This window comes from Rhizobium sp. BK112, assembly GCF_014193215.1.
GTDB lineage: Bacteria > Pseudomonadota > Alphaproteobacteria > Rhizobiales > Rhizobiaceae > Rhizobium > Rhizobium anhuiense.
On the sequence record NZ_JACHYZ010000009.1, the window covers coordinates 283,783 to 338,813 of the forward strand.

The following is a 55,031-nucleotide window of genomic DNA, read 5'->3' on the forward strand; positions in this document are numbered from 1 at the left end:
GTCGAGACGCCGAAGCGCAATTCATCGAATATCTGCTCGCCGGCCGTTGCCGAGCCCGCGGCTGTCGCTGCCACGGATGCCATGCCCAAAAAACGCAACGCGATCCTTCCGTAATCGAGCCTCATTTGCTGTCCTTTGATTCGCGTCAGACGGGAACAACAAAGGCGTAGCATGGACGTCGAGTCGCTAAAGCACCTCGAAGAAGCTTCGGCGTTTTTTCCGATTTATGGCGTCGATTTGCAACACGTCATATTTCACCGTCATAGGCGGAGCCGCCATTTTCCAGCAGGCGGCGCAGGATCATCAGGCCCGAAATGAGTTCCTGCCCTGTCTTCGGCGAGGAAAAACCGATGCGGACGCGGTGATAGGTTTTCTCGCCGCGGGCTGCCTTGAACTCATCCTCGTCGTCGACGAGCACGCCGTCGCGATAGGCGGCGTTCTTGAAGGTGCCGGACATCCAGGGTTCGGGCAGTTTCAGCCAGAGGAACGGCGCATGCGGGTGCGATTCGAAATCGAAGCCCTGCAACTGCTCGCGGACGAGCCGGACACGCCGGGAGAGTTCCTCGACACTTGCCTTGCGGATTTCGTGCGCCGTGCCGCTTTCGACGAGACGTGCGCAGGTCTCCGCCAGGATGAAGGGCAGGCCGCCGGTGATCATCCTGTGCGTCACCTTGATGCGCTGGGCAAAATGCGGCGGGCAGGCGACCCAGCCGCCGCGCACACCGGCGGCGACCGATTTCGACAGGCCGTTGACAAGAAAGGTGCGATCGGGCGCAATCGAGGCGAGCAGTGGCGTGTCGTCATCGGCCATGCCGCCGTAGAGATCGTCCTCGATCAGCCAGACGCCGTGCTTCCGAGCGATCGCAGCGATTGCCACCCGCCGCTCATAGGGCATGATCGCCAGCGTCGGATTGTGGACGGTCGGCATCAGGAAGGCGATCTTCGGATGCTGCTGCTGACAGAGCCGCTCGAAATCCTCGGGAATCACGCCGAGTTCATCGGAATCGACCGTCAGCGTGCGGCGGCCGAGCAGGCGAGCACTTCGGCTGACCTGCGTGTAGGTGAGATCCTCGAAGACGATTTTGTCGCCCGGCGCCGAGACGGCCGAGATCACTGATATCGCCGCCGCATGGGCGCCGAGCGTCGGCACGATGTTTTCGACCTCCGGCGTCCAGCCGCTGCGGGCAAGCCAGAGGCGGCCGGCCTCGAACCAGTTGCGCGGGAAACTCCGGGAATAGGAGGAGATTTCGGCCAGATGCTGCTCGCCGATCTCGGCGAGGATGCCCGCTATGACCTTGCCCTGGCCGAGATCTGGCGCGGCTGTCGTGTCGAAGCGGATCTTGTTGGCAGGTGCATCCTGGACCCGGGTGCCGCCGAGCGAGACTGTCAGCGGATCGATCTGCTCGCCGGGCGGCGTTTCGGAGCGGTTCAGCACATAAGTGCCGCGCCCCACTTCGCCGGCGACCAGGCCGCGCTCATGCACCAGCGCATAGGCGCGGCCGATCGTGCCGATTGTCACGCCGATATCATAGGCGAGGTTGCGTTGCGGCGGCAGCTTGCTGCCGGCGGGCAGGGCGCCGCTTGATATTGCGGATTCAATGCTGTCGGCAAGCCGGAGATAGACCGGCCCGGAACCGCGGGAAATATCGGGTAGCCAATTTGTCATGGTGACAATTGTATATATTGGCACATTGTATCGGTCAAGCGTATGAGTCAATTCCAACGACAAGCCGTGAGGATTCCTGGAATGTCTGCTTTACCCGAGATCAAAATGCCGATTGTATCAATTGTCTCCTATGAAGACAGGAGGCAGATCATTCTCCCCGACGTGCCGGCTGACGCGACGACGCGCCTGGGCCGGATCTGGGCGGCCATTCTTCTCTGGCATCAGAAGCGGGAAGGCCGGCGTGCGCTGAGAAACCTGACGGCGAGCGAGCTCAAGGATATCGGCGTGTCGCATTCTGACGCGGCGCGCGAGGTCAGCAAGTCGGTCTTCTGGGACTGAAGACGCTTTCCGAACGGATCATAGTTTCGGAACTGATCGGGGCGATTAGAGCCTTTCCGGGTTAGATTGCAGCATTCTGCCGGAGCAGGTTTTCGTCAGGGCAAAGGCGATTGGCGACGGGCATACCTCTTGGTACGTCCGAGCCGATCGCCTCTGTCCTGGCGGAAAGATGCCCGGCCCACCGGCCGCACCGCTTCGCTATGCGAAGCGATAAGTGCGTCCGGCGATTCTAAAGTCTTGCAGATTTGCCTGGCAAATCTGCGGGAGGGTTGGCTGAAACGGGCCGGCTGATCGACCGGCCGGCTTGGCCGTAGAGCCCGGCTACGACGCGCGCCGGCCGGTCGACCATCCGACTCCGTTTGAGCCAACAGAATGCTGCAAGCTAACCCGGAAAGGCTCTAGCTACAGGCCTTGTTGCCTGCCGACCAGCGATTGACGTCGGCGGCGATGCGGCCGGCGACCGGCTCCTGCATCATCGGCCCGAAGGCCTGGAGACGCGAGGGGCTTCCCTCAGCCTGCACGACGAGCAGCGGCCGGCTTTCCGGGCTGCCCTTGTGGACGACCAGGATGCGCGGCCGGCCGGAAAAGGAATTGAGTTCCGGTGCGAGCTTATAGGCGGCAAAAGCCGGATCGCCCGACTTGAACCAGCAGGCATTGGCGCCGAGCGCCACGCGTTCCATCGTCGGCAGCGCGCCACGGTTCGGGCCTGTCGTCGGTGCCGGCGTCTGGCAGGCTGCGACAATGGCTGCGAGAGCGATCAACAGGGCGGCGTTTGCGAGGCGAGGGCGCATCAATCTTGCTCCAGATCCGGACGGAAGGATTTTCGGGTGCATGCAGTTGCCCAAAACCGCTACGCGCGGGGCAACGTGCAGGTCTCAGGCGGCGATGACGTCGAGCGCCGAAGCAAAGAGGCCGCGGCCGTCCGAACCGCCATGGGCGGCTTCGATCAGGTTCTCTGGATGCGGCATCATGCCGAGCACGTTGCCCTTTTCGTTCATCACTGCGGCGATATCGTTGATCGAGCCGTTCGGATTGGTGCCCTCGGCATAACGGAATACCACCTGGCCATTGCCTTCGATCGCAGCCAGCGTCGCTTCGTCGGCGAAATAATTGCCGTCATGATGGGCGACCGGGCAGCGGATGACTTGGCCCTGCGCATAAGCGCGGGTGAAATCCGTCTCGGCATTGACGACTTCGAGCTTGATTTCGCGGCAGACGAATTTCAGCGAGGAATTGCGCATCAGCGCGCCGGGCAGCAGGCCGGCCTCGACGAGGATCTGGAAGCCGTTGCAGACGCCGAGCACCTTCACGCCCTTCGCAGCCTTGTCGATGATTGCCTGCATGACCGGCATGCGGGCAGCGATCGCGCCGCAGCGCAGGTAATCGCCATAAGAAAAGCCGCCGGGGATGACGATCAGGTCGACATCGGGGATCTCGGTTTCCGTCTGCCAGATCGTCACCGGCTGCTGGCCGGAGATTTTGGCCAAGGCTGCGATCATGTCGCGGTCGCGGTTGAGGCCCGGAAGTTGAACGACAGCTGATTTCATGGGGTCCCTGCGTCTGGCGAAAGATATTGAACTGGAACGCTTTCGGCGAGCCATACTCCATTGTCGGAGACAAAGAAAGAATGCCCCTCTGAAAACATGCGGGCCGCGTCGACACGCAGGATGATGTATTCACCCTTGCGACGCCTTGCGACGATTTTAGCCGTGTCGACATCCGCTGAGAGATGAACGTGGTGTCGCTGCATCTTCTTCAAGCCTTCGCGCTCGATCGACTGCCAGTTCGTCAGAGACGTGCCGTGAAATAGAGCGGCAGGCGGTTCAACCGGGTTCAATGCGAGATCGACGTCGACGCTATGACCCTGGTTTGCGCGAATTCTATTATCGGCGAGGGCGAAGCGCTTCTTCGGATTGTTTTCGACAATCTCGATAATATCGGCGCGGGAAACGTCGAATTTCGACGCCAACGCTTTTTCGAGCGCATCGAACGACACCCAACCCTCGCCATCAAGCGTCAAACCCGCGGCATCAGGCGCATGACGCAAAACATAGCTCATATATTTCGAGACTTCCGTCTCCAGCTTTGCTTTCATCATGACGCCAAATCCTCAAGGTCCGCCGGAAGACGGGTCTGTGATCGTCAGTCGATCGCGATTGCGTAGTTCTCGATCACCGTATTGGCGAGCAGCTTTTCGCACATTGCCTTGAGGTCGGCCTCGGCCTTGCCCTTGTCGGCGCCTTCCAGTTCCAGGTCGAAGACCTTGCCCTGTCTTACATGGCCGACGCCCGAGAAGCCGAGGGCGCCAAGCGCACCCTCGATAGCCTTGCCCTGCGGATCGAGAACGCCGTTTTTCAGCGTGACGGTGACACGAGCCTTGATCACTTTGTCTTTCCTGCCTTACTTGACGAGAACCGGGCCGGTGCCGCGCACAGGCTCGTTTTCATTGATGATGCCGAGACGGCGCGCAACTTCGGAATAGGCTTCGAGCAATCCGCCGAGGTCGCGGCGGAAACGATCCTTGTCCATCTTCTCGTGGGTCTCGATATCCCAGAGCCGGCAGCTGTCCGGCGAGATCTCGTCGGCGAGAATGATGCGCATCAGATCGCCTTCGAAGAGGCGGCCGCATTCGATCTTGAAGTCGACGAGCTGGATGCCGACGCCGAGGAACAGGCCGGTCATGAAGTCGTTGACCCGGATGGCAAGCGCCATGATGTCGTCGAGCTCGGCAGGATTGGCCCAGCCGAAGGCAGTGATGTGCTCTTCGGAGACCATCGGATCGTCGAGCGCGTCGGACTTGTAATAGAATTCGATGATTGAGCGCGGCAGCACGACGCCTTCGTCGATGCCGAGGCGCTTGGCGAGAGAACCGGCGGCGACGTTGCGCACGACGATCTCCAGCGGGATCATCTCCACTTCCTTGATCAGCTGCTCGCGCATGTTGAGCCGGCGGATGAAATGGGTGGGGATGCCGATCTTGTTCAGATGGCTGAAGATATATTCGGAAATGCGGTTGTTGAGGACGCCTTTGCCATCGATGACTTCGTGTTTCTTCTTGTTGAAGGCAGTGGCATCGTCTTTGAAGAACTGGATCAAAGTGCCCGGTTCCGGGCCTTCATACAGAATCTTTGCCTTGCCCTCGTAGATACGGCGGCGACGGTTCATCGTGGTCATTCTCTGTTGTTGGCGCTCTTGGGATAGCGCGAGTGGATCGATCTCGTGGCGTCCCCTTAAAGGAAAAGAGAGGGTTTCACAATCCGCCTGTCGCTCCTTCCATGGTTTCCGAATTTCCTGGCCCCGGTTTCCGATTTTACGGAATACCGCCAAGAGAATCGAATGAATTCGCAAGACGAGTCTAGCGCCTTTTCCTCTACGGTGGAATGAAGGCGAAATGGCGGGCCGCTTATGCAGGTGTTTATTTGGCGGCTCTGCTGCGCAGCGCGCGGCGAAGCTCAGTCTGCAAGGCGCGAGCGGCGATTTGCCCGTGGCGCCAGCTTCCGGCGCGGATGAAGGAGGGGATCTGCATGGCCGGCATCGGCCGGGCGAGCGCGTAGCCCTGCAGCGTGTCGCAGTCGAGTTCCTCGAGGATGCGGATGTGATCCGCCGTCTCGACGCCCTCGGCGATGACCAGGATATCAAGCGAGCGGCCGATATCGATGATCGAGCCGACGAGTTTGCGCTGCTCGGCCGATTGCGGCAGCATGCGGATCAGTTCGCGGTCGATCTTCAGCGTCTTGGGGCTTAGGCGCAACAGGCTGACGATCGAGGCATGGCCGGTGCCGAAATCGTCGATCTGGATGTCGATGCCGAGCTTGCGCAGCTTTTTCAGGTTGGCGGCTACCCCCTCGTCGCAATCGTCGAGCGAGATCGATTCCAGCAGTTCGAAGGAGATGGTGCCGGGCTCGATCTTCAGAGCGCGGAGCTTTTTGCCGAGATCGGGATCGGCGAGCCGCCTTGCGGAGACGTTGACCGATATCTTCGGAATCGACAAGCCGTCCTTGATCCAGGCGCTGCGGTCGGCCAGCGCGCGTTCCAGGATCAGCGCGTCGATGGTCGAGACGACGTCGAGATCCTCGGCGATATCGAGGAAGCGGTCGGGCGTCAGCAGCCCGTGCACCGGGTGCTGCCAGCGCGCTAGTGTTTCGACGCCGGTGACATCGAGCGTGCGGGCATCGAACTGCAGCTGATAGAAGGGCACGAATTCATTGCGTTCGAGGCCGATCAGTATCTCGTCGGCGAGGTGCTTGGCGGAGATGGTGTCGCGGCGGTCAGACGCCGAGAAGAATTCGAAACGGTTGCGGCCCAGGCCCTTGGCCCGATAGAGCGCGATATCGGCGTCGAGCAGCATCTGCTTGGCGTCGAGCGTCGGCCCGCTGTCGACGGTGATGCCGATGCTGGCGCCGAAACGGCAGTCGTGCCCTTCATATCTGACGGGTTTGCGCAATTCGCGGATGACACGTTCGGCAAGGCCGGCGATCTTCTTCGATGCTGGATCGACGGCGCAGAGGATGACAAACTCGTCGCCGCCGATGCGGGCGACGAAATCGGCGGTTCGGACGGAATTCCTCAGCACGTTTGCGGCATGCTGCAGCATGGCGTCGCCGGCCCGGTGGCCGAGCGTGTCGTTGATCTGCTTGAAGCGGTCGAGATCGATATGCAGGATCGCCAGTGCAAGGTCCTTGGCCCGGCATTCGGCCGAGCGCTCGCCCAGCATCTTGTCGAGGTAGCGGCGGTTCGGCAGGCCTGTAAGGTAATCGTGCAGCGCCAGATGCTCGATGCTCTCCTTGGCGGCTTCGAGCTCGCGGTTGCGCGCTTCCGCCAGATCCTTGGCGCGCTGCAGCTCGTTGCGGAGCGCGGCCTCTTCGGTAACATCCCAGTTGGCGCCGATCAGTTTGCGGTTGCCATTGCCGTCGATGAAGAAGGCCGAGCGGGCGCGGATGACGCGTTCGGCGCCGTCGCCGCGGATGATGCGGTATTCCTGCTGGAAATCACTTCCGCTTTCGACGCTGCGGTCGGACAAGCCAAGCACGCGTTCCCGGTCGTCGGGATGCAGGCTTTTCGCCCAGGCGTCGCCGCCGATCTGACGCGGGGCGCCCTGCAGACCGTAAATGGCAATGAGGCGCTCGTCCCATTCGACGGTATCATGTTCGATATCGGCTTCGAAGACGCCGATGCGGGAAACCTCCAGCGCCAGATCGAGCCGGCGCGACAAACGCGCCAGCGTCTCCTCGGCCTGCTTGCGGGCGGTGATATCGGTATCCGTGCCGACGATGCGCGTCGGCACGCCGCTCTCGTCCCATTCCACGCAGGCACCGCGGCACTCGATCCAGATCCAGTGGCCGTCCCTGTGGCGCTCGCGATATTCGAAGATCTGGTAGTTGGGATCGCCGGCGTTCTGCCGGTCGATGGCATGGATGACGAAATCGCGATCGTCGGGATGAACGAGCTGCAGCCAGGCGTCGTAATCGCCGGCGGCTTCCTCGTCGGGCGCCATGCCGCGCATGGTTTTCCACGTCTGCGAGTAATATTTCCGATCGAGACGGTAGTTATGATCCCATACGCCAAGGCCCGAGCCGACGAGTGCGTGGTTCCAGCGGCTTTCCCGCTCCGCCAGGTCGGAATCGTCGGCCGCCCCATTGCCTATGCCTGCCTCAGCCGCTGCGGCTTCGCCATGCGGATCATCAGCCTCTGGAAGGGCTTTCTTCACGGGCATTCTCGCTTATTTCACCTCGGTGCAGTCTGCTGTCATTCCATTAAGAAAGACTTAGAAAGCACTTGCTCAACAAGCGAGAAGGCGGGTTTTCCTCACTCAGCGGAGAGCCGGCTGAGGAACTGGGCAAAGACCATGGTGCCTTCGGGCCAGGGACCGTGACCGGAATCGGCATTGATGTGACCGGACTCGCCGGCATCGACGAGGAAGGAGCCCCAGCTGCTGGCGATATCGTCGGCATGGTCGTAACTGCCGAACGGGTCGTTGCGGCTGGCGACCGTGATCGACGGGAAGGGCAGCGGATCGCGCGGATAGGGGCCGAAGGTCATCAGATGCTTCGGGCGGATGTCGGGATTGGCGACATCGGGCGGAGCAACGAGGAACGCGCCCGCCACCCGGTTGCGGAAATGCGGGATGGCGTGGATCACCGAGGGCACGCCCAGCGAATGGGCGACGAGAATGACCGGGCGGGTCGAGGCGTTCACCTCCTCGGCGATGCGGGCGATCCAGTCCTCGCGGACCGGCTTCGTCCATTCGACCTGTTCGACACGGCGCGCCGTGCTGAGCTTTGCCTCCCAGCGGCTCTGCCAGTGGCTCGGGCCCGAGTTGGTGTAGCCGGGGATGATGAGGATATCTGCGTCTGAGGCTTTCATAGTGCCGCCGATGTGAGAAAGCTTGGCCGAGATGTCAAGAGGGGATGCCAAGGGAGAGAGCGACAGGGCGGCTGAAACTTGTTATATTGCTCGAGTGCCGGTTGCGGATTTCGTGTCGGCTTGCCCGCCGATGCTGTCCGCCGCCGATCAGGTCTCGGCTGAGGAGGAGAAAGCCATGGCGGCATTTCATGTCATGACGGGTTCAAGTGAAAACTTTGTGCGCCCCGTCGTCAATCGCATCAGTATCGCCGACGTCTTCGACGCGCTGAAGCGCGGGTACGATGATTTCATGGAGAAACCGTCCCACTATGTGTTCCTATGCCTGATGTACCCGATCGCCGGCGTCTTCCTGACGCTGTGGACCTCGGGCGCCAACCTTTTGCCGATGGTCTTCCCTCTGATGGCGGGTTTCGCGCTGATCGGCCCGATCGCGGCGATCGGCCTCTACGAAATCAGCCGCCGGCGCGAGGCCGGCCTTGACACGTCCTGGACGCACGCGCTCGAAGTGCGCCATTCGCCGGCTCTGCCATCGATCGTGGCGGTCGGACTGATGCTCTGCGCTTTCTTTGTCGTCTGGCTGGTGACGGCGCAGACGCTCTACAGCAATCTGCTCGGCGAAGTGTTCCCGCGCAGCATGGCGGATTTCTTCAGCCAGGTCTTCGGCACGCCCCAGGGCATGCAGCTGATCATCTGGGGCAATCTCATCGGCTTCGTCTTCGCGCTCGTCGTGCTGGCGATGACCGTCATCACTTTTCCGTTGCTGCTCGACCGCGATGTCGGGGCGGTGGCCGCCGTCACGGCGTCGATCCGCGCGATGGTTCTCAATCCGGTGCCGGTGCTGCTCTGGGGCCTGATCGTCGCCGCACTGCTCGTGATCGGCACGATCCCGGTCTTTGCCGGGCTTGCGCTGGTTATCCCGATCCTCGGCCATGCGACCTGGCATCTCTATCGCAAGCTGATTGCGCGGGAAGCCGCCGCGTAACCAAGCCTCGCCCCCAGGGAATTCTCGAATCCCTGGGGAACCTCAAACCTGCCACGGAGTTTTTTGCCAGAGCATGATGTCGTCGAGACCATGCTCTGGAGACGTCGAGGGAGGATTTCAGAGGTGGCGATAAAGCATCTGTTTGCCCGCTTCGCAACCAAGACATCAGAATGGGCGGGCAAGCCCGTTATCTTCATCCTGGCGCTCATCGCCGTTATCATCTGGGCCTGCCTAGGCCCGTTCTTCGATTATTCGGAAACCTGGCAGCTGGTGATCAATACCGGCACGACAATCATCACCTTCCTGATGGTCTTCGTATTGCAGAACGCCCAGACGCGCGACACGCGGGCGATCCAGGCCAAACTCAACGAAATCATCCTGACGAGCCACGCCGAGAACCGTTTCATCGGTATCGAGAACCTCGACGAGGAGGAGCTGAAGCGCCTCGACGAGTTGGTCGCCAAGGCCGCCAAGGGCAGGGGTGAGACGGAGGCTTGCAGGACAGAGGAGGCGGCGAAAGCGGCGCCTTTGAAAAAGGCCGCGGCACGCAAGCGCCCTGTTGCCGCCAAAGGAAACAAGCAGAAACAACGGCCGCTTGAGAAAAGCTAAACCATCATCCGATCTGCCATCGCAGAAAGACAAAGGCAGAAATAAAGCGGCGCCTGCAAGGGCGCCGCCATATCGTTGATTGCAGATCGCTCAGGCGTTGCCGAAGACGCGACGGAAGATCGTGTCGACATGCTTGGTATGATAGCCAAGGTCGAACTTCTCCCGAATATCCTCTTCGGAAAGGGCGGCACGGACCTCGGCATCAGCAAGCAGTTCTTCCAGAAAATCCTTACCCTGTTCCCAGACCTTCATGGCGTTGCGCTGTACCAGGCGGTAGGCGTCCTCGCGGGAGGTGCCGGCCTGGGTCAGCGCCAGCAGGACACGCTGGGAGTGGACGAGGCCCCGGAACTTGTTGAGGTTCTTTTCCATATTTTCCGGATAGACCAGCAGCTTTTCGATGACGCCGGCGAGACGCGACAGGGCGAAATCGAGGGTGACGGTCGCATCGGGGCCAATCATGCGCTCGACCGAGGAGTGGGAGATATCGCGCTCGTGCCAGAGGGCGACGTTTTCCATCGCCGGCATGGCATAGGAGCGGACCATGCGGGCAAGGCCGGTCAGGTTTTCGGTCAGCACCGGGTTGCGCTTGTGCGGCATCGCCGAAGAGCCCTTCTGGCCGGGCGAGAAATATTCCTCGGCTTCCAGCACTTCGGTGCGCTGCAGGTGGCGGATCTCGGTCGCCAGCCGCTCGATCGACGAGGCGACGACGCCGAGGGTGGCGAAATACATGGCGTGGCGGTCACGCGGGATGACCTGCGTCGAGACCGGCTCGGCCTTCAGGCCAAGGGCTTCGGCGACATGTTCCTCGACGCGCGGATCGATATTGGCGAAGGTGCCGACGGCGCCCGAGATGGCGCAGGTCGCGACTTCCTCGCGGGCGGCGACGAGGCGCTGGCGGCAGCGCTCGAATTCGGCATAGGCGAGCGCCAGCTTGACGCCGAAGGTGGTGGGCTCGGCATGAATGCCGTGCGAACGGCCGATGGTGACGGTGTCCTTGTGTTCGAAGGCGCGGGTTTTTAGCGCTTCGAGCAGGCGATCGAGATCGGCGATGAGGATGTCGGTGGCGCGGACCAGCTGGACGTTGAAGCAGGTATCGAGCACGTCGGACGAGGTCATACCCTGGTGGACGAAACGCGCATCCGGGCCGACGATTTCGGCAAGATGGGTGAGGAAGGCGATGACGTCATGCTTGGTGACGGCCTCGATCTCGTCGATGCGGGCAACGTCGAAGGTGGCGGCGCCACCTTTTTCCCAGATTGTCTTAGCCGCGGATTTCGGGATGACGCCCAGTTCGGCCAGCGCGTCGCAAGCATGCGCCTCGATCTCGAACCAGATGCGGAACTTGGTTTCGGGAGACCAGATGGCGACCATTTCGGGCCGGGAATAACGCGGGATCATGGGCTGCTGCCTTCACTTCAAGAGATTTGTTCAAAGTTGGAGCCCCTGTAGCAAAGACGGGCGGCAATCTCAACGCATGCGTTTGGCAAGATGATAGCTGCTTACGACAAGGCAGACGAGACCAAGCGGCAGGAAAAGACGCAGGCCGATCACCAGGAACTGGTAGACAGCGCTGATACTGGTGAAGACGAACTGGAAAGCCCAGATGATGCTGCCGAAGGGGGCGTGCCAGCGCGAATAGAAGATCCGGTATTCCATGGCGAAGAGGAAGGCGGTCATCGCAATCGTCGCTGCTGTCAGCGTCACGAAAAAAGCGGCAAAACGTGCTTCCGGCGGCCTGTCATAGGCAAGGAAGCGGGCAACCGGCAGGGCGAAGGGCCAGGCGAGCAGGCCGCCGAGGAAATAGAGTGTGGCGACCTCGGCTAGACGGCTCGTCTCCAGGCCGTTGCGCAGGTAAAGGCCGAGCATGGCTGCGGCGAGCATCTGCATGCCCCAAAGCAGCGCGCCGGCAATCAGATCAGGGTAGGGCGGCCGCGCAGCTCTTAGACGATCCATCCTCGGGCGATCCGTCCTGGGGCGATCCATGCTCAGGGATGAACCGGAACGGCGATCCAGCGTCCGTTCCTCTCGGCATCGAAGGCGAGGATGAGGGCGATGTGAACCTGATTTTCGGTTTCCGGCTGATAGACCATCGCGCCGCCGATCCGGTATTCGACCGAACATACCCGTTCGGCCGGAACGGCGGTGGCCTGGCGTGCCGCCTGGCGGTTCGGAGCGCCCTCCTTCTCGATCATCTGCAGGCTGAAGCCAAGCACCCGCTTGTCGATCGAAGCGCATTCCTTCGGCGTCGGCACCGGCATCTCGCCGAGCGAGAGCGTATAGGGTGATTTTGGCGGACCGTCGGTCGCAAGCGTCGTGTAACGGATCGTCTTCGAAGGAGAACCGAGTTCGGTCGGCGGATTGAAGGCGGCGATCAGGCCGGGATTGGTCAGGAGATCGTATTTGTCCATCTCGCCGCGTGCCGCCGTCAGGTTCTGCCGCCGCGCCTTGGAAAGATTGGCGTCCTTATCGGTCAGTTCGGTGCGAAACGGCGTGCCCTCGAGATACTGGCCGCTGCCGGTATTGACGAAATAGGTGTTGGAGTAGGGGATGCGGCCCTCCTCCTTGATGCCGAATTCCTGAAATCCGAAGACCTTGCCGTCGGCGGAAAAGCCGATCGGCTGGATATTGGCAATGTCTCCGGCAAGTGACATGCCGGGCAGGCCGGCAAGTGCGGCGGCAAGCACGCCGCCAATGATGAGACGCTTCTTCATGTTCGTGCCCCTTCGGCTGCCTGACGCAGATCGGCGATGGTCCGACGGTAAGCCTCGACCGTATCGCCCTTGAAAATTGCCGAGCCGGCGACGAGGACGTTGCCGCCCGCCCGGGCAATTGCCGGCGCCGTTTCCACAGTCACGCCGCCGTCGACCTCGAGTTCGATCGGCCGATCACCGATCAGTGACTTCGCCGCCGCGATCTTGGCCGCCATCGCCGGAATGAACTTCTGTCCGCCGAAGCCGGGATTGACCGACATGATCAGGATGAGGTCGACATCGTCGAGCACGTTCTCGATGGCGCTGAGCGGTGTCGCCGGATTGATCGTCACGCCGACCTTCTTGCCGAGATTGCGGATGGTCTGCAGCGAGCGGTGCAGATGCGGTCCGGCTTCGGCATGGACAGTGATCCGATCGCAGCCGGCCTTGGCGAAGGCTTCGAGATAATCGTCGACCGGCGAGATCATCAGGTGGCAGTCGAAGGTGGCTGATGTGTAGGAGCGCAGCGACTTGATGACATCAGGGCCGAAGGAGATGTTCGGCACGAAATGCCCGTCCATCACGTCGAGATGGATCCAGTCGGCGCCGGCGGCCGTTACGTCGCGCACCTCCTCGCCGAGCCTGGCGAAATCCGCCGCGAGGATCGAGGGGGCGATGCGAATGGGCAGCGTCATCAAATCTTACTCCATATGGGTCGCCATTTGACTGCGGCGCCCTGATTCAAGGCTGGCGCGCGCCGCTCATTGCGTTGGCGCGGCGGGTGGAAAAAAGCCGTTGCCCCGCCATTCGAGCAGGCGGTAGGGGTTTTGCGAAAGCTCATGCGCGCCGGTGAAGGCCATAGTGCCGATCGGCGTCTGGAATGTCGTGCCGAGAAGCATCTCCTGGAGGGGTTTGCTCGCTGCAGCGGCGGCTTCCGCAGCCTGGCCGGCAATGAGTGCCGCGGCCAGCGACGGCAGGACATAACCTTCCGGCTCGATGCCTTTGGCGCGCAAAGCGTCGGCTGCAGCTGCGCTTTCCGGCCGAACGGTATATTCGGGCAGGGCAACGGCGCGCACGCCTGTAATCAGCGGCAGCGGCTGGTCGGCGGCGCGCATGGCATCGCCGCCGAGGATGGACAGCGGGATGTTCTCCGCCTTGGCGTCGCGGGCGATGACGGCAACGTCGTTGCGGTCGCCGCCGATGAAGACCCTGGTGGCGCCGGCCCGTTTCAGGCGGCGCACGAGGGCAATCTGCTGTTCCTGTCCCGGCCGATAGGTGTCGGTAAAGACCGGCTTCAGGCCGTTCTGCTCCAGCGCGTTGCGCACTGCTTCCGTCAGTTCTCGGCCATGGATGGTGCCGTCTTCGATCAGGGCGATCGGATCGGCGGCCCAGTCCTTCAGGATGATTTCGATGATCTTTGCCGCCTCGGCGCCGTCGGCGGGCGCTGCCCGGAAGAGCGGCCAGCCGTTCTTCAGCGCATCCTCCATCAGGATGCGGGAGCGCACGGAGACGGTGATCGCGGGAATGTTGGCGTCCTTCAGCTTCGGCAGTGCGCCTTCCAGCGTCTCGCTGCAGAGAAAGCCGATCGCGACCTGCACCTTGGCATTGATCAGCGCGTCGGCAATTGCTGCGCCGCTATTCTCTTCGCAGGTCTCGTTGATGGCGACCAGAGTATTGCCTGATTGTTGAATCTCGAAACCGGCGCCGGCGGCAATCTGGGCGCCGAGGAGGGCGAGCGTGCCGTTCTGAGGGGCGACGACGCCGATCGTCACGCCTGCCGCATGGCTCGGCACGGCCGCTCCCAGCAGCGTCAGAAAGGCTGCTATGCCACGCAGGTTGATCATGAAAGGCGAAGATCCCTAGCCGTCGTCCATGCCCTTTTATCCGCAAGGCCGCGATCGTCAAAGAAAAACAAGCGCAACGCAGCGCTTTTCACCGGTCCTATTGTAGAAAAGGTAACCGATGCTCGCCATATTGGCGCGATAACAAGTCGATCAATGCAAAAGCGCGCACGGGAGAAGCAGGTGTTGAACAGGCAGCATATCGACCCTGGCCTTTATCGCGATGCCATGAGCCGTTATGCCGGCCATGTGCAGCTCGTGACGACGGCGATGGGCGAGTTGCGCCGCGGCGTCACCATCACCGCCGCCTGCTCGGTCTCGGATAATCCGGCCTCGGTGCTGATCTGCCTCAACAACACCAACCCGAAGAACGACATCTTTTTCAGGAGCGGCATCTTCGCCCTGAATACGCTCGGCGCCCATCATCAGGGCGTCGCCGATGCCTTTTCCGGACGCACGGCGCTTGCCGATGACGACCGTTTCGCCAGCGCCCGTTTTGAGATGCTCGTCACCGGCGCGCCCGTCCTGGCCGACGCGCTTGCCGCCTTCGATTGCCGGGTGACCGACATCAAGGAAATGCCGACGCACAATGTCATCTTCGGCGAAGTTGCGGCCGTCCGCTTCAGCGAAAAACACCCAGCGCTCATCTATATGGACCGGGATTATCACGCGCTGTGATGAGAGCGCCGTGGCCGAGATTTCGAGGGAATAGAGAATGGACAATGCCGGGATCGAGGAAATGTTTCAGGGGCTCGGCCCGGTCACGGTCAAGCGCATGTTCGGCGGCAAGGGCATCTATCATCTTGGGCGCATCATCGCGCTCGAAGTGCGGGACGAGATGCTGCTGAAGGCCGATGAGAAGAGTGCCCCGGAATTTGCGGCTGCCGGCGCCACGCAGTGGAGCTATGAAGGCAAGAAGGGCAAGCCGGTGAAGATGCCCTACTGGTCGATCCCCGACGAGGCCTATGACGATCCCGATCTGATGGCGAAATGGGTGCGGCTAGCCTATGAGGCGTCGCTTCGCGCCGAATGACTAGCTGCGTTCGGCAGTCGGCAAAGCCGCTATCGCCGCCTTGGTGAAGGCCGACAGCGGCTCGGGCAAGTCCGTCAGCGGAAACCAGCCGAAATCCGAAAGCTTGTCCGGTTCGGTCAATTGTGGTTCGCCTTCGATGTCACGGGCGAGATAGAGAACTGAAATCCAGTGCTGGCGATCGGCATCGATGATCTGCTCGGTCATGCCGATTCGTTCGATGCGCCCGATCGTCAGGCCGGTTTCTTCTTCGGCCTCGCGGCGCGCGGCTTCCTCGGCCGGCTCCATGTGATCGACCTTGCCGCCGACAATGTTCCAATAGCCGGCTTCAGGTGGGCGCATACGTTTGTAGAGAAGGATCCTGGCGTCGCGCAGAATCACCAGCCCGACGCCGAGACCCGGAAAATCGATACCGGGTCTGGCCATGGCAATGCTCAGACCTTGGCGCTGCCGGCGATCAGCATGAAAGCGGGGATATCGTCGCCGAAACCGATCGGGGTCGGGCCGTCGTCGTGGTCGCGATGGCGGCGGCGGTCGCGGCTGTCATCATTTGCCGGATAAGGCCGATTGTTGCGCGCGTTGTTCTGCGGCTTCTGCTCTGCTTTGCGCTCGTTCTTCACGATGTCGGCCTTTACTGGTGCTGCCTGGATCACTTGGACGTCATTATCCTGTATGTCGTTGTCAGATTTATGACTCGCGGCGCCACGACTGCCGCGGCCGCGGCCGCGATCCTTCTCGCCTCGATCGTCCCGACCGCCACGCTCGCGGCTGTTGCGGCGCGGGCGTTCGCTGTCCTTGCCTTCTTCTGCCGGCGGTAGGGAATTCAGGTCACCGTTCTGCCATTCGACCTTTTCGCCGATCAGCTTCTCGATGGCGTCGACGAATTTGGTGTCGCGCTTGGTGACCAGGGTGAAGGCGGCACCCGAGCGGCCGGCACGGCCGGTGCGGCCGATGCGGTGGACGTAATCCTCGGAGTGAATCGGGACATCGAAATTGAAGACGTGGCTGACATCGGGAATGTCGAGGCCGCGGGCTGCAACGTCGGAGGCGACCAGCAGCTGGAGATTGCCGTCACGGAAGCTCTGCAGCATCATCGTGCGGGAGCGCTGGTCCATATCGCCATGCAGGGCGCCGACGGAGAAACCGTGGCGCTCGAGCGACCGGAAGAGATCGGCGACATCCTTCTTGCGGTTGCAGAAGATGATGGCGTTCTTCAGCTCGGTCTGGGCACGGACGAGTTCGCGCAGAACCGCACGCTTTTCGTAGTCCTTGCTGTGCGAGGCGACGAAGCGCTGCGTCACGGTCTTTGCGGCGGAAGCCGGCTTTGCGACCTCGATGCGCTCGGGATTCTGCAGGAACCGGTCGGCGAGCTTCTGGATTTCCGGCGGCATGGTCGCCGAGAAGAACAGCGTCTGACGGGTGAACGGGATCATCTTGGCGATGCGCTCGATATCCGGGATGAAACCCATGTCGAGCATGCGGTCGGCCTCGTCGATGACGAGGATCTCGACGCCGCTCATCAGGAGCTTGCCGCGCTCGAAATGGTCGAGCAGGCGGCCGGGCGTGCAGATCAGCACGTCGGCGCCGCGCTCGAGCTTGCGGTCCTGGTCCTCGAAAGAAACGCCGCCGATCAGCAGGGCGACGTTGAGGCGGTGGTTTTTGCCGTATTTCTCGAAATTCTCGGCGACCTGGGCGGCGAGTTCGCGCGTCGGCTCGAGGATCAGCGTGCGGGGCATGCGGGCGCGGGCGCGGCCCTTCTCCAGAAGCGACAGCATCGGCAGAACGAAGGACGCCGTCTTGCCGGTGCCTGTCTGCGCGATGCCGCAAATATCGCGGCGCTCGAGCGCAAAGGGAATAGCTCCCGCCTGAATGGGCGTGGGGATCGTGTAGCCCGCGTCGGCAACAGCGGATAGCACTTTTTGGCTCAAGCCAAGGTCAGCAAATGTCGTCAAAGGGAAAACTGTTTCCGTTCCGGTTCGGCCGAGCTCTGAACGAGTCGGCGGGATTGCATGCCGCAATGCAGCGCGACATAGCCCCGAATGGCCGGCAAGTCAAGAATTAGAGAGGCCGCACCCCGTGCAGAGTGAAGCGATGGTTACCGGCCGGGTATTACTTGATATAGGTGGCGAGTTTAAGGCCGGCATTCATGAAATATACTGGATCGACCGCGTGACCGTCCTGGCGCACTTCATAATGCAGGTGCGTGCCTGTCGAGCGGCCGGTGCTGCCGGCAAGGCCGATGACGTCGTTGCGGTCGACCGTGTCGCCGACCTTGACCAGCACCTCCGACATATGCCCGTAGCGCGTCGAAATGCCGTTGCCGTGATCGACCTCGACCATGTTGCCGTAGCCGCCGGTCCAGCCGGCCGAAATCACCCTGCCAGGCGCCGTCGGGCGGATCCTTTCGCCCGGCGAAAAGCGAAAGTCGATGCCGGAATGAAGCGCGAGGCGGCCAAGGAAGGGGTCGCGGCGATTGCCGAAGGGGCTGGTCACTTCCTTGCCGACGGCGGGATTGCGGAAGGGCAGGGATTCGGCGGTGCTGCGCACGGCCTCGAGCCGGGTCAGCGCGCCGTCGAGGGCGACCAGCGAAGTGTTGAAGTCGTCGTTGCTTTCAGGCTCGACATAGGGGCCGCCGACGGCATCGTCATCGTCTTTCCTGGCCGCGGTCTCGGGCATCGGGATCTTGAAGCGGGTCAGCACGGTCTCGATAGCGTTGGCGGCACTGCCGGCATCGCTCGTCAGCTGTTCGACCCGGCTGCGCTGGTCCTGTTCGACATCCTTCAGCGACAGCGTCACCTTGGAGAAGATCCGGTCGGCGCGGTCGCCGACGGTCTCCGCGGTCGGCACATAGGCAAGCGTCGAATTGTCGGGCGTCGCATCGGCGGGGGCGCCGCTTGCCAGCTGTTTCTCGATCGCCTGGATACCGCCGCCGTCAAGCGAAGCGCGCTTGTCTTTGATCTCGGGGGCATAAGACTGAACGGGGGAAGACGGCGCGGGCGGGGCGCCATCCTTCTCTGTCAGGCCGGAACTTTCGGCCCGATCGAGCAGATTGTCGAGCTTGCCATGGCGCGAGGTCAGCGCCATCTGCTGCTCCATCAGCTTGTCGACCTTGTCCTCGACCACCTGCTGGTCGAGAAGCTGGCGAGAGGTGATGCGGTCGACCTGAGCGCGAAGGGCGGCGATGCGGTCTTCATAATCGTGCTGCATGCGGGCCTGGCGCGCCATGGTAGCGCCGATGAGGTCGTCGCGCAGCACGAGATAGGACGTGGCCAGGAGATAGCCGATCGAGAACACGCCGATGAAGCAGAAGGCAAGGGCTGCCATCCACGGCCGGACCGTCATGTGGCGGACCTTGTCGCCGCTTGCCAGGATGAGGATATGTTCCTGCGCCCGCCTGCCGAATACCCGGTGCTGATGTCCGCTGTTCACGCAGGCTCTCCCGATTGATGCTCTACGCCTCTTTCGGAAAATTAGACACGCTTATGGTTAATGAATGCTTTCATTGCCGCCGTCCGCGGCAGAAATACCAGGCATTTCAAGCGTGGCTGATCGATGCCAGTGCGCGATAGAAGGACGGCGTCAGCCCCGCCTCGGCGCGGGCGAGATCATTGAAGGGTGGCTTCAGCGGTCCGCGAAAATTGGCGCGGACCAGTTCCTGGAAGGCCTTTGCCGGGTCGCGCTTCTCTCGTGCACAGAGGAAGCGGAACCATTTGGCGCCGACGGCGACATGGCCTTTCTCGTCGTTGTAGATGACATCGAGGACCGCTGCACTTTCGAGATCGCCGGTTTCGCGCATCTTCGCCTGCAGCGACGGCGTGACGTCGAGGCCGCGGGCTTCGAGAATCAGCGGCACGACGGCGAGCCTTGCCGTCAGGTCGTTGCGCGTCGAATGGGCGGCCTGCCAGAGCCCGTCATGGGCGGGGAGATCGCCGTAATCGGCGCCGAGATCGTTGAGTCTGGCACGCACCATGCGAAAATGCTTCGCCTCCTCGAAAGCGACTTGCATCCAGCCGTCGAAGAAGGAATTCGGCACCTGCTCTGTCGCAAATCGCGCGACGATATCGAGCGCCAGATCGACGGCGTTGAGTTCGATATGGGCAATGGCATGCAGCAGGGCGATTCGCCCCTTGAGCGTATGCAGCGAGCGCTTCTTCACCTGGGTCGGCGGCGTCAGCTCCGGCTTGTCGGGACGGCCGGGCCTGTCCGGCAGGGCGGCATCGAGCGGCGAGCGCAGCGACACCCGGCGGGCGAACCAGCGGGTGGCGCTTTCCTGCGCAAGAGCCGTCTTGCGGTCGAGATCGGCGGAAGAGATCGCATCGATGGCGCCACCGCGCAGCGAGGTTATCGCCAGATGCCCGGTCACGCGGCGAGATTCCGCACGGCCTCGAGCACGGTTTCGGCATGGCCCTGCACCTTTACCTTCTGCCAGATGGTGGCGATGATGCCGTCCTTGCGGATGAGGAAGGTGGTGCGTTCGACGCCCATGAAATTGCGGCCATACATGCTCTTTTCTTTCCAGACGCCATAGGCCTGCAGCGTCGTCTTTTCCTCGTCCGAGGCGAGCGCCACCGAAAGACGGTGCTTCTTGACGAATTTGTCATGGCAGGCGGCCGAATCGGGAGACATGCCGATGACGGCGGCGCCCGCCGCATCAAACTCGGCTGCTAAGGCCGTGAAAGCCAATGATTCGGCAGTGCAGCCGGTCGTATCGTCCTTGGGATAGAAGAACAGCACGAGCGGCCTGCCGTGGAATTCGGCCAGCGAGACGCGGCCGCCGCCGTCGCGGGGAAGGTTGAAATCAGGGGCCGTGGCGCCGATGCCGGGAACCGCCATTGGGAAAACCTTTCTTTTGCCGGGTTTGTGGATGACACTTTCTCTCCCCGAATTATATAGTGGATGGAAACCCGTCCAGCATGGCCGGGTTCAATTCTTCACTAAAGGGAGAGCCCGAGGGCGCATGTCAGCCATCCGCGGCGAAAAGGTCACGTTTCGCAAGAAGGATATCGTTGCGCTGGACCGCTTGCCGTCCGCCCAGGCCGAGGATCCGATCATCGTCCATTGCCCGCCGCCGCGTTCGCCGATGCGCCGCACGGCGAAGCTGACCTGCGGATTTCTGGGACTGATCCTTGTTATTCTGGCCGGCATTGTTTTCACCGTCGAGAGCGGCATGTTCGACAAACCGCTGTCGCAGCAGGCGCAGGCGGCGCTGAACGGCGTGGCCGGACCGCGCTACCGCGCCGAGGTCGGCTCCACCGTCATCCGCTTCACCTCGGGCTTACGTCTGGCGCTGGAAGCGCGCAACGTCAACATGATCGATCAGGAGAGCGGCCAGCATCTGTCGACGACGGGTTCGGTGCGCCTGGGGCTCGATCCGCTGCAGCTCTTCCGCGGCCGCATCGCCGTCACGGACATCGAGGCTGACGATATCGCGCTCGATACCGCGCTTCTGCCTTCCGGCAATCCCGTCAAGCTCGACGATCTGCGCATCGACGCCATGCCGGCGGCGATGGAGAGGATCTTCTCGCAGTTCGACATGTTCGACAGTATCGCCACACGCGGCTCGACGAATTCGGTGCGCATCTCCGGCATCGACATCAAGCTTGCCGATACCGCCAATGGCCCGCTGTCGCTTGTTATCGACAATCTGGTCTTTGCCCATGCCGGCCCGTCCTCGCTGCAATTGACCGGCGAGGTGGCGCTCAACGGCGAGGTGGCGGAACTCGACGTGCTGGCCGAGAAGGAAGACGGCCACGTCTCGAAGGTGGTGGCGGCGCTGAAGCATGCCGACCTCACGCCGTTCGCGCTGAAACGCAACGATCAGGGTGTGATACGGCAGGGGCTTAGCGCCTTTGTCGACATGACGGTGTCGGCCACCAGGGCGCGCGATGGCGCGCAGCCGGCGCTTGCGGCAACGGTCGATATCGATCCCGGCCTGATCTATGCGGACGGTGATCCGCAGGAGCTGTCGGGCGGGCAAATCAACCTCGTTTATGATTTCGCCAAGCAGACGATCGAGATTGCCCGGTCCAACGCCCGGTTCGGCGCGACCACGCTGCCGATCAACGGCGCGCTGATCGATCTCGACAAGCTCGACCCGCAGGCCGGCAAGGGCTTCGGCATCGACCTGCTGGTCAGCGGCGGCACGGCGGCCCCCGGCGGTTCCGGCGAGCCGCCTGTTGCCTTCGATATCCAGGCGACCGGGCGCTACATGGTCGCCGGCCGGGAATTCCGGTTTCCCAACATGACCGTTTCCAGCCCGCTCGGCGCGCTCTACGGATCGCTTGATATCAAGCTCGGCGACAAATCGCCGGAGATCAGCTTCGCCGGCCAGTCGTCGCAGCTGCAGACGACGGCGATCAAGCAGCTCTGGCCGTTCTGGATGGCGCCCAAGGTGCGCAACTGGGTGCACGGCAATCTCTTCGGCGGCACCGTCACCGACGCTTCCATTTCCGTTTTCATTCCCTTCGGCCGGCTGGACGAGGCAGCCGGCGGCAAGGGATTGAAGCTCGACGCCAACCAGATCCGCATCGGTTTCGACATCGCGGGGGCTCGGATGAACGTCGCCGGCGACATTCCGCCCATCCGCGACACGTCGGCACATTTCGACCTGACCGGCCCCGTTGCGACGATCGCGATCAAAAGCGGCACGTCCTATTTCCCCTCCGGCCGGTCCGTCGGTCTCGGGCAGGGGACATTCGTCATACCATCCGCCTATGACAAGCCGCTGATGGCCGATATCGATCTCGCGGTGTCCGGCGCGGCGGACGCGGTCGGCGAGCTTCTAACCTACAGGCCGATCCGGGTGCTGCAGCGCGCCGGCTTTACGCCCGACGATTTCAAGGGCCGGATCGAGGCGAATGTGAAGGCGCATTTCGGCCTGCTCTCCTCGCAGAACCCGCCGCCGGCCGAATGGGCGGCGGCCATGAAGCTCAGCGATATTGATCTCGCCAAGCCATTTTCCGGCCGTACCATCACCAATCTCGACGGCACGCTGAACGGCAATCCGAAACAGATCACGCTCGATGCCAAGGCCCAGATCGACGGCGTTCCGGCCGATATCGATCTTACCGAACCGGTTGAGGCATCCGACAGTGCGTTGCGGCAGCGGGTGATCACCGCGACGCTTTCCGAGGACCAGCGCAACAAGCTGATACCCGGCCTTTCGGGCATCATCGGCGGCAGCGTGAAGATGGTGCTGACGCGGATCGACAACGACCGGCAGGACGTCCAGCTCGACCTCACCAAATCGCTGCTCGAATTGCCTTGGATCGGCTGGTCGAAGGGCAGCGGCATTGCCGCCACAGCCGAATTTGAAACCTCCGGCCCGGCCGACAACACTCAGGTCAAGAACTTCCGGCTGAAAGGCGACGGTTTCGGCGCCAACGGATCGCTCAATATCGGCAAGGGTGGGCTGACCTCGGCCGATTTCGACAGTGTCAAGCTTTCCTCGCTCGACGATTTCGCTCTCTCGGTGAAGCGCAGCAAAGGCAATTTCGACGTCTCGGTCTCCGGCGACAGCGCCGATGCGCGGCCTGTTATCGCGCGGTTGAAATCGGGCTCGGACGGCGATGGCGACGGGGATGGCGGCGACACCAGCGTATCGGTGCGCGCCCGGCTGAAAAACGTCATCGGTTTCAACGACGAGAAGGTCGGCAATTTCCAGGCGCAGATATCACTGCGCGGCGACAAGCTGCAGACGCTCAACTTTTCCGCCGTCACGGACAGCGGCGAGGCCGTGGTCAGCCAGATGAAGGACGGCGGCGTCATCAACATCACCAGCGGCGATGCCGGCGCGGTATCGCGTTTCGCCGATCTCTACCAGCACATGCAGGGAGGGTTGCTCAATCTGGCGATCCGGCTGGGGGCAGAGGGCGGCTGGGACGGCTCGCTCGATGTGCGCCGCTTCTCGATCGTCAACGAACAACGCTTGCGCTCGATCGTCTCGACGCCTGTCGGAAGTGAACAGCGCAGCCTCAACGAGGCGGTCAAGCGCGACATCGATACCTCGTCGCAGCGCTTCCAGCGTGGCTTTGCCCGCGTCGTTTCACGCAATGGCATGGTCGGCATCGAGAACGGCGTGCTGCGCGGCGACCAGATCGGCGCGACCTTCCAGGGCGTCGTGCGCGACCGCAAGGGCAATATGGACATGACCGGCACCTTCATGCCGGCCTACGGCCTCAACCGCCTCTTTGCCGAGCTGCCGCTGATCGGCGTCATCCTCGGAAATGGCAGCGACCGCGGCCTGATCGGCATCACCTTCAAACTGACGGGCAAGTTCGACCAACCGAACCTGCAGATCAATCCGCTGTCGATTATCGCGCCTGGCGTCTTCCGGCAGATCTTCGAGTTCCAGTGAGGCTGTGAAGGCCGGACGGCAGAGGTCGTGGCGAGAACGCCTAAATTCCTTTCCGCCTGAGTAGGATCAGCAAAACGCGCAAGCATCGACCCGATCAGAATCGATCCGAAGCCCGGTGTCGAAACGAGCGAACGACGCTTGGCCTGCTATTTTAGGGAAATTTGATGTAAGCTGCGTCTCCGGCCTTGGCAACGGCCGTTGCGATGTCGGAGGATGCCATGCAGTGCGCTCGGACAGTCTCTTTCGTATCGGTCGCGGTGATCGCCGCTGCGGTCGGCGGCCATGCTGCATATCCCGCCGAAAAGAGCGAGCGACTGAAGCCGCCGGAGCTCATCCGGTCGGCCCATGTGCTGACGGTTCCTCTCGACGCGATGATGACGCCGCCTGTCTTCTCGATCAGCTGGTGGTCGCGCGTCAAACCTGCTTCAGACGTCAATCCGCCAAGCTATGTGTTTCGAGAGGCTGAACGGACGGATGCGCCATCCCGGCCGGGAGTCGAGTGACCGTATGCGGTAGTGCCGCGAAACTCTCGGTACGCGCGGCTGTATCGTCAACTTCGCAAATGCCTCGACACCGCCGTCAGCGAAATCGAAAAAGCCGGCGCGGAGGCCGGCTTTCATATCTGTTCGGAATTGAGGCCGCTTACGCCGCGCGGCGGATCAGGATGTGCTTCTTCTTGCCGAGCGAGAGCTTGATGACGCCGTCGGTGGTGATTTCGCCGCTGTCGATCAGACGGCGTTCGTCGCTGACCGCCTCGTCGTTGATGCGGACAGCGCCGCCCTGGACGTGGCGGCGGGCTTCGCCGTTCGAGCCGGCGAGGCCGGCGCGGACCATCAGCGACAGCAGGCCGATGCCGCTATCGAGTTCGCCGGCCGGGATATCGACCGAAGGCAGGTTTTCCGAAAGACCGCCTTCCTCGAAGGTCTTGCGCGCCGTTTCGGCTGCCTGTTCGGCGGCTTCGCGGCCGTGCAGGATCGCCGTGACCTCGGTCGCAAGGATCTTCTTGACCTCGTTGATCTCCGAACCGCCGAGTGCCGAGAGGCGGGCGATTTCATCCATCGGCAGCGTCGTGTAGAGCTTCAGGAAGCGCGAGACGTCGGCGTCCTCGGTGTTGCGCCAGTACTGCCAGAAATCATAGGCCGAGAGCATGTCGGCGTTCAGCCAGACAGCGCCCGTCGCCGACTTGCCCATCTTGGCGCCCGACGATGTCGTCAGCAGCGGCGAGGTCAGCGCATAGAGCTGCGGTGTCCCCATACGGTGACCGAGGTCGATGCCGTTGACGATATTGCCCCATTGGTCGGAACCACCCATTTGCAGGCGGCAATCGTAGCGCTTGGCGAGTTCGACGAAGTCGTAGGCCTGGAGGATCATGTAGTTGAATTCCAGGAAGGACAGGGACTGTTCGCGGTCGAGACGCGTCTTCACGCTGTCGAAGGACAGCATGCGGTTGACCGAGAAGTGCTTGCCGACATCACGCAGGAATTCGAGGTAGTTCAGCGAGCGCAGCCATTCGGCATTGTTGATCATCAGCGCGTCCTTCGGACCGTCGCCGTAGTTCAGATAGTTGGAGAAGACGCGCTTGATCGAGGCGATGTTGCCTTCGATCGTGTCCACGGTCATGAGCTGGCGCGCCTCTTCCTTGAAGGAGGGATCGCCGACCATGCCTGTGCCGCCGCCCATCAGCGAGATGGCGCGATGACCGGTCTTCTGCATCCAGTGCAGCATCATGATCTGGATCAACGAGCCGGCGTGCAGGCTGGGCGCCGTCGGATCGAAGCCGATATAAGCCGTCACGGTTTCCTTGGCGAACATGTCGTCGAGGCCGCGCTCATCAGAGATCTGATGAATGAAGCCGCGCTCTTTCAGCGTGCGGAGGAAATCGGACTTGAACTCGGACATGGCCTTCGTCTCTTGATATCTGCGCTCGCCCATGCGGGTCTCGCGCAAGTTCGTTGTTGTTGATCTGTCGCGGCGCGTTTAGCACTGTTTTTATCAAAGTGCATCCGGGAATCGCATGGGAGGCAAGCCTCATGGATGTCATCAGGACTGCGATCGGTCTGATGAGCGGCACGTCGATGGACGGAATCGATGTCGCGCTGCTCAGGACCGACGGCCGCGGCTTCATCGAGCACGGGCCGTTCATGGGCGTGCCCTATGACGCCGATTTTCGCGGCCGGCTGAAACGGGCGCTGGAATTGGCGCGTCCGCTCAGCGACAGGAGCGAACGGCCCGCTGAGCTTCGCGACATCGAGCTGGAACTGACCTTACGGCATGCAATTGCCGTTACGGCATTCCTGGAGCGTTTCGGGCTTTCTGCCGATGCCGTCGATGTTCTCGGCTTTCATGGCCAGACAGTACTGCATCGCCCTGACGAAGGATTGACGATCCAGATCGGTGACGGTCCGGAACTGGTGCGCCGAACCGGCATTCCGGTGGTGTACGACATGCGCGCCAACGACATGGTTCATGGCGGGCAGGGCGCGCCGCTGGTGCCTGCCTATCACGCCGCACTTGCGGGAAAATTCCAGCAGGCTGGACAGGCGGTGTGCTTCGTCAATATCGGCGGCATCTCCAATTTGACCTTTATCGGCACGGATGGCCGGATATCGGCCTTCGACAGTGGGCCGGGCAATACGCTGATCGACCAGTGGGTGGAGATGCAGACCGGCAGAACCTATGATCCCGGCGGCGAAATCGGTGGGCGCGGCAAGGTCGTGGCCGCTCTCGCGGAACGTTATCTGCAAAGCCCGTTCTTCCGCGGCAATCTTCGCCGTTCGCTCGACCGCGGCGATTTCGCGCCGCTTCGGCCCGAGGAAGCGAGCCTTGAAGACGGCGCCCGCACGCTCGCCCATGTCGCCGCCGCCTCGATCATCAAATCTGCCGGCTTTCTGCCCGAGAGCCCATCGATCTATATCGTCTGCGGCGGCGGGCGGCTGAACGCCACCGTGATGGCGGAGTTTTCCGCCATGGCCGGAAGGCTGGGCGCGAGGGTGTTGAGCGCCGAGGAGGCAGGCTTCGACGGCGATGCGATGGAAGCCGAGGCCTGGGCCTATCTCGCCGTCCGCTCGCTGGACGGGCTGCCGTTGACGTTTCCCGGCACGACGGGCGTCGGCGCCCCCGTCAGCGGCGGGGTGCTGGCGACGCCATGAGAGAGCAGAGCGTTATATTGAGCACGCCGCGGCTCAGCTTCGTCATGTGGGACGAAGGCGATGCGCCCCTCGTGCAGCAACTGCATTCGACGATGGCGACGACCCGATATCTGTCCGGCAACGGGCCATGGAGTCTCGAAAAGGCTGAGGAGCGGCTGCGGGGCTGGTTCGAGGAGCAGGCGCGCCACGGCACGACGAAATACAAGATCCTCGACGAGGACGGCCGGATTATCGGTCGCGCGGGGATTTCGAAGTTCAGGAACGAGCAATTCGAACTTGGCTATTCCCTGCGCGAGGAGGTGTGGGGCAAGGGCCTGGCGACCGAGGCGGCAGGTGCGGTGGTCGACTGGTTCTTCGAAAGGCAGCTTGCGCAGCGCCTCATCGCCTTCACGCATCCCGATAACATCGCCTCGCAGCGTGTGCTGAGGAAAATCGGCATGCGTGAACGCGTGCCGATCCTGATCGATGGAGTGCTTGACCCAGCTTTTGAACTCACCGCCGATATGCGGCCGGCAAAGTCCTAATTTAACTCTTTACGGCAACCGGCGGCCGGACGTGGGATTCGCGCCCAGCCTGATTGCCATCCTCGACGCCCCTGACCTGGGCGATGAACGAGAACTTCTTGCGAAGGCCAAGGATCGGCTTCTCGATGAAATGCCAGGACAGCACCGCCACGGCGAGGGCCGAGGGCAGGCCGACGAGATAGAGCGCCAGCGCACCATATTTCGGATAGAGAAATACGGACGGAAACGAGCTGATCCAGATCTGCAAAAACGGGTCATGATAGAGATAGACGCCGTAGGAATAGTCGCCCTTCCTGAAAAAGGCCGGAATGGGTACCTCCGACAGGCCGATAAAGACGGTGATATAAACGAGAGAGGTGATGACCAGGGGCCGGTTCATCACCGACTCCGTCGCTTGGCTGTCCAGGGTGAGAATGGCGACGAGGCAAACCAGGCCGGCGGCGGCGAACAGCCAGCGGGAATGCGGAATGACCGCTTTGAACTGAAAGACGACGATGCCCATCATGAAGGCCGTTATCAGCTGGGAGCCTCGGCTCATGAACAGGAAGCGAGCGATCGGCTTGACCGAGCCTGGCAGCAGATAGGGCATCTTCTGCACGACAAGGCCGATGACGATATAGGCGATCGTCACCGCAAGCAGCTTGTAGCGCGTCTTGACGATGGCAGTGATCATCAGGAACGACATGATGATGTAGCAGAAGATCTCCCAGGGAACCGTCCAGAGCGCGCCGTTGACACGTTGGCTCGGATTGTGAAAACGCCCGGCAGCTCGTAATGGATCCAACCGACGATATTCAGAAAGTATTTGAAAAACCGCGGATCGGTAAAATATTCGGCGTGATAGACGATCGTGACGAGCGGCCCGATGATCAGCGAACAAACGACGATATCGACGGCAAGCGCCGGGACGATACGCAAGCTTCGGTTGATCAGGAAATTTCTGAGGCTCAGGCGTTGGGCGCTGCCGGCGATCAGAAATCCGCTCAGCGCGAAGAACATCGGAACAAGAGCGTATTCCGTGAACCAGAATACCGACCCCCTGATGAAGTCATTGTTCCTGGTTAACAAAAAGGAATGGGTCAATACGATGGAAAAGGCGAGCCCTATTCGAAGAAAATCGAACCCCGGACCGATTCCCCTATACTTATCCAGGACTTCCCCGAACGACTTGGTCATTGCGGACCTCGCTTTTGTTAGGATCGCGAGGACCCTACCGCACTGCAACATACATTGCAACACGATAGGTGATCTGTTCTGACACGTTCGGTCCGGTGAGGTTCCGGACCGTCACGGCATCGATGGGGCCGAGATTTTGTGGTGTCAGCGAATCCGCTTGGCGGCCGGTTCCGGCACCAGTTCGCCGTTGAGGCGGCGGTCGAGATAGTCTTCGCATTCGCCCATCAGGGTTTCCACCTGGCCGTTGAAGAAGTGGTTGGCGTTGGCAACGGTGCGGTGGGTGATGAGGATGCCCTTCTGGGTCTTCAGCTTCTCCACAAGGCCATTGACATCCTTTTCCGGCGCTACCTTGTCGGCCTCGCCATTGATGATCAGGCCGGAAGAGGGGCAGGGCGCCAGGAAGGAGAAGTCGTAGGTGTTCGGCTGCGGCGCGATCGACATAAAGCCTTCGATCTCCGGCCGGCGCATCAGCAGCTGCATGCCGATCCAGGAGCCGAAGGAATAACCGGCGACCCAACAGGTCTTGGAATCGGGATGCAGGCTCTGCACCCAGTCGAGCGCCGAGGCGGCATCCGAAAGTTCGCCGGCGCCGTGGTCGAATTCGCCCTGGCTGCGGCCGATGCCCCGGAAATTGAAGCGCAGCGTCGTGAACCCGCGCTTCTGGAACATGTAGAAGAGCTGATAGACGATCTGATTGTTCATCGTGCCGCCGAACTGCGGATGCGGATGCAGAATCAGGGCGATGGGCGCGCTTTTTTCCTTGGAGGGCTGGTAGCGGCCTTCAAGACGGCCGGCTGGGCCGTTGAAAATTACTTCGGGCATTGGTACTCCGGGTTTTATTTCGCGTTCGCGCTGCGTTGGACGACAACATTGACTTGACTAGTGTTGTCAGCTTTTCTAAAACGCAGTTTAGAACAATTCGAAACTTGCATGGCGATCCACGCATCGTGGAATGTGTCATAAGGCAAGCCCGGCGGAAATTTCAAGAAAAATGAACCGCGGCCGCTGAAGCAAGCTCGTCAAGCGCAGGACTGAAGATCATGGCGCCGCCACGCCTTTATCTCGACTGGAATGCCACAGCGCCGCTACACCCCGCAGCACGCGAGGCGATCATGCGCGCCATCGACATTTTCGGCAATCCAAATTCCGTTCACGGCGAAGGCCGCGCCGCCCGCGCTGCAATTGAAGGTGCGCGGCGCAAAGTGGCGGCACTTGCCGGCACCGATGCCGGAAATGTGGTTTTTACCAGCGGCGCGACCGAGGCCGCCAACCTGGTGTTGACGCCGGATTTCCGCATGGGCCGCACGCCGCTGCGGCTCGGCCAGCTTTATTTTTCGGCGATCGAGCATCCGGCAGTGCGCGAGGGTGGCCGCTTCGCCAGAGAGACGATGACGGAGATCCCGGTGACGGAAGCCGGCATCGTCGATCTCGATGCGCTCGGCACCCTGCTCGATGCTCATGACAAGGCTGCCGGCCTGCCGATGGTCGCCATCATGCTCGTCAACAACGAGACGGGCATCGTCCAGCCTGTGGAGGCAGCGGCAAAGATCGTGCATGCCCATGGTGGGCTCCTGGTCGTCGACGCCGTTCAGGCCGCCGGTCGCCTCGCGCTCGATATCAATCGGATCGGCGCCGATTTCATGATCGTCTCCTCGCACAAGATCGGCGGACCGAAGGGTGCCGGCGCGCTCATTGCGCGCGGTGAGGCGCTGATGCCGCGACCGCTGATCCAGGGTGGCGGGCAGGAGCGGGGTCACCGCTCGGGGACACAGAATTCACTGGCGCTGATCGGCTTCGGCGCGGCGGCGGAAGCTGCGGCCGAGGAGCTCGATGGGCGCAATGCGGCGATCGGCGCGTTGCGCGAGCGGCTGGAAGCCGGCATGCGTCGGGCGGCAGCCGATGTAATGATCCACGGCGAGGGCGGCGAACGTGTCGCCAACACGATCTTCTTCACCCTGCCGGGGCTGAAGGCCGAGACCGGGCAGATCGCCTTCGATCTCGAAGGCGTTGCCCTTTCCGCAGGCTCGGCCTGCTCATCCGGTCGGCTTGGCGAAAGCCATGTGCTGACGGCGATGGGACGTGACGCCAAGCTCGGGGCATTGCGCATCTCGCTCGGCTTTTCGACGACCGAAGACGATGTCGACAGGGCGATTGCGGCTTTCGCGAAGATTGCCTGCCGGCGAAGGTCGGCGGGTGAGGCGGCATAAGCCGCATCATAAACTTGCGGAAACGCAAATTTCCGCTTGCCAATCGGGCTGAAAAGTCCCTTTTGGCCTCTTACATCAGGGTAAGGCATTTGCCCGACATCAGGGCAGGACAATTGCCCGAACGCTACAAGCTGCCGGACCTTGTATCCGGCGAGATTGGAGAATGAAATGGCTGCGGTGCAGGAAACAATCGACCAGGTCCGCCTGATCGATGTGGACCAGTACAAATACGGTTTCGAGACCGTCATCGAGATGGACAAAGCGCCGAAGGGCCTGTCCGAGGACATCATTCGCTTCATTTCGGCTAAGAAGCAGGAGCCGGAGTGGATGCTGGAATGGCGCCTCGAAGCCTATCGGCGCTGGCTGACGCTGGAAGAGCCGACCTGGGCGCGCGTCAATTATCCGAAGATCGATTTCAACGACATCTATTACTACGCCGCGCCGAAGAGCACGCCGGGTCCGAAGTCGCTCGACGAGGTCGATCCGGAGCTGTTGAAGGTCTACGAGAAGCTCGGCATTCCGCTGCGTGAGCAGGAGATCCTTGCCGGTGTCGAGAAGCCGAAGATCGCCGTCGACGCCGTTTTCGACAGCGTCTCGGTCGTCACCACCTTCAAGGCAGAGCTGAAGAAGGCCGGCGTGATCTTCATGTCGATCTCGGAAGCCATCCGCGAGCATCCGGAGCTGGTGCAGAAATACCTCGGCTCCGTGGTGCCGACGAGCGATAACTATTATGCGACGCTGAATTCGGCTGTTTTCACCGACGGCTCCTTCGTGTTCATTCCGAAGGGCGTTCGCTGCCCGATGGAGCTTTCCACCTATTTCCGCATCAACGAGAAGGGCACCGGCCAGTTCGAGCGCACCCTGATCATCGCGGAAGAAGGCGCCTACGTCTCCTATCTGGAAGGCTGCACGGCGCCGCAGCGCGACGAAAATCAGTTGCATGCTGCCGTGGTCGAGCTGGTTGCGCTCGACGATGCCGAGATCAAGTATTCCACCGTCCAGAACTGGTATCCCGGTGACAAGGAAGGCAAGGGCGGCATCTACAACTTCGTCACCAAGCGCGGCGATTGCCGTGGCGACCGCTCGAAGATTTCCTGGACGCAGGTCGAAACCGGCTCGGCGATCACCTGGAAATATCCGTCCTGCATCCTGCGCGGCGACGACAGCCGCGGCGAGTTCTACTCGATCGCCGTGTCCAACGGCCATCAGCAGATCGACAGCGGCACCAAGATGATCCATCTCGGCAAGAACACGTCGAGCCGCATCGTCTCCAAGGGCATCGCCGCCGGCGTGTCCAACAACACCTATCGCGGCCAGGTCTCGGCTCACCGCAAGGCGTCGAACGCACGCAACTTCACCCAGTGCGATTCGCTGCTGATCGGCGACAAGTGCGGCGCTCATACCGTGCCCTACATCGAGGCGAAGAATTCGACGGCGCAGTTCGAACATGAAGCCACGACCTCGAAGATCTCCGAGGACCAACTGTTCTACTGCCTGCAGCGCGGTATCCCGACAGAAGCGGCGATCGCACTGATCGTCAACGGCTTCGTCAAGGAAGTCCTGCAGGAACTGCCGATGGAATTCGCCGTCGAGGCGCAGAAGCTGATCAGCATCTCGCTCGAGGGCTCGGTGGGCTAAACAGGTCTCCGTCATCCTCGGGCTTGTCCCGAGGATCTGCGCACCTATGCGGAAGGTCGCGCCGGAACATTAGGACGATTACAATTTAAAGCTTAGATCCTCGGGACAAGCCCTAGGATGACGATTGAGGCCGATGAGAACGGTCAATTGGGCGGCACTTGAACCCGCTTTATGGACAGGAAAAACGAAATGCTTGAAATCAGAAACCTCCATGCCCGTATCGCCGAAGACGGCACCGAGATCATCCGTGGCCTGAACCTGACGGTGAAGGCCGGCGAAGTTGCCGCGATCATGGGGCCGAACGGCTCCGGCAAGTCGACACTCTCCTATGTTCTGTCCGGCCGCAGCGACTACGAAGTGACTGAGGGCGACATTCTCTATAATGGCGAGAGCATCCTCGAGCTCGATCCCGCCGAGCGCGCCGCCAAGGGCATCTTCCTTGCCTTTCAGTATCCGGTCGAAATCCCCGGTGTCGCCACCATGCAGTTCCTGAAGGTGGCGATGAACGAGCAGCGCAAGGCGCGCGGCGAGGACGAGCTGACGACGCCGGATTTCATGCGCCGCGTCAAGGATGCCGCCGGCAAGCTGCAGATCAATACCGAGATGCTGAAGCGGCCGCTGAATGTCGGCTTTTCCGGCGGCGAGAAGAAGCGCGCCGAGATCCTGCAGATGGCGCTGCTCGAACCGAAGCTCTGCGTGCTCGACGAAACCGATTCCGGCCTCGATATCGACGCGCTGAAGATTGTCGCCGACGGCGTCAACGCGCTGCGTTCGCCGGATCGCGCCGTCGTGGTGATCACCCATTACCAGCGCCTGCTCGACTATATCGTGCCCGATACCGTCCACGTGCTCTATAAGGGCCAGGTGATCAAGTCGGGCGACAAGACGCTGGCGCATGAGCTGGAAGCCAATGGCTATGCCGACATCATCGGCACGGCGGCCTGAGTTCGGGTGGAAAGGACGACGTCCATGAACATGCAGACGACGAGCCGCCTGACAGCGGCCGAAGCGGCACTGATCGAGGCCTTCAACCAGCAGATCGGTGAGCTGCCCGGCAATGGCGCGGTGACGGCGCTGCGCGACCGGCTTCTCGACGACCTGAAGAAGGCCGGCCTGCCGACGCGCCGCATCGAGGCCTGGCATTATACCGACCTCAAGAATCTTCTGCGCACCGTTCCGCCACAGGCGGGTGATGCGGGCTCCGAAGCTTTGGAGCCGCTCGTTGTCGATGCCACGGTGCTGGCGGTGATCCAGGGCCATTCCAACCAGAAGGCTGCCGCCGACGGTCTTGGCATTTCGACCTATTCCGGCCATCTGCTCGATGGCTCCGCCGCAAACGGGCTCGATGCGCTCGGCAACGACGACGCCGTCGGCCGCATCAATGGCAGCTTCGTGCGCGACGGCTATGTCGTCGACGTGCCTGCCGGCACCGAGCTTGAAGCTCCGCTCGAAATCCAGTTCATCCATGCCGGCGGGCAAGCGCATACGCGCCTTCCCGTGGCCTTCGGCGCCGGCGTCAAGGCGACCGTCATCGAGCGTCACCTTGCGGCGACAAATGATGCGGCGCTGGTCTCCCATGTCAGCGACATTACGGTCGGCGAGGGAACGGAGCTGACCTGGATCATCCTGCAGCAGCAGGGAGCCGACGATACGCATCTTGGGCAGATCCGCATCGATCTCGGCGCTGACGCCAAGCTTCGGCTGTTCGTCATCAATGCCGGCGGCAAGCTGGTGCGCCAGGAGCTGCATATCAAGGTGACGGGCGAGGGCGCCGATCTGACGCTGCGCGGCATCAACCTGCTGGGCGCTGACAGCCATACAGACGTGACGATGGTGCTCGGCCACGACGTGCCGAACACCGGTTCGACCGAGGTGATCCGCAACGTCGTCTTCGACCGCGCCAAGGGCGTGTTCCAGGGCATGATCCGGGTGGCGCCCGATGCGCAGAAGACCGATGCCAAGATGGCCTGCAACACGCTGCTGATGTCCGACGATGCCGAATTCTCGGTCAAGCCCGAGCTTGAGATCTTTGCCGACGACGTGCAGTGCGGCCATGGCGCGACGGTGACCGATATCGACGCCAATCATCTCTATTACCTGATGGCGCGTGGTATTCCGGAGAAGATGGCGCGGGCGATGCTGGTCAACGCCTTCGTCGCCGAAATCGTCGAGGAACTGGAAGACGAGGCCCTGGTCGAGGCGCTGGAAAGCGTGATTTCGACCTGGCTCGAAAAGCACGCCTGATCGGATATATCGATGGACAAGATAGTGCCGGCCACTGAGTACGACGTCGAAGCCATCCGCCGGGATTTTCCGATCCTGGCGGAGAAGGTGCACGGCAAGCCGCTGGTCTATCTCGATAACGGCGCGTCGGCACAGAAGCCGCAGGTGGTGATCGACGCCATCTCGCATGCCTATTCGCATGAATATGCCAATGTGCATCGCGGCCTACACTATCTCTCGAATGCCGCGACGGACGCCTATGAGGCCGCGCGCGAAAAAGTCCGCCGCTTCCTCAATGCGCCTTCGGTTGATGACATCGTCTTCACCAAGAATTCGACGGAAGCGATCAACACCGTCGCCTATGGCTGGGGCATGCCCAAGATTGGCGAAGGCGACGAGATCGTCCTCACGATCATGGAGCACCATTCCAACATCGTGCCCTGGCACTTCATTCGCGAGCGGCAGGGCGCCAAACTCGTCTGGGTGCCCGTCGACGACGAGGGCGCCTTCCATATCGAGGATTTCGAAAAGAGCCTGACGGAGCGCACCAAGCTCGTCGCCATCACCCACATGTCGAATGCGCTCGGCACGATCGTTCCCGTCAAGGAAGTCTGCCGGATCGCGCATGAGCGCGGCATCCCGGTGCTGATCGATGGCAGCCAGGGCGCCGTGCATCTGCCGGTCGACGTGCAGGATATCGATTGCGACTGGTACGTCATGACCGGCCACAAGCTCTACGGCCCATCCGGCATCGGCGTGCTTTACGGCAAGAAGGAACGGCTGCAGGAGATGCGTCCGTTCCAGGGTGGCGGCGAGATGATCTTCGAAGTCGCCGAGGACGTCGTTACCTATAACGATCCGCCGCATCGCTTCGAGGCCGGCACACCGCCGATCGTGCAGGCGATCGGGCTCGGTTACGCGCTCGACTATATGGAGAAGGTCGGCCGCGAGGCGATCGCCCGGCACGAGGCCGATCTTGCGGCCTATGCTGTCGAGCGGCTGAAATCGGTCAATTCCCTGCGGGTCTTCGGGACGGCGCCGGATAAGGGGAGTATCTTTTCTTTCGAGCTTGCCGGAATCCATGCCCATGACGTCTCGATGGTGATCGACCGGCAGGGTGTTGCGGTCAGGGCCGGCACGCATTGCGCCATGCCGCTCTTGAAACGCTTCGGCGTCACATCCACATGCCGTGCATCCTTCGGCATGTATAATACCCGCGCCGAGGTCGATACCCTGGCCGATGCGCTGGAATATGCGCGCAAGTTCTTTGCTTGAGGAGTGTCCGTGATGAGCCTGGACGAAAGCGAACAGAAGATCGACGTGCGCGAAGGCATCGTGCATTCCAGCATTCCGGCCGATGAACTGGCGCGGCTGAGTGACGACGTCATCAGCGCCCTGAAGACCGTCTACGATCCCGAAATTCCGGCCGACATCTTCGAACTCGGTCTGATCTACAAGATCGATATCGAAGACGACCGGATGGTGAAGATCATGATGACGCTGACAGCGCCCGGCTGCCCGGTGGCCGGCGAGATGCCAGGCTGGGTCGAGAACGCCGTCGGCGCCGTCGAGGGCGTATCGGGCGTCGAGGTCGAAATGACCTTCGATCCGCCGTGGACGCCGGACCGCATGTCCGAAGAGGCGCAGGTCGCCGTCGGCTGGTACTGATACGGTGCCGTGGTATTGATCCGTTTACCTCGGACGACTACATTCGAGTCACGATGCGCCGGATCTTGACCCCGGTTGCGGAAGGAGAATGAGCCGATGGGCTTTGCAATCATGAGCATGACGGACGGGGCTGCGGCCCGTGTCAAGTCGATCGTCGAGAACTCGGGACCGGACGCTAAAGGCATTCGCGTCGGCATCAAGAAGGGCGGCTGTGCCGGGATGGAATATACCATCGACCTGGTGACCGAGCCCAATGCCAAGGACGACCTGATCGAGCGCGATGGTGCAAAAGTCTGGGTCGAGCCGTCGGCGGCTCTTTATTTGCTCGGCACCGAAATGGGCTTCGAGACGACGACGCTGCGCTCGGGCTTCACCTTCACCAATCCGAACCAGACGTCGGCCTGTGGCTGCGGCGAATCCGTCGAGCTGAAGCCTGCCGATCTCGCGGCCCTTGCCGCCCAGCGCCAGGCCGAGCCGGCGCATTCCTGATGGCCTTCAGGCCGACGGAAAATTCTCCGCCAGCAACTCCATGAAATCGGGCGTGCTCAGTCGCGCTTGATGCTCATCAGCATTTCCCACATATCGGCGCCGGTCTCGAAGACCACGGCGTTTGCCTTGTAGCTCTGCTCGGCTTCAACAAGGCCGGTCAATTCGGTGGCGGGATCGACATCCGACGCCGTCGGGCTGACGACGGCCTGGACACCGCCTGCTTCAACGGAGGTGAGGCTGGTGTTCAGCCTGGCATAGTCCGGCGTGCTGCTGTTTGCGATGTTGTTGGCAATCGCGCCGACCCGCGTCGTCTGCGCCCGCATTCCCGAAAGAGCAGTGCTCGTCATGCCCGATATGCTCATCAGCCGTTTCCCCAGAACTGGATGAAATTCTTGTACACGCCAGGATTTAGAGAATGCTGAAGGCGTTGCGTTAGCAAAGACCTACAGCTGAGTGCGTCTTGCCATTCATCTGTTCCGGATTGACACGGAACGATGTTGGAAAGGCGCGGAAATCATGGACAGCTTGGCTATCGCGACGCCACCCAGTCGTGCCAGTCGCTTTCATTGCCGTTGAAGACGTTCAGGTCGATCTTGCCGTCGACGCCATCGGAAAGGCCGGAGCCGGAATACTGCCAGAAGAGCCACTTGCGGCCCGGATAGACCTTGGAGGGGTGAGCGGCCACCGAGCGCAGCCAGAAGGGATAGTCGAGCATTTGGCCCTTCAGGTTATCCCGGTAGAAGTCCGGCGCGGTGTAGATGATTGGACGCTGGCCGTAATGGCGCTCCAGCTTGTCCATGAAGACCTGCATCTTTTCCCGGACACGTTCAGGCGAGATGCGCCTCTTGCAGCTCGATTCGCCGTTCCATTCGACGTCGATCACAGGCGGAAGAGCGTTGGCTTCCTTCGGTACGTTGCGGATGAACCAGTCGGCCTGCTCGCCGGCTGTCCGGCACCAATAGAAGAAGTGATAGGCGCCGTGTTTCAGCCCGGCTTCCTTGGCCCGGCGCCAGTTCTTCTTGAACATCGGATCGAGGTGATCGCCACCGTCTGTCGCCTTGATGTAGACGAAGTTCGCGCCTTGCCTGCGCAGCGTCTCCCAATCGATCTCGCCCTGCCAGCGCGACACGTCGACGCCGTGCACGGCAAGCTTTCTCGGCGAGGTGGAACCGAAGTTGATCGGCTTGGCATCGCGGAACCGGTGGCCGTAAATTTGGCCGCGTGAGGGCGGCCTCGCGCCGAGATCGGGAATCGCATTGCCCGCGGGATTGCTCGGCATCAGCATGGCGACCGGTTTTTCCGTCGGCATCGGCATGCCGACCGGCCTGTCTGCGGGGACGAGCGCCTGCGGCTCCGGAACCTGCCCCGTCCAGCTCAATGCCTCCTGCGGCGGGCTTGCCTGCGGAGCAGGATCGCCCACGGCTGCAGCCGGTATCGGGCCGCTCGGCTGGGTAATGGCATTGGTCGTTTCGCGCGACGGTACAGGGGTGAGCACATCTTCGGCGCCAGAACTTGCGGAGCATCCCGAGAGAATCAGGGCGGCGAGGAGGATTGCTGGCACAGCCGATGGACGCATAAGAACCTGCACGCAAAACAAGGGATCGACGATGATCCATGTTGATGGAAGCCGCCTTTATGAATTGCTAACAGAGACTTGCTAAGAAAGGTTAAATTTGATCCTTGTGCATCAGAAGCATCCAGCCGCTCCCAACCTATGGGAGGGGCCTTTAACCACTGCGACTTGGCTCCCTCTCAGCGACTGGCTCTCATCCCCGCAATCAGAATATCGATGAGTTGTCTTGCCGCCTCCCGCCAGGCGGGGCCGCAGCTGATGCTTGCGCCGCCCGCCAGCGCGCGCAGGATATCGAGCGGGTCCATCGCCAGGCGGATTTCGCCGGTGGCGACTGCGCGATCCACCAGCAGATTGACGGCGCCTATGATCAAGTCGGCCGAATCGGCATAGAGCTCGGAGGTGCCGCCGACCAAAGAATCCAGCACCTCCGACATGCCGTGTTTCGTTACGACATAATCGACGAACTGCACCAGCCACAGACGAAGCGCTTCGACAGGCGGATGTGTCTCGGCAAGGCTTTTGGCGGCAGCGGCAAGCTGCGTCGTCTCGTTGCGGTAGATGGCGGCAACCAATGCATCGCGCGTCGGGAAATGGCGATAAAGTGTGCCGATGCCGACGCCGGCGATGCGGGCAATTTCTTCCAGGCTGGCGCTGGAACCCTTGTCGGCAAAGACGGTCTTTGCCGTTTCCATCAGCAGAAGGCGGTTGCGTTCGGCATCCGCACGCGGCTTTCGGACGGTGGGTCCGTCACTTTTTTCAGCCATTTCCAAGAAGTCCCCTTGATAAACGGAGGCGCCCTCCATATTTATCTGGAGGCATCCTCCTTTTATTTCATTTGAGGCCGGCGGACAATGGTCCTCCAGCCCGGAGCGGTGCGCCATGATCAAGGAGATAATCATGAGTGGACTTTTTGGCGCGACATCGACCACCGATGAGGTGCTCGCCGGCGTCGATCTCAAGGGCAAGCGTGTTCTGGTGACGGGTGTTTCGGCCGGTCTCGGCGTGGAAACCGCACGTGTCCTGGCAGCCCATGGAGCGCAGGTGGTGGGTACGGCCCGTGACCTTGCAAAGGCAAGGGCGGCAACGGAAGTCGTGCGCGCCGGTGCAGCCAATGGCGGCAGTCTTGACATCGTCGAGCTCGATCTTGCTTCTCTGGCAAGCGTGCGGGCCTGCGCCGATGCGCTCATCGCGGATGGCCGCCCCTTCGACGTCGTCATTGCCAATGCCGGCGTGATGGCTGCTCCCTTCGGCCGCACCGCCGATGGTTTCGAAACGCAGTTCGGCACCAATCATCTCGGTCATTTTGTGCTGGTCAATCGCATCGCATCGCTCGTCAAATCGGGCGGCCGTGTGGTGATCGTCGCGTCCTCGGCCCATCGCATGGCTCCTTTCAGCCTCGACGACCTCAATTTCGAGAGCAAGACCTATGAGCCCTGGGCGGCCTATGCCCAGTCGAAAACCGCAAATATCCTGTTCGCGGTGGAGCTCGACCGGCGCCTCGAGAAGCGTGGTATCCGTGCGACGGCACTGCATCCCGGCGGCATTCAGACCGAGCTCGACCGTCATGTCGGCGCCGGCGCGATCGAAGGCATGATGGCTGAGATCAACGCAGCACTTGCCGCCGAGGGCAAACCGCCCTTCCAGCGGAAGACGATCCCGCAAGGTGCCGCGACCTCAGTCTGGGCAGGTTTCGTCGCTCCGGCAGACGCGGTCGGCGGCAGATATTGCGAAAATTGCCACGTCTCCGAAGTAACGGATGCGGAAATCAGCCCGATTTCCGAAGGCGTGCGCAGCTACGCGCTCGATCCCGCGACGGCCAAGGCATTGTGGGCCAAGAGCGAGGACATGGTCGGCGAGCGCTTCTAAGCGGCAAACCGCACATTTTGGTACTGACGGAGAGCAGGGGAACCGGGAACGGGTGCCCCTGCCGAGGTATTGAAGCTGGATCGGCTGCAAACCGGTCCGCTTCTCTTACGTTGAACCTACGCGGGGCGTCGTGTCTCCGCCGTTCAGGTCTTGATATCGAGGCCAGCTTCGACCGCGGCGGCGATGAATGCTTTGCGTGCGTCCTCGCCGGTGCGCTTGCCCTTGATGACGTCGGCGCAGATCAGCAGCGCCTGGTCGAGTGCGGCACCGTCCTCGGTCGGCCAATCCTCGATCATCGCCCAGGAGGCGGCCTGGGTGGTATCGATGCTCGTGTATTTGCCGGACTCTTCGAGGGCGACGAGCACAGGTTTCGACCATGGCGCCTGCATTCTTGCTTCGCTTTGATCCTGGGGCATGGAATGACCTTCCTTCGCACATTTCTATCAGAATGAGGAAAGCCCCTCCCATGATGGAAGGGGCTTGGATTGCTCGGCTTTCGCTACGGCGTCAGGTGTGACCGTTATTCGGCTGCCTCTGCGTAGCTTTCCACCGGCGGGCAGGTGCAGATCAGGTTGCGGTCGCCATAGACGTTGTCGACGCGGTTGACCGGGGACCAATATTTGTCGACGCGGAAGGCGCCGGGCGGGAAGCAGGCCTGTTCCCGGCTGTAGGGACGGTCCCATTCGCCGACGAGGTCTTCGACCGTGTGCGGGGCGTTCTTCAGCGGGTTGTTGGTCTTGTCCATGCGGCCATCCTCGATGGCGCGGGCTTCCTCGCGGATCGCCAGCATCGCCTCGCAGAAACGGTCGAGCTCGGCCTTGGTCTCGCTTTCCGTCGGCTCGATCATCAGCGTGCCGGCGACCGGCCAGCTCATGGTCGGCGCGTGGAAGCCGCAGTCGATCAGGCGCTTGGCGACATCGTCGACGGTGACGCCTGAGCTATCGACCAGCGGGCGTGTGTCGATGATGCATTCATGCGCGACCCGGCCGGTCTTCGACTTGTAGAGCACGTCATAGGCGCCCTTCAGCCGGGTGGCGATATAGTTGGCGTTGAGGATCGCCACCTTGGTCGCCTGGGTCAGGCCTTCGCCGCCCATCATCAGGCAATAGCTCCAGGAGATCGGCAGGATCGAGGCGGAGCCGAAGGCGGCGGCCGAGACCGCGCCCGAGCGGCCGTCGGTTTCGGGATGGCCGGGCAGGTAGGGGGCCAGATGCGCCTTGACTCCGATCGGGCCCATGCCGGGTCCGCCGCCGCCATGCGGAATGCAGAAGGTCTTGTGCAGGTTCAGGTGGCTGACGTCGGAGCCGATGTCACCGGGGCGGGACAGGCCGACCATGGCGTTCATGTTGGCGCCGTCGAGATAGACCTGGCCGCCATGCTCATGCACCAGATCGCAGATTTCCCTGACGGTTTCCTCGAAGACGCCGTGCGTCGAGGGATAGGTGATCATGCAGCAGGAGAGATTTGCCGCATGCTGCTCAGCCTTGGCGCGGAAATCGTCGAGATCGATATCGCCATTCTCGCGCACCTTGACGACGACCACCTTCATGCCGACCATCTGGGCCGAGGCCGGGTTGGTGCCATGCGCCGAGGTCGGGATCAGGCAGACGTCACGATGGCCGTCGCCATTGGCGATATGATAGTTGCGGATCGTCAGCAGGCCGGCATATTCGCCCTGCGCGCCGGAATTCGGCTGCATCGAGAAGGCGTCGTAGCCGGTGACGGCGCAGAGCTTTTCGATCAGGTCGTCGATCATCTCGCGGTAACCGAGCGCCTGGTCGGCCGGCACAAAAGGATGGATATCGGAAAATTCCGGCCAGGTGATCGGCAGCATTTCCGCCGTCGCATTGAGCTTCATCGTGCAGGAGCCGAGCGGGATCATCGAGCGGTCGAGCGCCAGATCCCGGTCGGAGAGCCGGCGGATGTAACGCGTCATCTCGCTTTCGGCGCGGTTCATGTGGAAGATCGGATGGGTGAGGTAGTCGCTGGTCCGAAGCAGGCCCTTCGGCAAGCGGTAGGAAGGCTCGAAATCGGCGATAGTGAAATTGCCGCCGAAGGCGCGCCACACGGCTTCGAGCGTGGCAGGGCGGGTGCGCTCGTCGAGGCTCATGCCGATCCGGGTTTCGCCGACCTTGCGCAGATTGACGCCTTCGGCAACGGCGGCGCGCAGGATGAGGCCCTGCATATGGCCGACGTCGACGGTGATCGTGTCGAAGAAGGTGTCGGGTTCCACCTTATAGCCGAGCTTTTCCAGGCCCTTGGCCATCAGCACGGCTTTCTGGTGCACCTGCTGGGCGATCGCCTTGATGCCCTTCGGGCCGTGGAAGACGGCATACATCGAGGCCATGACGGCGAGCAGCACCTGGGCGGTGCAGATATTCGACGTCGCCTTCTCGCGGCGGATATGCTGCTCGCGGGTCTGCAGCGACAGGCGATAGGCACGATTGCCGCGGGCATCGACGGAGACGCCGACGAGACGGCCGGGCATGGAGCGCTTGATGGCATCCTTGACCGACATATAGGCTGCATGCGGGCCGCCGTAGCCGACCGGGACGCCGAAGCGCTGCGAGGAACCGATGGCGATATCGGCGCCCATTTCGCCGGGCGACTTCAGCAGCGTCAGCGCCAGGATATCGGCGGCGACGATAGCGATGGCGCCGGTCTGGTGCAGGCGGGCGATCAGGCCGGTAAAATCATGCACGTGACCATGCGTGCCGGGATACTGGAAGATCGCCCCGAAGACATCGACGGGGTCGAGATCGGTGAAGGGATTGCCGACGATGACGCTCCAGCCGAGCGGCTCGGCGCGGGTGCGGATGAGGGCGATGGTCTGCGGATGGCAGTCTGCATCGACGAAGAAGGCTTTTGCCTTCGACTTGGCGACGCGCTCGGCGATCGCCATGCCTTCGGCGGCGGCGGTCGCCTCGTCGAGCAGCGAGGCGTTGGCGACGTCGAGGCCGGTCAAGTCGCAGATCATCGTCTGGTAGTTGAGCAGCGCTTCCAGGCGGCCCTGGCTGATCTCCGGCTGGTAAGGCGTATAGGCCGTATACCAGGCCGGGTTTTCCAGGATGTTGCGCTGGATGACGGGCGGCGTGATCGTACCGTAGTAACCCTGGCCGATCAGCGAGACCAGCACCTTGTTCTTGTTGGCGGTCTCGCGCAACTTGTCGAGCGCCTCACGCTCGGTCATCGGCGCGCCCCAGACGAGCGGCGCCTTCTGGCGGATCGAGGGCGGCAGTGTCGCGTCGATCAGGCCGTCGAGGCTGTTATAGCCGATCACCTTCAGCATGTCGGTCATCTCAGCCGGCGAGGGGCCGATATGGCGGCGATTGGCGAAATCGTAGGGCTGATAGTCGGTAAACTGGAATTCCGTCGGCGTCGTCATTACGCAGTGAGCTCCTTGTAGGCCGCCTCATCGAGCAGGCCATCGGCGTCCGCAGGATTTGCAAGCTTCAGCTTGAAGAACCAGCCGGCTCCCTGAGGATCGGAATTGACCAGCGACGGATCGGCAACGATGGCCGGATTGACCTCGGTGATCTCACCATCAAGCGGACAATAGACGTCGGAAGCAGCCTTGACGGATTCAACGGTCGCGGCATTGCCGTTCTTGGAGAAGGTCGCGCCGACTTCCGGCAGTTCGACGAAAACCAGGTCGCCGAGCTGATCGACGGCATAGTTGGTGATGCCGACCGTCGCAACGCCGCCTTCGATCTTCAGCCATTCGTGTTCTTCGGTAAATTTCAGCATTGTTCGTCCTCTCTGGAAAAGGTTTAGCGTTTGTAGGTCGGTGTGACGAAGGGCAGGGCGCTGACGGTGATCGGCAGATATTTGCCGCGCACCTCGGCGTAGACGAGTGTGCCCGCCGCAGCATGAGAGATCGGCACGTAGCCCATGGCGACGGGGCCCTCGACGCTGGGGCCGAAGCCGCCCGAGGTGACTTCGCCGATTTCGACCTTGCCCTCGGCATCGGCATAGAGCTTGGCATGGCCGCGCACCGGGGCCTTGCCTTCCGGCTTCAGGCCGACGCGGCGCCGCGCGGCGCCGTTTTCGAGTTCGGAAAGGATGCGGCCGGAGCCGGGGAAGCCGCCGGCGCGTGCACCACCGCCGCGCCTTGCCTTCTGCATGGCCCATTCCAGCGCCGCCTCGACCGGTGAGGTGGTCGTGTCGATATCATTGCCGTAGAGGCAGAGGCCGGCTTCCAGCCGCAGCGAATCGCGGGCACCAAGCCCGATTGCCTGGACGTCGGGATGTTCGAGCAACCGCATGGTGACATCCTCGGCCTTGTCTGATGGGATCGAGATTTCAAAGCCGTCCTCGCCGCTATAGCCGGAGCGCGAGACAAGACAGGAAACGTCGTGCAGGCGGCAGTGGCGCACATCCATGAATTTCATCGCCGCGACGTCGGCCCAGAGCTCGGCGAGAACCTCGACGGCACGCGGTCCCTGCAGCGCGATCAGAGCACGATTGAGAAGGGTGATATCGCATTGGTCGCCGATATGGGTCTGCAGATGGGCGAGGTCGGCTTCCTCGCACGACGCGTTGACGACGACGAAAAGATGATCGTCGAGATGGGTGATCATCAGGTCGTCGAGAATGCAGCCGGTGTCGTCGGTGAAGAAGCCATAGCGCTGACGGCCTTCGGCAAGGCCCAGTATGTCAACCGGTACCAGGCTTTCGAGCGCCAGCGCGGCATCTTCGTAGCTGCCCGATTTCGCCTTCACGATCACCTGGCCCATATGGGAGACGTCGAAGAGGCCGGCTTCGGTGCGGGTATGAAGATGTTCCTTCATGACACCTGCAGGATATTGCACCGGCATGTCATAGCCAGCGAACGGCACCATGCGGGCGCCGAGCGAAAGATGCAGGGCATGCAGCGGGGTTTTCTTCAGGGCAGCAGTATCGTCCAAAAGACGCCTCCGGGGTTTGCGCCTTCTCAGGAAGGCGCGGGCTCAAATCTGAAGGCGCGGTTGCGCACTTCTCTCCTGAGCCCCCTCTGTCCTGAGTGCCTGAGATTGTTATCCCTTCGGCGAGCGTTTCGAGAACGCTTCTCTCCAGAGTTCCGTCTGCCCCTTGCTGGTCCTTTTGCCTGAGAGTTTCCGGGGCGGTTGCTCCTTCGGCACCGGTGGCGAAAGCACCGGATTCTCCCAACAAGGTTGGCGCAATTATCCGGCGGGTGCAGCGCTTGGCAAGGGGCAAATGTCGTGACCGGGCAAATTTTTGTCGTCTTATTCCAACCAAGCCCTAATCTGCGGCAAATCTGCTTTTGCATTCGGCGGGGAAACCGGCTATCGCGACATGCTGTTGAAGGGGATCTCATGCGGCAGACCGGACTGAAAGCGACGCTCTTCCTGCGCATGCTTTGCGCATTGAGCTTGGTTTTGCTCGGCCTTGCCCATCAGGCGCCGCAGGCTGCCGCCGCCGAGGGCTACGATGCCGCGGCCTATGTGCTGCCCGACGGCACCTTCGCTTCGCTCTGCGTCACCATAAAGGACGCCGACGGCAAGACCCTTACCTTCAAACCGAATTGTGAAGCTTGCCGGCTGTCGGCCTCGGTCATCCTGCCGACGCCGGATGCGGGCTCCTGGCTCGAGCGCAAGCTCGGCTCGCTGATCAACGCGCCGGTCGAAATCTCTGTCGTTGTCGGCGCAGGCGCCGTCAGCCGGGCGAATTCCCGCGCGCCCCCCATCCTCGCCTGATCTGTTATCGTAACCATGATCAGTAATGCCGGCCCACTTGAGAGAAGTCCGCGGCCGGCGAGGAGATATCCGATGAAAACTTTCAAAAAAATTGGCAAGACATTCGGGCTTGCCGCCATTCTTTCCGCCACCGCTTTTGCCGGCGCCGAGGCGCATGTGACCTTCCTCGACAAGCAGGCAAAGCAGGACAGCACCATTCTCGCCACATTGCAGCTGCCGCACGGCTGCGACGGCAAGGCGACCACGGAAGTGCGGGTCAAGCTGCCGGAAGGTTTCGTCTTCGCCAAGCCGCAGCCGAAGGCCGGCTGGGAGGTCGAGGTGATCAAGGGCGATTATCAGAAGACCTACGACAATCACGGCGACAAGGTGAAATCAGGCGCGATCGAGATCCGCTGGAAGAACGGCAATCTCTCCGACGATTTCTATGACACCTTCGTGATCCAAGGTAAGGTTTCGGGCGTCGAAGCCGGCACCTCGCTCGCCTTTCCGGTGACGCAGATGTGTGGCGATACCGTCGCGGCCTGGGATCAGGTGGCGAAGGAGGGCGACGACGCGCATGGGCTGAAAAGCCCGGCGCCGCTCCTGAAGGTCGTCGCCGGCGAAGGTCACGGCCACGATCATGACGACATGGCCGGCATGGACATGACCGGTAAAACCAGCATGGACATGTCCGGTATGGCGGGCTTGGGTGCTGCGGCGCCCGCCGGCGAAACGGTCAAGGCCGGCGATCTCGAAATCTCCGGCGGCTTCGCCAAGGCGATGCTGCCCGGCCAGCCGGTCGGCGGCGGTTTCTTTACGGTGAAGAACAACGGCCAGACGGATGATCGACTGGTGTCGGTGAGCTCGCCTGCATCAGGCGAGGTTCAGATCCACGAGATGGAGACCAAGGACAATGTCATGCGGATGCGCCAGCTGAAGGACGGCATCGCCATCGCTGCCGGCGAGACGGTCAAGCTCGAGCCCGGCAACCTGCATCTGATGTTCCAGAAGGTGAAGACGCCGTTCAAGCAGGGCGACACGGTGCCGGTGACGCTGACCTTCGAAAAGGCCGGCAAGGTCGATCTGGTGTTGCAGGTATTGTCGGCCCAGGGCAAGTAAGGACCACGATTGTGAAGACAGAAAAGCCCGCGGTTGCGATTGCAGCCGCGGGCTTTTCGTTCGGGGAAGGCGGATGCCTCAGAAATCTTCGTAGGATCGCAGCGCCTGTTTCAGGCCTGCCTGCGGTTGGCGATTGCCTTTGGCCATCAGGTCGAGCGCCACCTCCGTCGACTGGATGATGCTGGAAGGCTCGTCGACCTCGTCGGTGCTATCGGCCTTCAACTGCCGGTCGGCAAGGCGCCGTGCATCGCGCGCCGCCGTGCTCGTCGCGACACGCTGCGGGATGCGCAGCGATTCGAAGGCAACGGCGGCGGTGTTGGCCGATATCGACAGCAACTGGGTCATGCCATCACCGTATCGGCATGATCTTGGCGCCATCATAAGAAAATCATTGGCATTTTACAAAATGGTAAGAATTCATAGGGGTTCGGTTAGAATCACTTTCGCAACGCGGTAAATCCGGCTCATGATCCAGGCTCTTCTCGTCGCCGTCGGCGGCGCCATCGGTTCCCTCCTCAGATATTATGTCGGCCAGTGGGCGCTGAGACTCATGGGGCCAGGCTTTCCCTGGGGCACGCTCGCCGTCAATGTCGTCGGCTGCTTCGTCATCGGCGTCTTCGCCGAGCTGATCGCGCGGAAGTTCAACGCCTCGGTGGAACTGCGCCTGTTGCTGATCACCGGCTTCCTTGGCGGCTTCACCACCTTCTCCGCTTTCTCGCTGGATGCGATCTCATTGTTCGAGCGTGGCGAGGCCGTGGCCGGCGGCATCTATATCGTTGCGAGCGTCGGGCTTTCGATGGCAGCCGTCATCGCGGGTCTTGCCGTCATGCGCGCTTTGGCCTGATTTCTTTTCCGGTTTCCGTTTTGCGTGAAAATGCTCTAAAGGCTGCGGCAAGAACGCCGGCTCGGCCCGCGCAGCAATTTCCGAAAGATTTTTCATGGCTGGCATAGAACATATCAAGGTTGAACCCGACGAAGCCGGCATGCGGCTCGATCGCTGGTTCAAGGTGCACTTTCCAGGGCTCGGCTTCGGCCCGCTGCAGAAGCTCCTGCGCTCCGGCCAGGTGCGCGTCGATGGCGGGCGTGTCAAATCGGATGCACGCGTGCAGCCCGGCCAGACGGTGCGCGTGCCGCCGCTCGATGTCGATGCGAAGCTGAAATCCGGACCGATCGCCGGCAAGGATCTCAAGCATTCGACCGATTTCGAACTGCTGTCGCGCATGGTGCTGCACGAGGACGACAAGGTGATCGTGCTCAACAAGCCGCCCGGTCTTGCTGTGCAGGGCGGCTCCGGCGTTGCCAGGCACATCGACCAGATGCTCGAAGCCTGGACCAGCCCAAAGGGCGAGAAGCCGCGGCTCGTTCATCGCCTCGACCGCGACACGTCAGGGGTTCTCGTCATCGCCCGTACGCGTGGCGCCGCGCAGAAGCTGACGGCCGCCTTCCGCGAGCGCGACACCAAGAAGACCTATTGGTCGCTGGTCAAGGGCGTGCCGCGCAAGCATGAGGACAAGATCTCGACCTGGCTGGTCAAGGAGCCGACTGCCGACGGCGACCGCATGCGGATCGCCAAACACGGCGAAGACGGGGCGGACCATGCCGTCTCCTTCTACCGTGTGCTCGAAACCGCCGCCCAGAACCTCGCCTGGCTGGAGATGGAGCCCTATACCGGCCGGACCCATCAGTTGCGCGTCCATGCCCTGCATATCGGCCACCCGATCATCGGCGATCCGAAATATTTCGACGACGATCCGAATTGGGATTTTCCGGGCGGCGTCCAGAAGAAGCTGCATCTGCACGCGCGTCACATCGACATTCCGCACCCGTCCGGCGGGCGGCTGCGCGTCAGCGCGCCGCTGCCGCCGCACATGGTCCAGACCTGGAACCTTCTCGGCTTCGATCTCTCCAGTGCCGAAAGGGACGACGAATGAAACTGGCGCTTTTCGATTGTGATGGCACGCTGGTCGATAGCGCCGGTCTGATCCACGAAACCATGCGCCGGACCTTCGATAAGTTCGGCAAACCGGAACCGCGATTTGACGACACCAAGGCGATCATCGGCCTGTCCCTCGATATTGCGATCGCCCGTATGCAGGGCAGGCCGCATGTGGAACAGGAAGACATCGACATGACGGCGCATTACAAATCGCTGTTCTCGATCGTGCGTCAGGATCTTGATTACAAGGAGCCGCTGTTTCCCGGCATTCGCGAGATGATCGATGCGATCAGCGGACGGGACGACCTGCTGATCGGCGCGGTGACCGGCAAATCCAGGCGCGGGCTGAAGCTGGTGATGGAGACGCATGGCTTCGATGAGCATTTCATCGTCGCACGGACCGCTGACGATTGCCCCTCCAAGCCGCATCCGGCCATGGTGACGGAATGCTGCGATGAAACCGGCATGAATGCTGCCGACACCATTGTCATCGGCGATGCCGTTTACGATATGCAGATGGCAAAGGCTGCCGGCGCCAAGGCGATCGGTGTTGCCTGGGGCTATGCCAGCGTGGATGAGCTGATCGCCAACGGCGCTGATGCCATCGCCTACCATCCGAACGAGATATTGCGTCATTTTTCCTGAGGTGAGCCCATGCGCGATCTGCTGAACGACCTTTCCGAAGGCCTGAGCCATCCCGATCCCATCCGCCGCGCGCAGATCCAGATGAAGAAGCCGCTGCCGAAGCGTTTCTATACCGACGTCTCCGTTGCCGAGCACGAGGGCGGTTTTGCGATCACGCTCGACGGCAAGATGGTGCGCACGCCGGCGCGGCAGGTTCTGGCCGTTCCGACAGAGGTGCTGGCGCGGCTTGTCGCGGCCGAATGGCAGGCGCAGGGCGAGGAAATCAATCCGGTGAGCATGCCGGTGACACGGCTCGTCAACACCGCGCTCGACGGCGTTACCGCCAATGCGCAGGCGATTTTCGAGGATATCCTGCGTTTTTCCTCCAGCGACCTGCTCTGCTATCGCGCCGATGGGCCGGAATTGCTGGTCGAACGGCAGGCGGAGCGCTGGGACCCCGTCATCGACTGGGCGGCAAACGATCTCGGCGCTCGCTTCATCCTTGTCGAAGGGGTGATGCCGCAGGAGCAGCCGCGCGAGGCGACCGCCGCCTTCGCCGTCACGCTCGCCAGATATGACAGCGCGATGGCGCTTGCAGCACTCCACACGGTCACCACGCTCACAGGTTCGGCGATCCTGGCGCTCGCCTTCGCCGAGGGCCGGGTGACGATGGAGGAGGCCTGGTCGCTTGCCCATCTCGACGAGGACTGGACGATCGAGCATTGGGGCAGCGACGAGGAAGCTGAGGAGCGGCGGGCCAAGCGCTTTGCCGAGTTCAAGGCGGCGACGGATGTTTTTTTCGCCCTAAGCGCCTGAAACATATTGCCTTCCCAGGCATTATGGCGAAATCTGCGACTCCAACGGGGTGGTGCGGGATTTTGCAATGAATTGGCTGAGGTCGTGTTTTTGCCGGGCCGCACTCGTCTGTATCGCGCTCACGGCCTGCGTCAGTCTCTCGGGCACGAAGCCGGAGACGCCGGTCTATGATGTGCGCAGCGCCGTCGTTCTCTCCGGCCCGAACATGCCGGCCGAGCTGCTTTCCGGCATCAACGACCGCGTCAACGCCGCGATCAACGCCACGGTGCGCAACACGGTGCTGCCGCGGGTGGTGCTGACGATCCGGGTGGTGTCCGTCGAAAAGGGCCTCGGCTTTCAGAAGGACCGCAACGTCGCCAAGATCAGCATCGACGCCGCCTCGGTCGAGGACGGCTCGGTCATCGCCGTCAGCGCCTTCGACGTGACCAGCATCGCTGCCGATCCCAAGCTTGCCGACGAGATCCTGGCCGAGGACGTTGCAGCAAGGATACGCTCGGTTTTCTCGCTCAGCGGCCGCAGCCGCTAGGACAAATCTACCGCCGGATTGCCGCCCGCAGCGGCGAGGGAGATCGCATGAAGGAAATTCTCGAAGAGCTGGAACGGCGCCGCGACATCGCCCGTCTCGGCGGTGGCAAAGCCCGCATCGACGCCCAGCACAAGCGTGGCAAACTGACGGCGCGCGAGCGCATCGACCTTTTCCTCGACGAGGGCTCCTTCGAGGAGTTCGACATGTTCGTCGAACATCGCTCCACCGATTTCGGCATGGACAAGAGCCGTGTTGCCGGCGACGGCGTCGTCACCGGCTGGGGGACGGTCAACGGCCGCACGGTGTTCGTCTTCGCCAAGGACTTCACCGTCTTCGGCGGTTCGCTGTCGGAAGCGCATGCCGAGAAGATCATGAAGGTACAGGACATGGCGCTGAAGAACCGCGCGCCGATCGTCGGCATCTATGATGCGGGCGGCGCCCGTATCCAGGAGGGCGTGGCGGCCCTCGGCGGTTATGCCGAGGTGTTCCAGCGCAATGTGCTGGCTTCCGGCGTCATCCCGCAGATCTCCGTCATCATGGGGCCTTGCGCCGGCGGCGACGTCTATTCGCCTGCGATGACCGATTTCATCTTCATGGTGCGCGATACCTCCTACATGTTCGTCACCGGTCCGGATGTGGTGAAAACCGTGACCAACGAGACAGTGACAGCCGAAGAACTCGGCGGCGCCGTCGTCCATACGGTGCGCTCGTCGATTGCCGACGGCGCCTATGACAATGATGTCGAAACGCTGTTGCAGGTGCGCCGGCTGATCGATTTCCTGCCGCTGTCGAATACCGCGCCGCTGCCGGAGATCGAATGTTACCAGTCGGTGACAGAAGTCGACGCCTCTCTCGACACGCTGGTGCCGGCGAGCGCCAACAAGCCTTACGATATCAAGGAACTGATTCGGAAGGTGGCGGACGAGGGGGATTTCTTCGAGATCCAGGCGAGTTTTGCCGGCAACATCGTCTGCGGTTTCGGGCGCGTCGAAGGCTCCACCGTCGGCTTCGTCGCCAACCAGCCGATGGTGCTGGCCGGGGTGCTCGACAGCGACGCCTCGCGCAAGGCGGCCCGTTTCGTGCGCTTCTGCGACTGCTTCAATATTCCGATCGTCACGTTTGTCGACGTGCCGGGCTTCCTGCCGGGCACGGCGCAGGAATATGGCGGCCTCATCAAGCACGGCGCCAAGCTGCTCTTCGCTTACGCCGAGGCAACGGTGCCGAAGCTCACCGTCATCACCCGCAAAGCCTTCGGGGGTGCCTATGACGTGATGGCGTCGAAGCATCTGCGCGGCGACCTGAACTATGCCTGGCCAACGGCGCAGATCGCCGTGATGGGCGCCAAGGGCGCGGTCGAGATCATTTTCCGCAAGGATATCGCCGATCCCGAGAAGATCGCCGCACATACGAAAATGTACGAGGATCGGTTCCTCTCGCCCTTCGTCGCCGCCGAGCGCGGTTATGTCGACGAGGTGATCATGCCGCATTCGACCCGCAGGCGGCTGGCGCGCGGCCTTAAGATGCTGCGCAACAAGGATCTCGCCAATCCGTGGAAGAAACACGACAACATTCCGCTTTAACGTTTCCGCCGAATAAAGCTGCGCGATCGGGTGTTTACCCGCTGTCGAAAATGTGAACGGCCGTCAGTGATCCGTGTGTTCAATCGCTGACGAGGACGGGCTAACGCTCGGCTGTAATTGTTTTAATGGAGAGGTTTAATGTCAAGTTTCGAGCGTCTTTCTGCCTATCGCCCCTACGGGCTGGCCGCTCTCAGAATCATCACCGCACTGCTGTTCATCGAACACGGCACGATGAAGCTTTTCGGCTTCCCGGCGTCGCAGATGTCCGGCTCGCTGCCGCCGCTGATGCTTTTCGCGGCTCTTCTCGAGCTTATCGGCGGTATCCTCATTCTCATTGGCCTGCTGACGCGCCCTGTCGCTTTCCTGCTCGCCGGCGAAATGGCGGTCGCCTATTTCATGGCGCATGCGCCGAGCAGCTTCTTCCCGGCCGTCAATCAGGGCGACGCCGCGATCCTGTTCTGCTTCGTCTTCCTCTACCTGTTCTTCTCCGGTCCCGGCGCTCTTGCCGTCGACAACCGCAAGACAGTCTGAACCATAGCTGAGGGACGTCGCCGACGCCCCTCAGCCTCAATTTCAGGCAGTGAGCTTGAGGCCGGCGATACCGCCGACGATCAGCATGATGCAGGCAAGACGGGAGACAATTGCCTCATCGCCAAGCAGCCAGATGCCAAGCAGTACGGTGCCAACCGTGCCGATGCCGGTCCAGACCGCGTAGGCGGTGCCGATCGGCAGGTGCTTTACCGCCACGCCGAGCAGCACGATGCTGATCACCATGGATATGACGGTCAGCGTCGTCGGCAGCGGCCGCGTGAAACCCTCGGTATATTTAAGACCGATCGCCCAGCCACATTCGAAAAGGCCGGCGAGAAAAAGCAGAAACCAAGCCATACGACTCTCCTTGTTCAAGAGCGAGGCCGTCCCCGCGACGGTTGCATCCCGAGGGATGCCGCAGTCGTCTGCGATGGGGCGTATATGCGTGAGGAGACGGCTTACTTCAAGGTAGGAATCGGCATGGCTGCCATGCCGCCCGTGTTGCTGACTTGTTTTGCTGGTTTGGGATGCGATCAGCCTTGGCCGCCAACTTGCGCGGAAAGGCTCTTGGCGCGGCGGCAGAGGCGGTCGAAGGTTTCGAGGAAGCGTGACCGGTCTTTCGGGCTGAAGGCGGCGTTATAGCCCTTGCTCTCGCCGGTTTCACGCAAATGCGCGCCGAGATCGCGCATGGCGCTTGCCATGCCGATATTGGTTTCGTCGAAGACGCGCCCGGTCGGGCCGCTGACGAAGGCGCCGGTCGCGACACAGCGCACGGCGAGCGGTACATCGGCAGTGACGACGACATCGCCCGCACCGGCGCGTTCGGCGATCCAGTTGTCGGCGGCGTCGAAGGCATTGGAGACGATGACGTTGTGGATCATCGGATCGCGCGAAGGGCGCAGGCCGGAATTGGCGACGAAGGTCACTTCGAGGCCGTGACGTTCGGCGACCTTGAGGATTTCCGGTTTCACCGGGCAGGCATCGGCGTCGACATAGATCATGGCTATATCCTCATGCCGGCTGAATGGCCGGCTGTCTGATCATATCGATATGGGGAATGCCGTCTTCCAGATATTCCTGCGATATCCCGACAAAGCCGAAGGATTCGTAGAAACGGCGCAGATGGGCCTGCGCCGACAAGGCGATCGGATTTGCCGGATAAAGCCGCTCACAGGCGGTGATCGCTTCGCGCATCAATGCATCGCCCAGCCGCTTGCCGCGATGGGCAGGCGAGACGACGACGCGGCCGATCTTTGATGGATCCCGCGGCTCATACGGTTTCAGGATTCGCGCCGCGCCCAGGAGCTCAGCGTCCTCCAGAAGGCGCAAATGCAGAGCATCGATATCCTTGCCGTCGAGTTCCGGATACGGGCAGTTCTGCTCGACGACAAAAACATCGACGCGCATTCTCATGAGCTCGAAGAGCTCCCGCGCGGGGAGCTCTTCGAGCTTCTTGAGATCGACCCTGTAGTTGGCTGCAGTCATCAGTACACGACCACGCCGCGGATGGACTTGCCCGTATGCATCAGCTCGAAGCCCTTGTTGATGTCTTCGAGCGGCATGGTGTGGGTGATCATCGGATCGATCTGGATCTTGCCCTGCATGTACCAGTCGACGATCTTCGGCACGTCGGTGCGCCCGCGGGCGCCGCCGAAGGCGGTGCCCATCCAGTTGCGGCCGGTGACCAGCTGGAACGGCCGGGTGGAGATCTCCTGGCCGGCGCCGGCCACGCCGATGATGATGGACTTGCCCCAGCCGCGATGGCTGGCTTCCAGCGCCTGGCGCATCACCTTGGTGTTGCCGGTGCAGTCGAAAGTGTAGTCGGCGCCGCCGAT

The 55,031-nt window shown here is 61.9% G+C and carries 59 protein-coding genes, 1 pseudogene and 2 riboswitches (1 of these 62 running past the window's edge); of the genes and pseudogenes, 26 read left to right on the forward strand and 34 right to left on the reverse strand.

All coding sequences use genetic code 11. From position 1 onward, the window contains the following. A protein-coding gene (locus FHT75_RS24250; RefSeq protein WP_063475228.1) for an acyloxyacyl hydrolase crosses the window boundary here: on the reverse strand, positions 1 to 125 show its beginning. It extends 442 nt beyond the left edge of the window; only the first 125 of its 567 coding nucleotides appear in the window; its start codon is at positions 123 to 125; its stop codon lies beyond the left edge, outside the window. A gap of 122 nt (positions 126 to 247) precedes the next feature. Next, complete coding sequence (locus tag FHT75_RS24255; protein ID WP_063475229.1) at positions 248 to 1,666, reverse strand: PLP-dependent aminotransferase family protein; 1,419 nt, start codon at positions 1,664 to 1,666, stop codon at positions 248 to 250. Between the two features lie 81 nt (positions 1,667 to 1,747). Between FHT75_RS24255 and FHT75_RS24260 the strand changes: the two genes are divergently transcribed. After that, positions 1,748 to 2,005, forward strand: a complete 258-nt coding sequence (locus FHT75_RS24260) for a DUF1127 domain-containing protein (RefSeq protein WP_063475230.1) — start codon at positions 1,748 to 1,750, stop codon at positions 2,003 to 2,005. 398 nt (positions 2,006 to 2,403) lie between these two features. Here the strand turns inward: FHT75_RS24260 and FHT75_RS24265 are convergent, their stop codons facing one another. From FHT75_RS24265 to FHT75_RS24295, 7 genes are all read right to left on the reverse strand, one after another. Then, complete coding sequence (locus FHT75_RS24265; RefSeq protein WP_183845009.1) at positions 2,404 to 2,796, reverse strand: hypothetical protein; 393 nt, start codon at positions 2,794 to 2,796, stop codon at positions 2,404 to 2,406. Between the two features lie 84 nt (positions 2,797 to 2,880). Beyond that, the gene (gene purQ, locus FHT75_RS24270) at positions 2,881 to 3,552 is read right to left on the reverse strand and encodes a phosphoribosylformylglycinamidine synthase subunit PurQ (RefSeq protein WP_028758346.1); all 672 of its coding nucleotides are present in this window, start codon (positions 3,550 to 3,552) and stop codon (positions 2,881 to 2,883) included. Next, the gene (locus FHT75_RS24275; RefSeq protein WP_028758347.1) at positions 3,549 to 4,103 is read right to left on the reverse strand and encodes an RNA 2'-phosphotransferase; all 555 of its coding nucleotides are present in this window, start codon (positions 4,101 to 4,103) and stop codon (positions 3,549 to 3,551) included. The genes purQ and FHT75_RS24275 overlap by 4 nt, the downstream gene beginning before the upstream one ends. 44 nt (positions 4,104 to 4,147) lie before the next feature. Further along, entirely contained in the window at positions 4,148 to 4,390 is a 243-nt protein-coding gene (purS, locus tag FHT75_RS24280) for a phosphoribosylformylglycinamidine synthase subunit PurS (protein WP_012757626.1), read from the reverse strand. Between the two features lie 15 nt (positions 4,391 to 4,405). Then, positions 4,406 to 5,170, reverse strand: coding sequence for a phosphoribosylaminoimidazolesuccinocarboxamide synthase (gene purC / locus FHT75_RS24285; RefSeq protein ID WP_003568927.1), 765 nt, complete (start codon positions 5,168 to 5,170; stop codon positions 4,406 to 4,408). Between the two features lie 250 nt (positions 5,171 to 5,420). Continuing rightward, positions 5,421 to 7,718: a putative bifunctional diguanylate cyclase/phosphodiesterase gene (locus tag FHT75_RS24290; protein WP_063475232.1), complete on the reverse strand. Its 2,298-nt coding sequence runs from the start codon at positions 7,716 to 7,718 to the stop codon at positions 5,421 to 5,423. A gap of 92 nt (positions 7,719 to 7,810) precedes the next feature. Then, the gene (locus tag FHT75_RS24295) at positions 7,811 to 8,368 is read right to left on the reverse strand and encodes an RBBP9/YdeN family alpha/beta hydrolase (RefSeq protein ID WP_028758349.1); all 558 of its coding nucleotides are present in this window, start codon (positions 8,366 to 8,368) and stop codon (positions 7,811 to 7,813) included. Between the two features lie 175 nt (positions 8,369 to 8,543). Between FHT75_RS24295 and FHT75_RS24300 the strand changes: the two genes are divergently transcribed. Both FHT75_RS24300 and FHT75_RS24305 read left to right on the forward strand, forming a co-directional pair. Then, positions 8,544 to 9,350: a DUF2189 domain-containing protein gene (locus tag FHT75_RS24300; protein WP_047611582.1), complete on the forward strand. Its 807-nt coding sequence runs from the start codon at positions 8,544 to 8,546 to the stop codon at positions 9,348 to 9,350. 129 nt (positions 9,351 to 9,479) lie between these two features. Next, positions 9,480 to 9,959 (forward strand): low affinity iron permease family protein, encoded by a 480-nt coding sequence (locus FHT75_RS24305; RefSeq protein ID WP_063475255.1) that lies wholly within the window; start codon positions 9,480 to 9,482, stop codon positions 9,957 to 9,959. 90 nt (positions 9,960 to 10,049) lie between these two features. On the opposite strand, the gene purB is transcribed toward FHT75_RS24305, so the two are convergent. The 5 genes from purB to FHT75_RS24330 all read right to left on the reverse strand — a co-directional run bounded on the left by purB (position 10,050) and on the right by FHT75_RS24330 (position 14,493). After that, positions 10,050 to 11,357 (reverse strand): adenylosuccinate lyase, encoded by a 1,308-nt coding sequence (gene purB / locus FHT75_RS24310; protein WP_028758352.1) that lies wholly within the window; start codon positions 11,355 to 11,357, stop codon positions 10,050 to 10,052. Positions 11,358 to 11,426: 69 nt separating this feature from the next. Further along, positions 11,427 to 11,912 (reverse strand): hypothetical protein, encoded by a 486-nt coding sequence (locus FHT75_RS24315; RefSeq protein WP_088930350.1) that lies wholly within the window; start codon positions 11,910 to 11,912, stop codon positions 11,427 to 11,429. 32 nt (positions 11,913 to 11,944) lie between these two features. Continuing rightward, entirely contained in the window at positions 11,945 to 12,670 is a 726-nt protein-coding gene (locus tag FHT75_RS24320) for a DUF2259 domain-containing protein (protein ID WP_063475233.1), read from the reverse strand. Next, complete coding sequence (rpe, locus tag FHT75_RS24325; protein ID WP_047609989.1) at positions 12,667 to 13,344, reverse strand: ribulose-phosphate 3-epimerase; 678 nt, start codon at positions 13,342 to 13,344, stop codon at positions 12,667 to 12,669. Before rpe ends, FHT75_RS24320 begins: the two co-directional genes overlap by 4 nt. A 66-nt stretch (positions 13,345 to 13,410) precedes the next feature. Beyond that, complete coding sequence (locus FHT75_RS24330; RefSeq protein WP_047609987.1) at positions 13,411 to 14,493, reverse strand: ABC transporter substrate-binding protein; 1,083 nt, start codon at positions 14,491 to 14,493, stop codon at positions 13,411 to 13,413. A 180-nt stretch (positions 14,494 to 14,673) separates the two neighbouring features. Here FHT75_RS24330 and FHT75_RS24335 point away from each other — a divergent pair, with 180 nt between their 5' ends. Further along, on the forward strand, positions 14,674 to 15,168 hold the full coding sequence (locus tag FHT75_RS24335) for a flavin reductase (protein WP_028758357.1): 495 nt from the start codon (positions 14,674 to 14,676) through the stop codon (positions 15,166 to 15,168). A 37-nt stretch (positions 15,169 to 15,205) separates the two neighbouring features. Beyond that, the gene (locus FHT75_RS24340) at positions 15,206 to 15,523 is read left to right on the forward strand and encodes a TfoX/Sxy family protein (RefSeq protein WP_047609986.1); all 318 of its coding nucleotides are present in this window, start codon (positions 15,206 to 15,208) and stop codon (positions 15,521 to 15,523) included. Here FHT75_RS24340 and FHT75_RS24345 read toward each other — a convergent pair whose 3' ends face one another. From FHT75_RS24345 to FHT75_RS24365, 5 genes are all read right to left on the reverse strand, one after another. After that, positions 15,524 to 15,946 carry an NUDIX domain-containing protein gene (locus tag FHT75_RS24345; RefSeq protein WP_047609985.1) on the reverse strand — a complete coding sequence of 141 codons (423 nt, stop codon included), beginning with the start codon at positions 15,944 to 15,946 and terminating at the stop codon, positions 15,524 to 15,526. It abuts the gene before it with no gap. A gap of 8 nt (positions 15,947 to 15,954) precedes the next feature. Continuing rightward, positions 15,955 to 17,472, reverse strand: a complete 1,518-nt coding sequence (locus FHT75_RS24350) for a DEAD/DEAH box helicase (RefSeq protein WP_047609983.1) — start codon at positions 17,470 to 17,472, stop codon at positions 15,955 to 15,957. A 157-nt stretch (positions 17,473 to 17,629) separates the two neighbouring features. Beyond that, a complete protein-coding gene (locus FHT75_RS24355) occupies positions 17,630 to 18,949 on the reverse strand; it encodes a peptidoglycan DD-metalloendopeptidase family protein (RefSeq protein WP_063475234.1) in 1,320 nt (439 codons plus the stop codon). Between the two features lie 106 nt (positions 18,950 to 19,055). Then, positions 19,056 to 19,883, reverse strand: a complete 828-nt coding sequence (locus tag FHT75_RS24360; RefSeq protein WP_063475235.1) for a ferritin-like domain-containing protein — start codon at positions 19,881 to 19,883, stop codon at positions 19,056 to 19,058. After that, positions 19,880 to 20,353, reverse strand: a complete 474-nt coding sequence (locus tag FHT75_RS24365; RefSeq protein WP_063475236.1) for a peroxiredoxin — start codon at positions 20,351 to 20,353, stop codon at positions 19,880 to 19,882. Before FHT75_RS24365 ends, FHT75_RS24360 begins: the two co-directional genes overlap by 4 nt. A gap of 124 nt (positions 20,354 to 20,477) precedes the next feature. Here FHT75_RS24365 and FHT75_RS24370 point away from each other — a divergent pair, with 124 nt between their 5' ends. Further along, the gene (locus tag FHT75_RS24370) at positions 20,478 to 23,876 is read left to right on the forward strand and encodes a DUF3971 domain-containing protein (RefSeq protein WP_097622385.1); all 3,399 of its coding nucleotides are present in this window, start codon (positions 20,478 to 20,480) and stop codon (positions 23,874 to 23,876) included. A gap of 218 nt (positions 23,877 to 24,094) precedes the next feature. Beyond that, positions 24,095 to 24,379 (forward strand): hypothetical protein, encoded by a 285-nt coding sequence (locus tag FHT75_RS24375; protein ID WP_028758365.1) that lies wholly within the window; start codon positions 24,095 to 24,097, stop codon positions 24,377 to 24,379. 139 nt (positions 24,380 to 24,518) lie between these two features. Here the strand turns inward: FHT75_RS24375 and tyrS are convergent, their stop codons facing one another. Continuing rightward, positions 24,519 to 25,775, reverse strand: a complete 1,257-nt coding sequence (gene tyrS / locus FHT75_RS24380) for a tyrosine--tRNA ligase (RefSeq protein ID WP_047611578.1) — start codon at positions 25,773 to 25,775, stop codon at positions 24,519 to 24,521. 131 nt (positions 25,776 to 25,906) lie between these two features. Between tyrS and FHT75_RS24385 the strand changes: the two genes are divergently transcribed. Next, positions 25,907 to 27,025, forward strand: coding sequence for an anhydro-N-acetylmuramic acid kinase (locus FHT75_RS24385; protein WP_097622386.1), 1,119 nt, complete (start codon positions 25,907 to 25,909; stop codon positions 27,023 to 27,025). Further along, positions 27,022 to 27,549 carry a GNAT family N-acetyltransferase gene (locus tag FHT75_RS24390; RefSeq protein WP_183845010.1) on the forward strand — a complete coding sequence of 176 codons (528 nt, stop codon included), beginning with the start codon at positions 27,022 to 27,024 and terminating at the stop codon, positions 27,547 to 27,549. The genes FHT75_RS24385 and FHT75_RS24390 overlap by 4 nt, the downstream gene beginning before the upstream one ends. Before the next feature lies 1 nt (position 27,550). Here FHT75_RS24390 and FHT75_RS24395 read toward each other — a convergent pair. Continuing rightward, positions 27,551 to 28,725 (reverse strand): annotated as a pseudogene (locus FHT75_RS24395) (acyltransferase family protein). A 144-nt stretch (positions 28,726 to 28,869) separates the two neighbouring features. Next, positions 28,870 to 29,547 (reverse strand): alpha/beta hydrolase, encoded by a 678-nt coding sequence (locus FHT75_RS24400; protein ID WP_003559715.1) that lies wholly within the window; start codon positions 29,545 to 29,547, stop codon positions 28,870 to 28,872. A gap of 218 nt (positions 29,548 to 29,765) precedes the next feature. Between FHT75_RS24400 and FHT75_RS24405 the strand changes: the two genes are divergently transcribed. The 7 genes from FHT75_RS24405 (at position 29,766) to sufA (ending at position 36,950) form a co-directional block, all read left to right on the forward strand. Next, positions 29,766 to 30,932, forward strand: coding sequence for a cysteine desulfurase family protein (locus FHT75_RS24405; protein ID WP_097622388.1), 1,167 nt, complete (start codon positions 29,766 to 29,768; stop codon positions 30,930 to 30,932). Between the two features lie 168 nt (positions 30,933 to 31,100). After that, positions 31,101 to 32,570: a Fe-S cluster assembly protein SufB gene (gene sufB, locus FHT75_RS24410; RefSeq protein WP_047609963.1), complete on the forward strand. Its 1,470-nt coding sequence runs from the start codon at positions 31,101 to 31,103 to the stop codon at positions 32,568 to 32,570. A gap of 189 nt (positions 32,571 to 32,759) precedes the next feature. Next, on the forward strand, positions 32,760 to 33,515 hold the full coding sequence (sufC, locus tag FHT75_RS24415) for a Fe-S cluster assembly ATPase SufC (protein ID WP_018445225.1): 756 nt from the start codon (positions 32,760 to 32,762) through the stop codon (positions 33,513 to 33,515). Between the two features lie 24 nt (positions 33,516 to 33,539). After that, a complete protein-coding gene (gene sufD / locus FHT75_RS24420) occupies positions 33,540 to 34,814 on the forward strand; it encodes a Fe-S cluster assembly protein SufD (RefSeq protein ID WP_063475242.1) in 1,275 nt (424 codons plus the stop codon). Between the two features lie 12 nt (positions 34,815 to 34,826). Further along, positions 34,827 to 36,068 (forward strand): cysteine desulfurase, encoded by a 1,242-nt coding sequence (locus tag FHT75_RS24425; protein WP_047609958.1) that lies wholly within the window; start codon positions 34,827 to 34,829, stop codon positions 36,066 to 36,068. Positions 36,069 to 36,080: 12 nt separating this feature from the next. Beyond that, positions 36,081 to 36,461 carry an SUF system Fe-S cluster assembly protein gene (locus tag FHT75_RS24430; protein WP_016554095.1) on the forward strand — a complete coding sequence of 127 codons (381 nt, stop codon included), beginning with the start codon at positions 36,081 to 36,083 and terminating at the stop codon, positions 36,459 to 36,461. A gap of 96 nt (positions 36,462 to 36,557) precedes the next feature. Next, a complete protein-coding gene (gene sufA / locus FHT75_RS24435) occupies positions 36,558 to 36,950 on the forward strand; it encodes a Fe-S cluster assembly scaffold SufA (RefSeq protein ID WP_028757741.1) in 393 nt (130 codons plus the stop codon). 56 nt (positions 36,951 to 37,006) lie between these two features. Here the strand turns inward: sufA and FHT75_RS24440 are convergent, their stop codons facing one another. The 3 genes from FHT75_RS24440 to FHT75_RS24450 all read right to left on the reverse strand — a co-directional run bounded on the left by FHT75_RS24440 (position 37,007) and on the right by FHT75_RS24450 (position 39,326). Continuing rightward, positions 37,007 to 37,312, reverse strand: coding sequence for a flagellar basal body protein (locus FHT75_RS24440; protein WP_028757740.1), 306 nt, complete (start codon positions 37,310 to 37,312; stop codon positions 37,007 to 37,009). Positions 37,313 to 37,479: 167 nt separating this feature from the next. Next, positions 37,480 to 38,526, reverse strand: a complete 1,047-nt coding sequence (locus FHT75_RS24445; protein WP_063475243.1) for a GH25 family lysozyme — start codon at positions 38,524 to 38,526, stop codon at positions 37,480 to 37,482. Between the two features lie 176 nt (positions 38,527 to 38,702). Continuing rightward, a complete protein-coding gene (locus FHT75_RS24450; protein WP_047609945.1) occupies positions 38,703 to 39,326 on the reverse strand; it encodes a TetR/AcrR family transcriptional regulator in 624 nt (207 codons plus the stop codon). Positions 39,327 to 39,420: 94 nt separating this feature from the next. Between FHT75_RS24450 and FHT75_RS24455 the strand changes: the two genes are divergently transcribed. Then, a complete protein-coding gene (locus FHT75_RS24455; protein WP_063475256.1) occupies positions 39,421 to 40,389 on the forward strand; it encodes an SDR family NAD(P)-dependent oxidoreductase in 969 nt (322 codons plus the stop codon). 143 nt (positions 40,390 to 40,532) lie between these two features. Here FHT75_RS24455 and FHT75_RS24460 read toward each other — a convergent pair whose 3' ends face one another. From FHT75_RS24460 to gcvT, 4 genes are all read right to left on the reverse strand, one after another. After that, on the reverse strand, positions 40,533 to 40,778 hold the full coding sequence (locus tag FHT75_RS24460) for a DUF982 domain-containing protein (RefSeq protein WP_047609943.1): 246 nt from the start codon (positions 40,776 to 40,778) through the stop codon (positions 40,533 to 40,535). 131 nt (positions 40,779 to 40,909) lie between these two features. Continuing rightward, the gene (gene gcvP, locus FHT75_RS24465) at positions 40,910 to 43,774 is read right to left on the reverse strand and encodes an aminomethyl-transferring glycine dehydrogenase (RefSeq protein ID WP_063475244.1); all 2,865 of its coding nucleotides are present in this window, start codon (positions 43,772 to 43,774) and stop codon (positions 40,910 to 40,912) included. Beyond that, a complete protein-coding gene (gene gcvH / locus FHT75_RS24470) occupies positions 43,774 to 44,136 on the reverse strand; it encodes a glycine cleavage system protein GcvH (RefSeq protein ID WP_047609939.1) in 363 nt (120 codons plus the stop codon). The genes gcvP and gcvH overlap by 1 nt, the downstream gene beginning before the upstream one ends. Positions 44,137 to 44,159: 23 nt before the next feature. Next, positions 44,160 to 45,296, reverse strand: a complete 1,137-nt coding sequence (gene gcvT, locus FHT75_RS24475; RefSeq protein WP_183845011.1) for a glycine cleavage system aminomethyltransferase GcvT — start codon at positions 45,294 to 45,296, stop codon at positions 44,160 to 44,162. A 76-nt stretch (positions 45,297 to 45,372) separates the two neighbouring features. Next, a riboswitch (glycine riboswitch) is annotated at positions 45,373 to 45,454 on the reverse strand. Between the two features lie 3 nt (positions 45,455 to 45,457). Then, positions 45,458 to 45,546: riboswitch (glycine riboswitch) on the reverse strand. A 158-nt stretch (positions 45,547 to 45,704) separates the two neighbouring features. Here gcvT and FHT75_RS24480 point away from each other — a divergent pair. Next, positions 45,705 to 46,085: a hypothetical protein gene (locus FHT75_RS24480; RefSeq protein ID WP_063475246.1), complete on the forward strand. Its 381-nt coding sequence runs from the start codon at positions 45,705 to 45,707 to the stop codon at positions 46,083 to 46,085. A gap of 72 nt (positions 46,086 to 46,157) precedes the next feature. Continuing rightward, positions 46,158 to 47,183, forward strand: coding sequence for a copper chaperone PCu(A)C (locus FHT75_RS24485; RefSeq protein WP_063475247.1), 1,026 nt, complete (start codon positions 46,158 to 46,160; stop codon positions 47,181 to 47,183). Positions 47,184 to 47,261: 78 nt separating this feature from the next. Here the strand turns inward: FHT75_RS24485 and FHT75_RS24490 are convergent, their stop codons facing one another. After that, complete coding sequence (locus FHT75_RS24490; RefSeq protein ID WP_063475248.1) at positions 47,262 to 47,528, reverse strand: hypothetical protein; 267 nt, start codon at positions 47,526 to 47,528, stop codon at positions 47,262 to 47,264. Between the two features lie 121 nt (positions 47,529 to 47,649). Between FHT75_RS24490 and crcB the strand changes: the two genes are divergently transcribed. From crcB to FHT75_RS24525, 7 genes are all read left to right on the forward strand, one after another. Further along, complete coding sequence (gene crcB / locus FHT75_RS24495; RefSeq protein WP_047609929.1) at positions 47,650 to 48,027, forward strand: fluoride efflux transporter CrcB; 378 nt, start codon at positions 47,650 to 47,652, stop codon at positions 48,025 to 48,027. 94 nt (positions 48,028 to 48,121) lie between these two features. Further along, complete coding sequence (locus FHT75_RS24500) at positions 48,122 to 49,114, forward strand: RluA family pseudouridine synthase (protein WP_063475249.1); 993 nt, start codon at positions 48,122 to 48,124, stop codon at positions 49,112 to 49,114. Next, entirely contained in the window at positions 49,111 to 49,764 is a 654-nt protein-coding gene (locus tag FHT75_RS24505; RefSeq protein ID WP_047609921.1) for an HAD-IA family hydrolase, read from the forward strand. Before FHT75_RS24500 ends, FHT75_RS24505 begins: the two co-directional genes overlap by 4 nt. A 9-nt stretch (positions 49,765 to 49,773) precedes the next feature. Further along, complete coding sequence (locus FHT75_RS24510) at positions 49,774 to 50,559, forward strand: ATP12 family chaperone protein (protein ID WP_047609920.1); 786 nt, start codon at positions 49,774 to 49,776, stop codon at positions 50,557 to 50,559. Positions 50,560 to 50,626: 67 nt separating this feature from the next. Next, the gene (locus tag FHT75_RS24515) at positions 50,627 to 51,085 is read left to right on the forward strand and encodes a hypothetical protein (RefSeq protein ID WP_047613903.1); all 459 of its coding nucleotides are present in this window, start codon (positions 50,627 to 50,629) and stop codon (positions 51,083 to 51,085) included. Between the two features lie 47 nt (positions 51,086 to 51,132). Continuing rightward, positions 51,133 to 52,665 carry an acyl-CoA carboxylase subunit beta gene (locus FHT75_RS24520; RefSeq protein ID WP_063475250.1) on the forward strand — a complete coding sequence of 511 codons (1,533 nt, stop codon included), beginning with the start codon at positions 51,133 to 51,135 and terminating at the stop codon, positions 52,663 to 52,665. A gap of 138 nt (positions 52,666 to 52,803) precedes the next feature. Next, a complete protein-coding gene (locus FHT75_RS24525; RefSeq protein WP_047609914.1) occupies positions 52,804 to 53,196 on the forward strand; it encodes a DoxX family protein in 393 nt (130 codons plus the stop codon). 42 nt (positions 53,197 to 53,238) lie between these two features. Here the strand turns inward: FHT75_RS24525 and FHT75_RS24530 are convergent, their stop codons facing one another. From FHT75_RS24530 to FHT75_RS24545, 4 genes are all read right to left on the reverse strand, one after another. Then, positions 53,239 to 53,553, reverse strand: coding sequence for a DMT family transporter (locus FHT75_RS24530; protein WP_183845012.1), 315 nt, complete (start codon positions 53,551 to 53,553; stop codon positions 53,239 to 53,241). 176 nt (positions 53,554 to 53,729) lie between these two features. Beyond that, entirely contained in the window at positions 53,730 to 54,197 is a 468-nt protein-coding gene (locus FHT75_RS24535) for a YaiI/YqxD family protein (protein ID WP_063475252.1), read from the reverse strand. A 10-nt stretch (positions 54,198 to 54,207) separates the two neighbouring features. Continuing rightward, complete coding sequence (locus tag FHT75_RS24540; RefSeq protein ID WP_063475253.1) at positions 54,208 to 54,681, reverse strand: GNAT family N-acetyltransferase; 474 nt, start codon at positions 54,679 to 54,681, stop codon at positions 54,208 to 54,210. Next, positions 54,681 to 55,031: zinc-binding dehydrogenase (locus FHT75_RS24545; RefSeq protein ID WP_183845013.1), on the reverse strand; the 351-nt coding region annotated here is incomplete at its 5' end. The genes FHT75_RS24540 and FHT75_RS24545, both read right to left, overlap by 1 nt.

Bases quoted from the DNA above. Each gene is read 5' to 3' on its own strand.
- FHT75_RS24255 (WP_063475229.1), bottom strand. From the start codon at position 1,666: ATGACAAATTGGCTACCCGATATTTCCCGCGGTTCCGGGCCGGTCTAT.
- FHT75_RS24505 (WP_047609921.1), top strand. From the start codon at position 49,111: ATGAAACTGGCGCTTTTCGATTGTGATGGCACGCTGGTCGATAGCGCC.
- gcvP (WP_063475244.1), bottom strand. From the start codon at position 43,774: ATGACGACGCCGACGGAATTCCAGTTTACCGACTATCAGCCCTACGAT.
- sufA (WP_028757741.1), top strand. From the start codon at position 36,558: ATGGGCTTTGCAATCATGAGCATGACGGACGGGGCTGCGGCCCGTGTC.
- tyrS (WP_047611578.1), bottom strand. From the start codon at position 25,775: ATGTCCGAGTTCAAGTCCGATTTCCTCCGCACGCTGAAAGAGCGCGGC.
- FHT75_RS24485 (WP_063475247.1), top strand. From the start codon at position 46,158: ATGAAAACTTTCAAAAAAATTGGCAAGACATTCGGGCTTGCCGCCATT.
- FHT75_RS24330 (WP_047609987.1), bottom strand. From the start codon at position 14,493: ATGATCAACCTGCGTGGCATAGCAGCCTTTCTGACGCTGCTGGGAGCG.
- FHT75_RS24460 (WP_047609943.1), bottom strand. From the start codon at position 40,778: ATGCAGGCGCCATGGTCGAAACCTGTGCTCGTCGCCCTCGAAGAGTCC.
- sufD (WP_063475242.1), top strand. From the start codon at position 33,540: ATGAACATGCAGACGACGAGCCGCCTGACAGCGGCCGAAGCGGCACTG.
- FHT75_RS24315 (WP_088930350.1), bottom strand. From the start codon at position 11,912: ATGGATCGTCTAAGAGCTGCGCGGCCGCCCTACCCTGATCTGATTGCC.
- FHT75_RS24290 (WP_063475232.1), bottom strand. From the start codon at position 7,718: ATGCCCGTGAAGAAAGCCCTTCCAGAGGCTGATGATCCGCATGGCGAA.
- purC (WP_003568927.1), bottom strand. From the start codon at position 5,170: ATGAACCGTCGCCGCCGTATCTACGAGGGCAAGGCAAAGATTCTGTAT.
- FHT75_RS24275 (WP_028758347.1), bottom strand. From the start codon at position 4,103: ATGATGAAAGCAAAGCTGGAGACGGAAGTCTCGAAATATATGAGCTAT.
- FHT75_RS24445 (WP_063475243.1), bottom strand. From the start codon at position 38,526: ATGCGTCCATCGGCTGTGCCAGCAATCCTCCTCGCCGCCCTGATTCTC.
- FHT75_RS24530 (WP_183845012.1), bottom strand. From the start codon at position 53,553: ATGGCTTGGTTTCTGCTTTTTCTCGCCGGCCTTTTCGAATGTGGCTGG.
- FHT75_RS24375 (WP_028758365.1), top strand. From the start codon at position 24,095: ATGCAGTGCGCTCGGACAGTCTCTTTCGTATCGGTCGCGGTGATCGCC.
- FHT75_RS24390 (WP_183845010.1), top strand. From the start codon at position 27,022: ATGAGAGAGCAGAGCGTTATATTGAGCACGCCGCGGCTCAGCTTCGTC.
- FHT75_RS24450 (WP_047609945.1), bottom strand. From the start codon at position 39,326: ATGGAGGGCGCCTCCGTTTATCAAGGGGACTTCTTGGAAATGGCTGAA.
- sufB (WP_047609963.1), top strand. From the start codon at position 31,101: ATGGCTGCGGTGCAGGAAACAATCGACCAGGTCCGCCTGATCGATGTG.
- FHT75_RS24265 (WP_183845009.1), bottom strand. From the start codon at position 2,796: ATGCGCCCTCGCCTCGCAAACGCCGCCCTGTTGATCGCTCTCGCAGCC.
- FHT75_RS24490 (WP_063475248.1), bottom strand. From the start codon at position 47,528: ATGACCCAGTTGCTGTCGATATCGGCCAACACCGCCGCCGTTGCCTTC.
- FHT75_RS24515 (WP_047613903.1), top strand. From the start codon at position 50,627: ATGAATTGGCTGAGGTCGTGTTTTTGCCGGGCCGCACTCGTCTGTATC.
- FHT75_RS24400 (WP_003559715.1), bottom strand. From the start codon at position 29,547: ATGCCCGAAGTAATTTTCAACGGCCCAGCCGGCCGTCTTGAAGGCCGC.
- FHT75_RS24365 (WP_063475236.1), bottom strand. From the start codon at position 20,353: ATGGCGGTTCCCGGCATCGGCGCCACGGCCCCTGATTTCAACCTTCCC.
- FHT75_RS24455 (WP_063475256.1), top strand. From the start codon at position 39,421: ATGAGTGGACTTTTTGGCGCGACATCGACCACCGATGAGGTGCTCGCC.
- FHT75_RS24340 (WP_047609986.1), top strand. From the start codon at position 15,206: ATGGACAATGCCGGGATCGAGGAAATGTTTCAGGGGCTCGGCCCGGTC.
- FHT75_RS24440 (WP_028757740.1), bottom strand. From the start codon at position 37,312: ATGAGCATATCGGGCATGACGAGCACTGCTCTTTCGGGAATGCGGGCG.
- FHT75_RS24520 (WP_063475250.1), top strand. From the start codon at position 51,133: ATGAAGGAAATTCTCGAAGAGCTGGAACGGCGCCGCGACATCGCCCGT.
- FHT75_RS24370 (WP_097622385.1), top strand. From the start codon at position 20,478: ATGTCAGCCATCCGCGGCGAAAAGGTCACGTTTCGCAAGAAGGATATC.
- FHT75_RS24480 (WP_063475246.1), top strand. From the start codon at position 45,705: ATGCGGCAGACCGGACTGAAAGCGACGCTCTTCCTGCGCATGCTTTGC.
- FHT75_RS24510 (WP_047609920.1), top strand. From the start codon at position 49,774: ATGCGCGATCTGCTGAACGACCTTTCCGAAGGCCTGAGCCATCCCGAT.
- purQ (WP_028758346.1), bottom strand. From the start codon at position 3,552: ATGAAATCAGCTGTCGTTCAACTTCCGGGCCTCAACCGCGACCGCGAC.
- crcB (WP_047609929.1), top strand. From the start codon at position 47,650: ATGATCCAGGCTCTTCTCGTCGCCGTCGGCGGCGCCATCGGTTCCCTC.
- FHT75_RS24320 (WP_063475233.1), bottom strand. From the start codon at position 12,670: ATGAAGAAGCGTCTCATCATTGGCGGCGTGCTTGCCGCCGCACTTGCC.
- FHT75_RS24260 (WP_063475230.1), top strand. From the start codon at position 1,748: ATGTCTGCTTTACCCGAGATCAAAATGCCGATTGTATCAATTGTCTCC.
- sufC (WP_018445225.1), top strand. From the start codon at position 32,760: ATGCTTGAAATCAGAAACCTCCATGCCCGTATCGCCGAAGACGGCACC.
- FHT75_RS24430 (WP_016554095.1), top strand. From the start codon at position 36,081: ATGAGCCTGGACGAAAGCGAACAGAAGATCGACGTGCGCGAAGGCATC.
- FHT75_RS24345 (WP_047609985.1), bottom strand. From the start codon at position 15,946: ATGGCCAGACCCGGTATCGATTTTCCGGGTCTCGGCGTCGGGCTGGTG.
- FHT75_RS24300 (WP_047611582.1), top strand. From the start codon at position 8,544: ATGGCGGCATTTCATGTCATGACGGGTTCAAGTGAAAACTTTGTGCGC.
- FHT75_RS24500 (WP_063475249.1), top strand. From the start codon at position 48,122: ATGGCTGGCATAGAACATATCAAGGTTGAACCCGACGAAGCCGGCATG.
- FHT75_RS24295 (WP_028758349.1), bottom strand. From the start codon at position 8,368: ATGAAAGCCTCAGACGCAGATATCCTCATCATCCCCGGCTACACCAAC.
- FHT75_RS24535 (WP_063475252.1), bottom strand. From the start codon at position 54,197: ATGATCTATGTCGACGCCGATGCCTGCCCGGTGAAACCGGAAATCCTC.
- FHT75_RS24425 (WP_047609958.1), top strand. From the start codon at position 34,827: ATGGACAAGATAGTGCCGGCCACTGAGTACGACGTCGAAGCCATCCGC.
- FHT75_RS24540 (WP_063475253.1), bottom strand. From the start codon at position 54,681: ATGACTGCAGCCAACTACAGGGTCGATCTCAAGAAGCTCGAAGAGCTC.
- FHT75_RS24385 (WP_097622386.1), top strand. From the start codon at position 25,907: ATGGATGTCATCAGGACTGCGATCGGTCTGATGAGCGGCACGTCGATG.
- purB (WP_028758352.1), bottom strand. From the start codon at position 11,357: ATGATCCCGCGTTATTCCCGGCCCGAAATGGTCGCCATCTGGTCTCCC.
- rpe (WP_047609989.1), bottom strand. From the start codon at position 13,344: ATGACGCTGCCCATTCGCATCGCCCCCTCGATCCTCGCGGCGGATTTC.
- FHT75_RS24525 (WP_047609914.1), top strand. From the start codon at position 52,804: ATGTCAAGTTTCGAGCGTCTTTCTGCCTATCGCCCCTACGGGCTGGCC.
- FHT75_RS24405 (WP_097622388.1), top strand. From the start codon at position 29,766: ATGGCGCCGCCACGCCTTTATCTCGACTGGAATGCCACAGCGCCGCTA.
- gcvH (WP_047609939.1), bottom strand. From the start codon at position 44,136: ATGCTGAAATTTACCGAAGAACACGAATGGCTGAAGATCGAAGGCGGC.